Source organism: Pseudomonas sp. RAC1, from assembly GCF_030658255.1.
Classification (GTDB): Bacteria; Pseudomonadota; Gammaproteobacteria; order Pseudomonadales; family Pseudomonadaceae; genus Aquipseudomonas; species Aquipseudomonas boreofloridensis.
Genome location: NZ_JAUTXS020000025.1, coordinates 57672 through 100694 on the forward strand (window position 1 = coordinate 57672; position 43023 = coordinate 100694).

A 43023-nucleotide genomic window follows, 5' to 3' on the forward strand; every position below is an offset into this window, starting at 1 on the left:
TCCTCCAGATACCCGTACCCGCCATGCACCTGAATCGCCATTGAGCACACCCGTTCGGCCATTTCCGAGGCGAACAGCTTGGCTTGCGAGGCCTCCGACAGGCAGGGTTTGCCCGCACTGCGCAGGCGCGCTGCATGCAGGATCAGCAGCCGTGCGGCGTTGAGCTGCACCTGCATGTCGGCCAACAGGTTGGCGATGCTCTGGTGCTCGTTGATCGGCTTGCCGAACTGGATACGCTCGCGCGAATAGGTGAGCGCGGCTTCGAAGGCCGCGCGGGCGATGCCCAGGGCCTGGGCGGCGATGCCGATGCGTCCGCCTTCGAGGTTGGACAAGGCGATGGCCAGGCCCTTGCCGCGCTCGCCCAGCCGGTTGGCCTCGGGGATACGGCAGGCGTCGAGGGTCACGGCGCAGGTGTCGGAGGCGCGGATGCCCATCTTGTGTTCGCTGCGGTCGACCTTGAAGCCGGGGTTGTCGGTCTCCACCAGGAAGGCCGACAGGCCCTTCTTGCCCAACTGCGGATCGGTGACGGCGAAGACGATGGCCAGTCCCGCGCGCTTGGCGTTGCTGACGAACTGTTTGGCCCCGTCGATGACCCAATGGCCGTCGACCCACTCGGCGCGGGTGCGCAGGTTATGGGCTTCGGAGCCGGCCTGGGGCTCGGTCAGGCAGAAGCAGCCGATCACCTCGCCGCTGGCCAGGCGTGGCAGCCACTGCTGCTGTTGTTCGGGCGTGCCATAGGCCAGCAGCGGACCGCAGCCCACCGAGTTGTGGATGCTCATCAGCGCGCCGATGGCGCCGTCGCCGGCAGAGATTTCCTCGACAGCCAGGGCGTAGGCCACGTAGTCGGTGTAGCTGCCGCCGAAGGTGTCGGGCACCACCATGCCGAGCAGGCCCAGCTCGCCCATGGCGCGTACCACGGCGTCATCGATCCAGCCGGCCTTCTCCCAGGCCTGTGCATGGGGTGCGATCTCGCCGCGCGCGAAGTCGCGGGCCATGTCGCGGATCATGATCTGCTCTTCGCTCAGTTCCAGGTCTTGCATGCTACGACTCCCGGCTCACAGGCCTTCGAAGAATTGATCGACCCGCTGGCTGGACAGCGCGGCGAGGGTCGGTGGGTTCCAGCGCGGCTGCTTGTCCTTGTCGACGATCAAGGCGCGCACCCCTTCGACGATGTCGCCGTGGGCGAACCACTGGCGGTCCAGGTGCAGCTCCATGGCGAAGCAGTCTTCCAGGCTGCGGTGGCGACCACGACGCAGCATCTCCAGCGTCACCGCCATGGCCAGCGGCGAGCGGGTTTCCAGCAGGTCGGCGGTGCCGTGCGCCCACTGCTGGCTATCGCCGATGCGCACGCTGCGCAGTTGTTCGAAGATGCTGAGCAGGTCGGGCTGGCCGAAGTAGTGATCGATCACCGGGCGCAGGCGTGCCAGTGGCGCATCCTCAAGGGTTTGGGTGCCCAGTTTGGCCAGCAGACCTTGCAGGTCCTTGAGCGGATGACTGCCGAAATTCAACGCGTCCAGGCCCTGGTCCAGGGTGCTGAGCCGGTCGCTGGCCAGATACCAGTCCGCCAGCCCGCAATACAGGGCATCAGCGGCCTGAACCTGCGTGCCGCTGACCCCCAGGTAGGTACCCAGCTCACCCGGAATGCGCGACAGGAAGTAGCTGCCGCCGACATCCGGGAAGTAACCGATACCGACTTCTGGCATGCCCAGCCGGCTGCGCTCGGTGACGATGCGCAGGTCGGCGCCTTGGGCCAGACCCATGCCACCACCGAGGGTGAAACCGTCCATGATCACCAGGACCGGCTTGCGGTAGTGGTGAATGCACAGGTCGAGTGCGTACTCCTCGACGAAGAAGCGCTCGTGCAGGTCGCTGCCGGCCTTGTAGCTGTCATGCAGCGAGCGGATGTCGCCGCCGGCACAGAAGCCTTTCGGGCCTTCGCCGCGTAGCACCACCGCCTTGATCCGTGGGTCTTGCGCCCAGGTCTGGAGGTGCTGGTGGAGGCTGCGCACCATATCCAAGGTCAGGGCGTTGAGGCCGCTGGGACGGTTGAGGGTGAGGTGGCCGATATGGTTGCGGACATCGGCCAGCACATGATCGGTGGACGGAAGTGGAGCGTGGACGGTCATCGCGTTCTCCCTGCTTTGTTATTGATTTTCCATGTGAAGTCTGGAAATACGCTGGAGGATCGAGGGATCCTGCCATGCATATTTACCCGGCACAATCGACAAATGTGCAGCAGTCGGGTGCATTTTTGCGTCAGGGGCGGGTCCTGAATAGGACCGCAAGGGCAGGGCGATGGCTTGCTTGAAAGGTGCGCGCTAGTGAAGATGATGTGACGTTGCAGCGGCATTGCACCGCTGCGACGTCGCTCGCTCGAACAGGAATCAGTGACGGTCCAGCCACACGGTTTGTACGTTGCAGAACTCACGCACGCCGAAGTGCGACAGTTCACGGCCGAACCCGCTTTTCTTGACACCGCCGAACGCCACGCGGGGGTCGGAGGCGCAATAGCCGTTGATGAACACCGCGCCGGTGTCCAGCGCAGGAATCATGCGCTCGGCCAGGGCCAGATCGGCGGTGTAGATCGTCGAAGCCAGACCGAAATCGCTGTCGTTGGCCAGTTCCACCGCGTGCTGCGCATCGCGAGCACGGGTGATCGCGGCCACCGGGCCGAATAATTCCTGCCTGAAGGCCGTCATGTCCGGGGTGACGTCGCCGAGTACCGTGGGGGCGTAGAAGTTCGCCGCACCGTCGAGCTTGTGGCCGCCGAGCAGCAGTGTAGCGCCTTCGGCCAGGGTGGCCTGGACTTGCCCGTCGAGTTCGTCGCGCAGGTCGAAGCGCGCCATCGGGCCGATGTAGGTGTCGTCGTCCAGCGGATTGCCGAGCTGCAGCGCACGGGTGGCGGCGACGAACTTCTCGCTGAACGCCTCGACGATGCTGTCTTCGATGATGAAGCGCTTGGCCGCCGCGCAGACTTGCCCGGTGTTCTGGTAGCGGCCGATCACCGCAGCCTTGACCGCTTCGTCCAGGTCGGCATCGGCCAGCACGATGAAGGGGTCCGACCCACCGAGTTCCAGCACGCACTTCTTCAACGCGGCGCCGGCCTGGGCGCCGATGGCCATGCCGGCGCGCACGCTGCCGGTGAGGGTCACGGCGGCGATACGTGGGTCGTTGATCGCACGGGTCACGCCGTCGGGGGTGACGTTGATCACCTCGAACACGCCCTGCGGCAGACCCGCCAGATTGAACAGTTCAGCCAGCAGATAGGCGCTGCCCATGACGTTCGGTGCATGCTTGAGCACATAGGTGTTGCCCGCCAGCAAGGCCGGCACGGCGCCGCGCAAGACCTGCCAGATCGGGAAGTTCCAGGGCATCACCGCCAGAATCGGGCCCAACGGACGGTACTCGATGCGCGCCTTCTCCACGTGCGTGGCCTCAGGGGCGAGCATGGCCGGACCGTGCTCGGCATACCACTGGCACAGGCCGACGCACTTGCTCACTTCGCCCCGCGCCTGAGCGATCGGCTTGCCGATTTCGCGGGCAATCATCTGGGCGAAGGCTTCGTGACGGCTCTGCAAGGCCTCGGCCAGGGCACGCAGGTAAGCGCTGCGTTGCGCCAGCGATACTTGGCGCCATTGAGTGTATCCGTGCTTGGCCCGCTGCAAGGCTGCGTCCAGTGCGGGCTCGGTGTCGTACGGGTAGACGCCGATCTGCTCGCCGGTGAAGGGATCGACGGAAATGGCATGGGTCAGGCTGCTAATGGCACTCATGGCTGTTCCTCTTGTTGTCCTGGACGGTGTCGTTTCGACTGAGGCCAGACTAAAAGCGTATCGATTTGATGAAAACTGAATAATACTGAGCGAATCATTCACGAATGGAGAAAGGCCGTGGACCTGGTGCAACTGGAGATGTTCAAGGCAGTCGCCGAGCACGGCAGCATCAGCGCCGCGGCTCAACAAATTCATCGAGTACCGTCGAACCTGACCACTCGCATCAAGCAATTGGAAGAAGACTTGGGCGTGGCGTTGTTCATCCGCGAGAAAAGCCGATTGCGGCTGTCACCGGCAGGCTGGAATTTTCTCGACTACACCCGGCGGATCCTGGATTTGGTACAGGAGGCCCGCGCCACGGTCGCCGGGGAGGATCCGCAGGGCACCTTCGCCCTCGGTTCTTTGGAAAGCACGGCGGCGGTGCGCATTCCGGCACTGCTGGCGGCCTACAACCAGCGCTATCCGAAGGTCGACCTGGACCTGTCCACCGGGCCGTCGGGGACCATGCTCGAAGGGGTATTGTCCGGACGCCTGGTGGCGGCCTTCGTCGATGGCCCGGTATTGCACCCGACGTTGGAAGGCATTGCGGTCTTCGAAGAGGAAATGATGGTCATCGCGCCGTTGAACCACGCGCCGATCGGTCGTGCCCAAGATGTCAACGGCCAGAACATCTATGCCTTTCGTGCCAACTGCTCCTATCGCCATCACTTCGAAAGCTGGTTCGTCAAAGACCACGCGGTGCCAGGCAAGATCCATGAGATGGAGTCCTACCACGGCATGCTCGCCTGCGTCAGCGCCGGGGCCGGTCTGGCGTTGATGCCGCGTAGCATGCTCGACAGCATGCCAGGGGCGAGCACCATCAGCGCCTGGCCGTTGTGTGAGGATTTTCGCTACCTCAAGACCTGGCTGGTGTGGCGTCGCGGTACCGTATCGCGAAGCTTGAGCATGTTCATCCGGCTGTTGGAAGAGCAGACGAACAGGTGAGATTGGCCAAAATCGATGTCTTGCTAACATTTTTTTCACAAAATAGTGGCAAATGACTTTCATCTTGGCGTCGGCGTGCTAATAATCGCCGATGTATTACTACTTGTGTCCCAGATGGGATGTCGTGGGCACAGGCGCAGAGTAGAGGGGCACAACCCCAATTGTTGCAGGCCGCCCACCATCGACTGCCTGTCCGTGAAGTCCACCTGGAGTAGTCATTAATGAAGAACCGTCTCGTCACCTCGTTGGCCGTGGCAGTGCTGGCGCTGGCCGGTACGCAATTGGCACAGGCCGCCCAAGTGTCGGGCGCCGTGGGCGTCACCAGTCAGGGCGACATGACCTATCGCCTGGGCATGTCCTTCGATTGGGACAAGAAATGGCTGCAAAGCAGCGTCGGTCACGTCAGCGGTTACTGGGACGCCGGCTACACCTACTGGGAAGGCGGTGACTACAGCGGCGCGCACTCGCTGTCGTTCAGCCCGGTGTTCACCTATGAATTCGGCGACTCGGGCTACGTGCCGTTCATCGAAGCCGGTGTCGGTGTCGCCGTGTTCTCTAAAACCGACGTGGGCGATCAGAAGCTGGGTTCAGCGTTCAACTTCGAAGACCGTATCGGTTTCGGCGTGAAGCTGCCGGGTCAGCAGAAGGTTGGCATCCGTGCTACGCACTACTCCAACGCCGGTATCAAGCAGCCTAACGACGGTATCGAGTCGTATGCGCTGTTCTACAGCGCCGCGTTCTAAGCGCTGAGCGCTGCACCGCCGGCGTCAAGTTGGCGGTGCAGTTCGGGCAAGCGGCCCGTTTCTTCCTCACGTAGGCTCAGTGCTTGCGCCGCAACAGCAGGATGAAGAACACGCCACCGATGGCCGCTGTGGCGATGCCGATCGGCAAGTCCTGCGGGGCGATCAGCGTCCGCGCGCCCACATCCACCCAGATCATGAACAGCGCGCCGAGCAGGGCGCAGGCGGGCAGTAGCCGCCGATGTTCCGCGCCTACCAGACGCCGCGCCATGTGCGGCAGCATCAGGCCGACGAAGCCGATGGCGCCGGACAGCGACACCAGCACTCCGGTCAGCAGCGCCGTGCCGACGAACACCCGAGCCCGCACCGCGCGGGTATCGAAACCCAGGCTCACGGCGGTTTGCTCGCCGCTCATCAGCGCATTGAGCGCCCGCGCCTGGCTCATCAGCAGCGCGAACCCGGCCAGCACGCAGAGCGCCGGCAGCCACAGCAACGACCACTGCGCCAAGCCCAGCCCGCCGAGCATCCAGAACATCACCGACGCTGCGGCATGAGGATCACCGGTGTACAGCAGCAGGTTGGCCGTGGCCATCACGACGAACGACACCGCGACCCCCGCCAACAGTAGGCGATCACTTTCCAGTCGGCCGCCCCGGCTGGCTACCCCGAGCACCAGCAGCATGCTGCCCAGTGCGCCGATGAACGCCGCCAGCGGCAAGCTGAAGACCCCGGCAAAAGGGCCGAGAAACAGCACCACCAGGACTGCGCCGAACACCGCGCCGGCACTCACGCCCAGCAGGTGCGGGTCGGCCAGCGGATTGCGGGTCACCGCCTGCAGTGCGCCGCCCACCAGCGCCAGGCCTGCGCCGACCAACGCGCCCAACAGCACGCGTGGCGCGCGAATCTGCCAGACGATCTGCGCCTGGCCACGGCTCCAGTCTCCCGACTCGGCCAAGCCGACGTGGTGCAGGACGATACCCAGCACCTTGCCCAGTGCCACCTGGGCCGAGCCAAAGCCCAGCGAGAGCAGACTCGACAGCAGCAGCATGGCCAGCAGCGCCAGCATCAGCAGGCGATAGCGTGCGCTGTTGCGAATCGGCATCACCGCTGGGCCTCGGCGAACAACTCAGGATGCAGGGCCTTGGCCAAGATCTCGATCGCCTCGGCGTTTTGAACCGACGGCGTGACCTGCAGGTAGGACAGCACCACGAAGCGCTGCTTGCGGATGGCCTCGACGCTGGCCAGCGCCGGCTGGGCGAGCAGGAAGTCGCGTTTCTGCTGCCAGGTCGTCGGGCCATAGTCGACGATGACGATCACCTGAGGGTCGCGCTCTACCACACTCTCCCAATTCACATGGGTCCAACTGGCGGCCAGATCGTCCATGACGTTGTCCCCTCCCGCGGCATCGATCAGCGCCTGCGGCATTCCCAGGCGACCGGACGTCATCGGCCGGTCCTCGCCGCTGTCATAGAGGAACACCCGCGCACGCTGAGGTGCGTGGGCGGTACGTTGCGCCACCTGCTCAATGCGCTGGCGCATGTGCTGCACCAGGGCAGCGGCGCGCTCGCGGACATCGAAAATCCGTCCCAGGTTGTCCAGGTCACGGTAAAGGTCATCGAGACTGGCGTGACGCTGAGGCATGATCCAGGAGCAGGACTCGCTCAGCTCGTACACCGGTATATCGAAAGGCGCCAGGGTCTGTGGCGTGACCGGACCGCCGATGCGCATGCCGTAGGCCCAGCCGGCGAAGAAGAAGTCGGTATCGGCATCGAGCAGGTTTTCGACCGAGACATAGCGCGGGGCAAGTTCCGGCAAGCCGTCGAGCGCCTGGCGCAGGCTCGGATCCAGCGTCTTCCAGCCGCTGATGCCGCTGTAGCCGGCCATGTGATCGCGCAGTCCCAGTGCCAGCAGCATGCCGGTGAGGTTGATGTCATGGCTGACCGCGCGTTGCGGTGCGTGATCGAAGGTCACGTCGCGGTCGCAACTGCGAACGGTCACCGGGTAAGGCGCCGCCTGAGCGGCGAGGGGCAGGGCGGCCAGCAGGGCCAGGCAGGCGAACAACGCTTTCATGCGGGACTGATCCAAGTGATGCGTGGATGGGGCGCCAAGGGGTGGCAGTCGACCAACGCGCGCACACCGAAGACCTCGGCCAGGCATTGCTCGGTGAGCACCTGCTGCGGTGTGCCGTGGGCCACTACGCGGCCGGCGTCGAGCACGTACAACCGATCGCAGAAGGCGGCAGCCAGGTTGAGGTCGTGGAAACTGGCCAGCAGGCTCAGGCCGGTGCCGCGCAGTTGTTGCAGCAGGGCCAGTTGGAAGCGGGGATCCAGGTGATTGGTGGGCTCGTCGAGGATCAGCAGCCTCGGCTGCTGCACCAGTGCGCGGGCCAGCAATACCCGTTGTTTTTCACCACCGGACAGGCACGTGAAGGCGTCCAATGCGCGGGGCAGCAGGCCCAGGCGGTCCAGCGTGATGTCGATCAGCGCGGTATCGGCGTCGCCATCGAACCAGCCCTGGTGCGGTGTTCGGCCCATGGCCACCACGTCGCGCACGCTAAGCCCGAAGTCTTCGGGAAATTCCTGCAGCATCACGGCGATGCGCTGGGCAGCCCAGCGCGGCGTGCGCTGCCAGATGTCTTCACCTTCGAGTCGTACCTGGCCGGCATCGGGCCGGCTGAAGCGGTAGGCACACCGCAGCAGGCTGGTCTTGCCGCTGCCGTTGGGGCCGATCAGGCCGACGAACTCGCCAGGACCAACGTGCAGATCGATGTTGTCCAGCAATGGCCGTGGCGCGCCGTGAGGCGACCAGTGCAGCGCGTGGAGATGCAGGGTAGGGCAGGACATGCACGAGCCGACCATCGCGGAATTGAAGATTCCCCTACGGCGCAGGTGCACGCGGGTGACGCGCGCAGACGCTCGCGAAAACCGGCCAGTGCCCGCCCGCCGCGGGAGTTGCCAATAGCTGCAGCAGGCCGGTCTCCGGGCTTGCGAGGAACCTGAGACATTCACCTTCCCATGCCCTGGGCACAGTGGTGTATCGAATGCCTCGCTCGCCTACCGTTGCGGGGGCAGCGCCGGACTGCTCGCCAAGGGCGAGGCACCGGCTTCCCGTTTAATCCCCGACGCGGCGGCCGGGGACACCTGAAACAAGGGGCGCATCTGAGCATTTATGTCGGCCATGCGTCAACCGATCCGGCGCGCCTGGATCTTAAGGCCATGTGCCCGGCATTGGACGTGCTCGAGGGCGTGCGCTGGGTCGACCAAGGCGCCTTGGTCACCTCGGCCGGCATCAGCGCCGGTATCGACATGAGCCTGCACTTGGTCGAGCGTCTTCACAGCCGAGCCTTGGCCGAGCGCACGGCCCGGCAGATGGCGTTCGACTGGACCGAGAACCCCTGAACAGCGCCAGGGCTGGCATGAACAGATTTCATTAATCGTTTCAGGATGTGTCCGGCATACTCCAGACGGTGAAGTGCACAACACCAAGAAGATTTACGCTGGAGAACCGTCTATGCCTGCGTCACCTCACGCCGCTCGGTCCAAAGCCGCTGCGGTGTTTCGCGTCACCTCGGGTAACTTCCTCGAACAATTCGACTTTTTCCTGTTCGGCTTCTATGCCACCCAGATCGCGGGGGCCTTCTTCCCGGCCTCCAGCGAGTTCGCGTCCTTGATGATGACCTTCGCCGTCTTCGGTGCAGGCTTTCTCATGCGCCCGCTGGGCGCCATCGTCCTGGGGGCCTACATCGACGACGTCGGTCGGCGCAAAGGCCTGATCGTGACGCTGTCGATCATGGCCAGTGGCACGCTGCTGATCGTGCTGGTGCCCGGCTTTGCCACCATTGGCTACTGGGCGCCGCTGCTGGTGCTGATCGGGCGGTTGCTGCAAGGCTTCTCCGCCGGGGCTGAGCTGGGCGGTGTCTCGGTCTATCTCGCCGAAATGGCCACACCCGGCAAAAAGGGCTTCTACACCAGTTGGCAGTCTGGCAGTCAGCAGGTGGCAATCATCGTTGCCGCCGCCTTGGGTTATGCCTTGAACCAGTCGCTGCAGCCCTTGCAGATCAGCGAGTGGGGCTGGCGCATACCGTTCGCCGTGGCGTGCCTGATCATTCCCTTCATCTTTTTCCTGCGCCGCAACCTGCAAGAAACGCAAGCCTTCGAAAACCGCAGCCATCGCCCGACCATGAAGCAGGTGATCGCCACACTCGGCCAGAACTGGGGCGTGGTGGTGGGCGGCATGCTGATGGTGGCGATGACCACCAGCGCGTTCTACCTCATCACGGTGTATGCGCCGACCTTCGGCAAGACCGTTCTCAACCTGAGCACCACCGATGCCTTGTTGGCGACGCTGCTGGTCGGGGTGTCGAACTTCTTCTGGCTGCCGATTGGCGGCACGCTCAGCGACCGCTTCGGACGCAAGCCGATGCTCATCGCCATGACCGTACTGACCGTGTTCACGGCTTATCCGGCGCTTTCCTACCTGGCGCAAGCGGCGAGCTTCGCGCACATGCTCGAAGTGCTGCTGTGGTTCTCGTTCCTGTACGCGATGTACAACGGCGCGATGATCCCCGCGCTGACCGAAATCATGCCCGAAGATGTGAAGGTGGCGGGGTTCTCGCTGGCCTATAGCCTGGCGACGGCGCTGTTCGGCGGCTTCACCCCAGCGATGTCGACCTGGCTGATTCATGAGACTGGCGACAAGGCCGCGCCCGCGTACTGGGTGACCTTCGCCGCGCTGTGCGCGTTGAGCGCAACGCTGGTGCTGTACCGCAAGATGGCGGTGCGCGGCCGGTTCGCCGCGCCGTAAGTGCCGATGCTGGCTGAGCCGGTCACTCAGTCAGCAAAGGGGCGGCCACGGCCCTGAGCCGTGTCTTCTCCTCATCCAAGACCAGCGCTGTCTCGGCGCGTTTGACCAGCAGTGCCGCGTGCAACCGGCACTGCGTGCCGAAGCGGGCGGAGTCGATTTCGGTCAAGCTGATCAAGGCCTTGATCATGCGAATGTCGATTTCCAGCAGGCCCGCGCCGTCACGAGCGATCAAGGTGAAGAAGTCGTCGAACAGGTCGTGTACCTCAACGCAGCGCACATGCACGCGCCGGCAGTGTTCGTCGATATCATCGGTGTCGGCGGGCTGAAGTGCCCATTTAGAGAAACAGCGCACCCCGCGCCCCATCACATCGATGACCGTACCGGAGTCATTGGTGGCCGGGGACAGGGCGCGCGAGGCGATCTCTGCCAGCACCGACAGGCCGAAACGCGGGTCTTGATCGAAGGTGCGGCGCAGCCCCACGGTGATCGCGTGGCGCAGTTCGGTTTCCAGGTCGCTGCTGGCTGAGGACGTGTTGAGCAGGCGTGCCAGGGGCGCACCCAGGTGGACAAAGCTGCCAGGCAGTACCTCGAGGTAGATCTCGACGTCATGCCGCTTGGCAACCACCGCGAGCGCGCTCACATCGATGTGCTGGACATAGCCGGTGTCCACGCTGACGATCGTCATTGCCTGCGCGGGCAGGTCGAAGTCGACGGGGTAGGGGGCGGCCCCCATGAACGGCCAGCGGGCGCGCTGCTCAAGGGCTGCGAGGGTCGCGCGCTCGACCCGGTCGATGGTTTCACCGACTCTGCCGAGCGTGGACAAGTGGTCGATCCAGCGCAGCAGGGTGTAGATGATCAACACGATCATGACCAGGGTCACGGCGAACAACACGACCCGGCCTTGCGCGCCGTAAGCACCGGTACTCAGCGCGATGATGCCGACCAGACTGAACAGGAACGATCCAATGAACGTCGCAAGGGCGTTCTGGGTGGTGGAGTCCTCCATCACCAGGGTGGTCGCCCGGGGTGTGACGCCATTGCTGGCGGCGCTGTAGGCGGAGACCACGGTGCTCAGTGAAAAGGTGGTGACCGCCAGCATGCTCGAAGCGATGATGCCCAGGATCTTGTCGACCGAATCGGCGCCGATTTTCGCCGGTAGCGTGGGGGGTACGAAATCGCGCAAGGTGATGGCGAGCAGCGCGGTGATCACGCCTGTCAACGAGAACAACGTGGCACGGAACCACAGTCGCTTGGTCATTTGACCCAAGGCCCAGCGCCATCGAGCGATCATCGTTTTTACCTGCGCAGTTGAAGAACGGCGCGCCCTGTACAGAGATTGGCGCAGTGCCTGGTTGAGTGGTGCGGGGCGCTGAAAGTTTTATTGGGGATGGGCTGTTCTTCATGCTGAAACGATGGGGTCAATCGGCACAGGCACCCAAGTGCTCCAGCAAGCTTTGCATGGCTGGCGACAATGTCAGCCACTCTCGGTAGACCACACACAATTGGCGGCGTGCCCACTCATCCTCGATAGCCAAGGTCGAGTATGAGTGGCGTCGTCGATGTCGAGCAGCGATGCACTGAGGCAAGATTGCCACTCCGATCCCCCGGTTGACCATCGTGCACAGTCCATCGAAGGTCTTCATCTGGATGCGCAGCGTCAATCGACGGCCAAGGGCCTTGGCTTGATCCTCAAGGTGATCCTGCAGGGCATTACCCGAAGCCAGGCCGACAAATATCTCATTGACCACTTCAAAAAAATGCACTGCTTTGCGCGTGGCGAGCGGGTGAGTGGCGGGCACGATGAGTACGAGGTGGTCCCGTGCAATTGGGCGAACACACAGGTCCGCAGCGTTGGATGAATCTGACACGATGCCCGCTTCGATCAACCCAGCGGTGACCCCTTGCACGATCTCTGCGCTGGTTCGCTCGCGCAAGTCCATATGCAGGTGTGGCCGGGCAGCCAGCCAATCGGCAAGTCTCGGGGGAAGGAAATGGGTCAGTGCTGCCGTGTTCGCGTACAAGGCCAGTGTGCCGTGAGCACCCGATGCAAATCCCCTGAGCTCACCTTTCAGAACGGCTTGTTGTTGCAGTATGAGCCGAGCATGGTGGGCAACCGCTTCGCCCGCCTGGGTTGCAGTGACGCCGCGTGCATGGCGCTCCAGGAGAGCAACCCCTGCATCGGCCTCCATGCTACGCAGTCGCTCACTGGCCGATGCCAAGGCCAGGTTGGCCGACAGCGCGCCTTGCGTGATGCTGCCGGCGTCGAGCACACAGAGAAAAAGACGAAGGTCGGCTAGATCGAATCGCATCAACGTCTCCTCAACCCTTCGGACTGCCCGAAGGGTAGCGGAAAAAGTCCTGATTGTGCGCACCGGGTGCGATGGCCTTCAATCGAGGGATGAACGAGACCTATTTTTTAGTGGTGATGCTGACGCTGACTTTCATCGCCGCAGGGGCAGTGAAAGGCGTCACAGGTATGGGGTTGCCCACTGTCGCGATGGGATTGCTCGGCACCGCGATGCCACCGTCCGCCGCTGCCGCACTGTTGATCATTCCGTCATTGGCGACCAATGTCTGGCAGTGCGTATCCGGGCCAGGGACCTACCACTTGATACGTCGCTTATGGCCCATGCAGGCTGCCATTGCCGTGGGAACGCTGCCGGCAGCGGCATTGCTTGTCTCCGTCAATCCGGCATGGTCTGGGTTTGCCTTGGGTATTGCGCTGCTCATCTACGCGCTTTATGCCCTGTTCGCCACACCCTTCGTTGTTTCCCAGCGTGCCGAACGCTATCTCTCGCCGGTCATAGGTCTAGTAACGGGCGCCATCACCGGCGCTACGGGTGTGTTCGTAATGCCGGCGGTTCCGTATTTACAGTCGTTGCGGTTGGAAAGAGACGAATTGGTGCAGGCGCTTGGGTTGTCCTTTACCACCTCGACGGTGGCGTTGGCTGCGGGGTTGCTGCTGCATGGCGGTCTGAAATTCGAGCAGGTGGGTCTTTCGACGCTGGCTGTCATTCCTGCGTTGATGGGCCTGTTCGTTGGGCAGTCCATTCGGACGCGGATCAGTCCGAAGCGTTTCAAGCAGTGCTTTTTGATCTTTCTGGCAGTGCTGGGTCTGGAGTTGGCCTCGCGGCCTTTTTTGTGATGCCAACGAGGCCGGTCCCGATCACGGCTGCACGGCGGTCTCCCACAGCACCGGCCAATCGGCATCGTTCAAGCCCATGCAGGCACTCATCTGCGCGGCATGACTGAGCACGAAACGTTCACCGTCATAGCGCCAGCGTGTCGTTACGCCGCAGCCACCCATGCCGTTGGCCAACTGCAGACTGGTCAACTCGCCCGTTGCCCTATCGAATTGGACGCTGCCGTCGGGAGCCAGGTCAGGCAACTGGGCGATCGTCTGGAAGGGGGCTGGACGAACCTGTTCCGGGTGCGCCAGGGGCATCAGGTACAGCCGATAATCGCAGTTGTAGGCGCTGCAGCCGGTCTGCACGATCAATAGCGCTTGTTCGTCCGTCAGCGCATAAACCTTCCCGGTGGGCTCGTCGCCTTCGATGACATCTTGCTGCCAGTCGGCGCGGCTCGCAGCCATGGCAGTGTCCAGTAGCTGCTGCGTGTGCGTGGCACTCAGGGAGGACGGAGCGGTCCAGGCCGGCAACGTGGGCGTGGGCGGGGCCGGCGGTACGTCGCTGGCCGGCGCGTCTCCCGGCCGCGCGAGCGCGGTGACGGTACCGATCCGGCCCTGCACCTCATCCATCAACAACAGCGCAGCGGTCATGCCGATCAGTGAGGCGCTCGAGGGGCCATCCGAGGTGCTGAAGGCCAACTGCCTGGCGTTGCGCAGTGCGTGGATGAAGGTCAGGGCATCCGCACCGCTCGCACTGCGCAGTTCAGGTACCTCGGTCACGTCGAAGTCTGCGCGCTTGCGCTCGACCAGCGGCATGCGCAGCGATTCGTAGTCGATCAGCGGATCGCCATGTAGGTCGTTGTAGCTGAAGACGCTGATGTGCAACGCGTCATCAGGCCCGGCCTTGCGCACGATGCGCAGTGGAAAATACAACTCACCGAGCTCGGCGCTGGCAGGCCGGGTGGAGACGGCGGTGCAGGTGCGCACGTTGTCGCAGGTGACGTTCCAGTCCTTGATGTCTCGGGACAGCGGCGGCGAGTCGGCAGCATGGCCGGTAGAGGCGATCAGGCAGGTCAGCAGGGCGAGAAGACGGCGCATGGTCGGGGCGTGCGAATGGAGTGGGGAGCAGGGATTAACGCATGAACCGGTGTGGCAAGCAGCCTGGGTGAGCGATTGGCACAAGAATGAGGGGAGGGGTCACAGTCAAAATAGTCGCAGCCCGTCGACCGGATGGGTCTCGGTGTTTTCACGCCCTCGGCTCTCCAGGCTATGGGCCAGCCCCGGAGGCTGTGATAATGGTGGCAATCACGAGGACTCTGCGATGCTGACCATTTCGAATACCGTGCATCTGCCCGATGCCGAGATCGAACTCACTTATATTCGTGCACAAGGCGCCGGTGGGCAGAACGTCAACAAGGTGTCCAGTGCCGTACACCTGCGTTTCGACATCCGCGCCTCGTCCTTGCCCGAATTCTACAAGGAGCGCCTGCTGGCACTGCGTGACAGTCGCATCACCGGCGAGGGCGTGTTGATCATCAAGGCCCAGCAGTACCGAACCCAAGAGCAGAACCGTGCCGATGCATTGACGCGTCTTGCCGAGCTGATCGTGTCTGCGGGCAAGACCGAGAAGAAACGCCGCCCCACCAAGCCGACGCTGGGTTCCAAGACCCGTCGCCTGGATGGCAAGGCCAGGCGCAGTACGGTCAAGGCGGGTCGGGGCAAAGTGGATTTCTAATCCTGCGCACGGCAGATCGGGTTTCAGTGCGCGCTCGGGATCGCTCGGGACGCGATACAGGCAACGCCCGAGCAAGCCCTGCTTTTTACCGCCACACGGATGCCCGCCTCATCAAGCGATGGCATCCAGCATCCGATACCAGGTTATCCCCGCGCCCAGGTACAAACGCTGGAGGCTGTGGAAGGGGATCGGATCCACGCGTGTAACGGGAAACGGTAAAGCCTGGGTCGTGCCGAGAATGCGTTGCGACAGGTGCTTGGCCAGCGTGGTGGACATGGCGATCCCCCAGCCGTTGTAACCCAGCAGAATGCTCAAACCTGGCTCATGTTCCTGCACGTGCGGGAGGAGGTCCCGGGTCAGACGCTGGAAGTGGAACCGCGGTGCCTGGGGATCGACGAGATTCTTGATTTGGTGCCGGGGACGCGTTAGGCCGTGTGGGCGTAGTGATGTTGCAGGAAGTGAGGAAGGGCGACGCCCCCTATACCGGAGGCGTCGCAGCCTGCACTGACGCCCGTTACTCGCGGAACAGCCGCTCGTGAATCCAGCCATTGTTCGTCAATACGAAGGCGCGCTTTTCGCGAATGGGTTTTTCCTGGCTGGCAACCATGCGTTTGACGTCGCTATTGACGTTCATCAACGCCGGAGTGGAGGCCCACTTGGGCAGATCGTCGACCTTGTAGGTGTAGGTCACCTCAGAAATCCGGTGGCCCATCATGTCCCCAGGCTCGCTGAACTGCTCAATCTTGTCGACCTTTGCGCGGCCGATGCACAGGCCTGGAATGACGGTGCCATCAGGCTTCGTACGCGCGTCATCTTTGAGGTACTTGCGGCCTTCGTCAGTGAGTTCGTACCGATATTTGATTTCGGTATGGGCTTTCTGAAAGATGTTTTCGGGATAGTCTTTGCGAGACGTCTCCACGGCTGTCAGCACGCCGACCTCGGCCAAGGCATTCAAGGTCTTGTTAGTGCCGTAGACGTCGAACTCCTGGGTGTTCATCGGGAACGTCGATGTGACCAGGCACTCTGGATAGGCCTTGTCGAGCCAGGCCTGCGCGGCTTTTTCGAAGTTTTCCTCGGAGGCTTTCTTGGGGTCCGAGCAGCCGACGAGTGCGGTGGTGAGGATGGCTAAAGGGAATAGCATGGTGCGCATTGCGGAGCGTCCTTGTCAGTTGGGGTGGACCGGCATCCTGCCAGTGACTGGAATACCGGATGCGGGGTTGGAGAGATTTGGGCGGTGATGGTTCCGTGGGGACGGGAAAGATCTGGTTCTAGGCACAGTTGAGCGCGAACTTGTTTACTTCGTGCCGCCGCGTTTGGTTGACGCTGGTAGATAACTAAACTAAATGAATATTTAGTGTAGTTATTAAGTTTTTCTCATTTTATAGGGGTAGGGTAGCTCAGGACTTACGGAGAGTTTTGATGCAGCAGCCCCTTACGCCTTGGATGATCGAAAGCACTTACTGCTATTTATCGGGAGGCCGCCGAATATTCACTAATCGGGCACGACATGAGGGCTGTCGCCTAGGAAAATGCCGCAATCGGCATGGATATTTTGCTGAACGCTTTCTGGCTCGGCCCAATGGCAACCATGACCAAGTCAATAAAACCTATGACCTTGACGCCACATTGATAAATCACGCGCATCGTAAAGCAGTAGCGCACCGGCAAGATTGCTGCTGATCGGACATGAGCCGACAAACTCGATCTGCTCACGCTTTTTCATGCAGTACCTGCAGAAAACCGTATACGCCTTCGGAGAGCGTTACCGTAACGTCTTCGCCAACGCTCGGTATCCATACAAGGCCAACTCGTTGAAAGGCTACAGCGATATGTTGGTTTACCTCCTGGGCTAGATGATTGAGATCGTTGTAAGGTGGTATCGCGAGCAAGGCTGCCGTGATCCATTGATTGTTTACTACGGCATGGCGCCTGCGGATCTTCAAGCCATGGCAGCCAGGCAAGCCGATCCGTCCTGAGCCTGGCGCCCAATCTGGTCAACCCGAGGCCTGGTAGCCCCACACGAATATACGCATAATGTATATTATGTTAAATTACATAATGACCGCCTAGTAAAGACGACTTCTCTGATGGGTTCGCCTCAAGGCATGCGTTAACGTGCCCGTCCAATTTCGGCCCAATCAAAGGACAGTCCGTGCCCAATACCACTCCAGTTACCACCTATGCCCCTGACCAGCCAGACCAGAGCATCCCCCCGCAGACAACCGAAGACCGCCCGTTCTATGTCGTTTCCAGAGGTAAATTCCTTACGCTCTGGATTCTTTCATTTGGCATGTACCAGCTCTACTGGGCTTTCGCGAACTGGAAGCAACTCGAGCGCAGTACCGGCGAAAAGCTGTGGCCGATAGCTCGCGCACTGTTCTCGGTGTTTTTCACTCATTCCCTTTACCGTGAGGCCGATACTCACCTCAAGCGTAATGGCAGTGATTTTCGGTGGAATCCCATGAAACTAGCGACCCTCTTCGTGATCGTCATGCTAATCGCTACGTTAGCCGAAGTTTTGTCGAGCCATAACATTGGTCTCCCCATTGTTGAACTACTGAACCTAGGGCTGCTGCCGGTCACTGGCTGGGTCACTTGGCTAGGCCAGCGTGGACTGAACGCTGCTGCTGGCGACCTCGAAGGTCGCAGCAATGCGCAGTTCACGCCTCTAAACTATGGGTTCATGATGCTTGGTACGCTGTTGCTGGCGCTGGCGTGCTTAGGGCTAATCCTGCCTGCGGAGTGATCACTTAAGTTAGTCAATTGACGGGGGCTGAACTCTTCACCCCCCGTTCCCGCCAGACGCGTCCCCAGACGATCGAACGTGTTTCTCACTGGCCCACAGGCGAGCATAGTTCGATCAGCACCGCTCGGACAGCGCACGTACGACACCATCTGTCCCCAGCTCTCGTCACTCGGTCTCACCGCCTCATGAGCTTTAGCGCTGTTTGCAAAGGGCAAATCCTGCGCTGGCTCCGTGAGGTAACGGCTGTTCGCCTTTCCCCATTCAGTGCGTGCGTCAGAAATACCTCTGTCAAGAACCCGACGGAAGGCACCTCCAAAGCCTCAAGTCCAGGGGCACAGGGCAGATAACCCCTCTATCGTTAAATCCGAAACATCTTCCAAGGACGGAACCATGACCCAGCGTCACTCCCCCCTCCTCCCCGCTCCCGCCCAGCCGCGTTTTCTCTGGTTCGCCCTGATCCCTGTACTGCCCGCAGTGGTGTGGCTGCTCACGCAATCCACCTCCACGGCCAACCTGCTGGCCTGTGCGGTGCTCGTGCTGACCGGCCTGGGCGTCGGCGTCTTGAGCGCGAAATCCCAGGCCGAGGCGATTCGCCGCGCGCAGGCATTCGCGCTGGATCAAGCCACGGCGCAGGCAACGCAGGCCAACACGGCTTCGCGTGCCCAGCTCGACGAGGTGCTGCTCGGCGCAATGCCGATCTGGGCCAAGCAGGTGGAAAGCTCGCGTCAGCAGACCGAAGAAGCGATCGTCTCCCTGGCCAACCGCTTTACCGGCATCGCCCAGCGCCTGCAAGACACCGTGCAGGCCTCGCAGCACGCCGCCGGCGAACTGGATGGGCAAAGCGCCGAAGGCGCGCTCAAGGTGCTAGCGCGTAGCGACAGCGAACTGAGCCAGGTCATCGACTCGCTCAAGGCCACGCAGACCAGCCGCGACCAGACCCTGTCCCAGGTCCGCAGCCTGACCGCCTACACGGGTGAGCTGCGCACCATGGCCGCCGATGTCGCCGCGATCGCGGCGCAAACCAACCTGCTAGCCCTTAATGCAGCCATCGAAGCCGCGCGTGCCGGTGAGGCCGGGCGCGGCTTCGCGGTGGTGGCCGACGCCGTGCGCAGTCTATCGAGCAAGTCCAGCGAAACCGGTCAGCAGATGTCGGCCAAGGTCGACATTATCAACAACGCCATCACCCAGCTCGTTCAGGCCGCGTCCAACAGCGCCGAGCAGGACGGTCTCTCGGTGAGCGAATCCGAGCACAGCATCCAGCAGGTGCTCGAACGCTTTCAGAGCATCACCGGGCGCCTGGCCGAATCGGCCGACCTGCTCAAGCAGGAAAGCTACGGCATCCGCGACGAGATGACCGAGGTGCTGGTCAACCTGCAGTTCCAGGACCGTGTCAGCCAGATCCTCAGTCATGTGCGCGACAACATGCACGATTTGCACGAACACCTGCAGCAAGCCAGCCAGGCGCCGGACCAGGCCGTGGCGGTCGATGCCCGCCAGTGGTTGGCGCGCATGGAGGCCACCTACGCCACCGACGAACAACGCCGCAACCACCATGGCAACGCGGCCGAACAGCAGCATTCCCAAGACATCACCTTCTTTTAGGAAGTACACCATGGCGAAGAACGTATTAGTGGTCGACGACTCCAGCAGCGTACGGCAGGTGGTGGGCATTGCCCTGAAGAGCGCCGGTTACGAGGTGATCGAAGCCCGAGATGGCCAGGATGCCTTGAGCAAGCTCACCGGACAGAAAGTGCACTTGATCATCAGCGACGTGAACATGCCGAACATGGATGGCATCACCTTCGTCAAGGAGGTGAAGAAGCTGGCCAGCTACAAGTTCACGCCCATCATCATGCTGACCACCGAGTCCCAGGAATCGAAAAAGGCCGAGGGCCAGGCCGCCGGGGCCAAGGCCTGGGTGGTCAAGCCGTTCCAGCCGGCGCAGATGCTGGCGGCGGTGTCCAAGCTGATCCTGCCCTGAGCGTCGTGGACCAGGAGTTCTGCATGCCTATCACTCGCAAAACGCTCGACGGCACCGCCCACCTGGTCATCGACGGTGAACTGACGATCTACACCGTGGCCGAGCTGGCCGCTGCGCTGCTGCCCGAGATGGGCGCAACACCGCGTGTGCAGCTCGATCTGTCCCAGGTCACGGAAATGGACGGCGCCGGCGTGCAACTGCTGGCGGTCGTCCAGCGCGAAGCCAGCGCTGCCGGTACGGCCTTGACGCTGACCGACCAGAGCCAGGCGGTCAAACAGGCGTTGCAACTGTGTCGTTGCCTCGTCTAGCCCTCGCCATACGCTGTTCAATCATCGACAAGGACCGTTCAGGTGAGCATCAATCTCGATCAGGCACTGCAAACCTTCATCGTCGAGGCGCGCGAACTGTTGCAGGCCATGGAGCAATCCTTGCTGCAACTGGAAAGCGAACCGGGCGACGAGGATGCGATCGGCGCGGTGTTTCGTGCCGCCCACACCATCAAGGGCTCTGCCGGGCTGTTCGGGCTGACGCCGATCGTCACGTTCACGCACATCGTCGAAGATGTACTCGACCGGCTGCGTGACGGACTGATAGCGGTCGATGCCGCACTGATCGCCGTACTGCTCAAATCCGGCGACCACATGCTGGAGCTGATCAAGGTGGTTGCCAGCCGGGGTGAAGCGCTCTCGCCCGCCGCCGTTGAGCGCGAAGACGCGTTACGCCAAGCGTTGAATGCCTATCGGCACGTGGATGCCCCGGTGACTGGACTCGAAACCGAGCCCCCCGCCGCAAGTGAAGAAGGCCAGGTGCTCTGGCATATCTCGCTGCGTTTCGGCGAGGACGTGTTTCGCAACGGCATGGATCCGCTGTCCTTCCTGCGCTATCTCGAAACCCTGGGGCAGATCGTGCAGTTGCGCACCCTTACCGAGCGCATTCCAGACCTGAGCCGTTGGGATCCTGAAAGCTGCTACCTGGGCTTCGAGCTCGACCTGAATTCCAGCGCCGGCTACGCCAGCCTCAACGAAGTCTTCGATTTCGTGCGTGAAGACTGTGACGTACACATCAGCCGCGTCGATGAGGCGAGCGAAAGCGCTTCAGTGTCCGGCACCGAGCTGGTCGTCCAGGCCGAGGTCGCGCCTCTGGCGGGCACGCCCCAGCGCGTGACGGCGCCTGCCGAAGGCAAACCCCGCGACGGTAACTATGTGCGGGTCAACGCCGACAAGCTCGACGAACTGATCAACCTGGTGGGCGAGTTGGTCATCGCCAGCGCCGGCGCGAGCCTGCTGGCCCGTTCGTGCGACAACGACCCGTTGCAGGAAGCCACCTCCAGCGTGTCGGGCCTGGTCGAGGAAATCCTCGACAGCGCCCTGCACCTGCGCATGATCCCCATCGGCGACACCTTCAATCGCTTCCGTCGGGTGGTGCGCGATGTCAGTCAGGAACTGGGCAAGGACATCGAATTGATCATCAGCGGCGCTGAAACCGAGCTGGACAAAACGGTGGTCGAGAAGATCGGCGATCCGTTGATGCACCTGCTGCGCAACGCCATGGACCATGGCATCGAGAATGCCCAGGCGCGGCAGGCGGCGGGCAAACCGAGCAAGGGCCACCTGAGGCTCAATGCCTATCACGACTCCGGCAGCATCGTCATCGAAATCGCCGACGACGGCGCTGGCCTCAACCGTGAGCGCATTCTGCACAAGGCGCAGGAGCGCGGCCTGGTCGCCAGCGGCGCGACACTGACCGACCAGGAGATCTACAACCTGATCTTCGAGCCGGGCTTCTCCACTGCCGAAGCGGTGACCGACCTCTCCGGACGCGGCGTGGGCATGGATGTGGTCAAGCGCAACATCACCCTGTTGCGCGGCACCGTCGATCTGGACAGCCGTCACGGCCAGGGCACGCTGGTGCGCATTCGCCTGCCGCTGACCCTGGCCATCATCAATGGCTTCCTGGTCGGGATCGATCAGTCCACCTATGTGATCCCGCTGGACATGGTCCAGGAATGCATCGAACTCGACGAACACCAGCCGGTGTCGACACGCGACCAGGGCTACCTGGATTTGCGGGGCGAGGTACTGCCGCTGGTGGACCTGCGCGAGCACTTCAACCACGAGGGTGCGCCTGCGCGGCGCCAGAACGTCGTGGTGGTGCGCTATGCCGAGCACAAGGCCGGACTGGTGGTGGACGAACTGCTCGGTGAGTTCCAGACCGTCATCAAACCCCTGGGCAAGCTGTTCGGGGCACTGCGCGGCATCAGTGGCTCGACCATCCTGGGCAGCGGTGCGGTCGCGCTGATCCTGGACGTCCCTGCCCTGCTCAATCAAATCGTACAACTGGAAGCCCGCCCGGCTCCGGCGTCCCAGGCCCTGTCGGGCACCACGCGTTGACGTTCTTGCACTTCCATGGAGGTTTCCCCGATGAAATGGTTCTACGACCTGAAAATATCCACCAAGTTGATCAGCGCGTTCTTGCTGGTCCTGGCGCTCACCGCGGTGATGGGGGGCTTCGCCATCATCCAGTTGGGCGCCGTCAACCAGGCGGCGCAGGACATCAAGAGCAACTGGATGCCGTCGATGCGCGCGGCGGCAGGCATGCGCTTTTTTGCCGCCAACTATCGCCTGAAGGAAAACCGCAGTCTCGGCACTGACATCGCCGAACAGAAAGCCCAGGCCGAGCTGGAAGCGGCCGATGCACGCAAGGAATTCGAGACTCGGCTGGAAACCTACGAAGGCCTGATCGTCAGTGATGAGGATCGGCAACTGCTATCGAACGTGAAAAGCGCGTGGGCCGCGTACCTCAAGGCCAGTGCCCGACTGTTCGAGCTGTCCCGCCAGAACCAGGAAGCCGAGGCCCGCAGCCTGATCAGGGGCGAGTCCAAGACCCATTTCGACGAGGTCACCGGCCACTTGCAGAAGATGGTCGAACTCAACGACGCCGGTGCCACCGCCGCTGGTGACACGGGCACCGCCCTGTATGAAAGCTCGCGCTGGTCGATCATCGCCGTATTGATCGCGGCGCTGCTGATCGGCCTGGGCCTGGCCTTGTTCATCGCCCGGGTCATCGCCCGCCCGTTGCGCCAGGCTGCCACGGCAGCCGAGCAACTGGCCGAAGGCAACCTCAGTGCGCATATCGAGCCCGGCGCGAAGGACGAAACCGGCATGGTGCTCAATGCCATGCGCAATATGGTCGGCAAGCTGGCGCATATCATCGGCGAAGTGCGCAACGCCGCCGACAACCTGGCCAGCGCCTCGGAGCAGGTCAGCGCCACTGCGCAGTCGATGAGCCAGGCCACCAGCGAACAGGCGGCCAGCGTCGAGGAAACCAGTGCATCGGTGGAGCAGATGAGCGCCAGCATCAACCAGAACACCGAGAACGCCAAGGTCACCGATGGCATGGCCAGCAAGGCGGCCAGGGAAGCCACCGACGGCGGCGACTCGGTACAGCAGACGGTAGTGGCGATGAAGAAGATCGCCCAGCGCATCAGCATCATCGACGACATCGCCTACCAGACCAACCTGCTTGCCCTCAACGCCGCGATCGAGGCCGCGCGGGCCGGCGAGCACGGCAAGGGCTTCGCGGTGGTGGCCGCCGAGGTGCGCAAGCTCGCCGAGCGCAGCCAAGTGGCCGCCCAGGAAATCGGCGAGCTGTCTTCGAGCAGCGTCGAGATGGCCGAGAAAGCCGGCAAGCTGCTGGACGAGATGGTGCCGTCGATCAACAAGACCTCCGACCTGGTGCAGGAAATCAGCGCAGCGTCCGAGGAACAGGCCGCAGGCGTCGCGCAGATCAACACCGCGATGACCCAGCTCAACCAAGTCACCCAGCAGAACGCGTCGAGCAGCGAAGAGCTGGCCGCCACCGCCGAGGAAATGAGCAGCCAGGCCGAGCAGTTGCAACAGGCCATGAGTTTCTTCGTGCTGGATTCGACCACCAAGGCCGTGGCGCAGGGCAACAATGTCGACAGCAGCGGCAATCTCGCCCGCCCCTCGCCCCGCCCGGTCCAGCAGGCACCGCGCAAGGCCTTCGCCTACAGCATGGCCGGTGTGCCGGACGAGTCGGAGTTCACCCGTTTCTGATCAGGGAATTGGCACGGGCCAACCAGGAGAATCATATGGGCGCAGTCATCGCCACCCGTCAGACCGCCAGTGCGGCGGACGAGGATGGGCAGTACCTGACCTTCATGCTCGGGGGCGAGATGTTCGCCATCGGCATTCTGGGCATCAAGGAGATCATCGAATACGGCAGCCTGACCGTGGTGCCGATGATGCCCGCCTTCGTGCGCGGCGTGATCAACCTGCGCGGCGCGGTGGTGCCGGTGGTGGACCTGTCGGCGCGTTTTGGCCGGCCCAACTCCACCATCACCCGGCGCTCCTGCGTGATCATCATCGAGGCCAGCACCCAGGAGGGGCAGCCCCAGGACCTCGGGCTGCTGGTCGATACCGTCTCGGCCGTGCAGGAAGTATCGGCCGCGCAGATCGAACCGCCGCCCAGCTTCGGCGCGCGGATTCGCGCCGACTTCATCAGCGGCATGGCCAAGGTCGATGGCAAGTTCGTCATCGTCCTGGCCGTCGACAAGGTGCTGTCCATCGATGAGATGTCCAGCCTGGCCGAGGCCGGCCAGTTGCCGGCGCTTGAAGCCGAAGGCCGGTGAGGCGCGACCATGACCGACACTTCATCACTCGACGACCGAGAGTTCGGTCAATTCCAGGCCTGGCTGCACCGCGCAGCCGGCATCAACCTGTCGCCGGCAAAAAAGGCACTGGTGGCCGGGCGCCTGTTCAAGCGCCTCAAGCACTATGAGCTGGACAGCTATGGGGATTATTTCAAGCTGATCATGGGCGACCAGCGCAAGGGCGAGCTGCAGGTGGCCCTGGATTTGCTGACCACCAACGAAACCTATTTTTTCCGCGAGCCCAAGCACTTCGACTTTCTGCGCCAGCAGGTGCTGCCCAAGGCAGCGCCAGGCAAGGTGTTTCGGGTGTGGAGCGCGGCGAGCTCCTCCGGCGAAGAGCCCTACAGCCTGGCGATGACCCTGGCCGAAGGCTTGAACACCACGCCTTGGGAGGTGATCGGTTCGGACATCAGCACCCAGGTGCTGGCCAAGGCGCGCAGCGGGCACTACGCCATGGAGCGTGCCAGTACCCTGCCCCAGCCGCTGCTGAGCAAGTACTGTCTGAAAGGCGTTGGCCGCCAGGAAGGTACATTCCTGATCGACAAGTCGCTGCGCAACCGGGTCAATTTCATCCAGGTCAACCTCAACGAGCCGCTGCCTGGCCTGGGCGAGTTCGATGTGATCTTCCTGCGCAACGTGATGATCTATTTCGATCAACCCACCAAGCGCCAGGTGGTCGCGCGTTTGCTGCCCCAGCTCAAGCCTGGCGGCTACTTCATCATCAGCCACTCGGAAAGCCTGCACGGCGTGAACGACACGTTGAAGCTGGTGGCGCCGTCGATCTATCGCAAACCATGAAAACAGCCACGAAAACCACCGAACTGATCCTGGCGCCCGGTCAAGTCAGCTTCGCCACGCGCCCCCTGCGGTTGCGGACCCTGCTCGGCTCCTGCGTGGCATTCACCTTGTGGCACCCGCAACGCCTGATCGGCGGGATGTGTCATTTCATGCTGCCGGCCCGTACCCGCCGCGACCAGCCGCTGGACGGCAAGTACGCCGACGAGGCCCTCGAGCTGCTGCTGCGCCACGCCAGGGCCCACGGCACGCGGGCGCGTGACTATCAGGTGAAAGTGTTCGGCGGTGGCGAGATGTTCCCTGAGCAGCATCGCCACCTGCCCGATCAGGACGTGGCCAGCCTTAACATCCGTGCGGCCTTGGCCTTGGCCGAACGTCATCACCTGCACCTGGCCGCCCAGGACATGGGCAGCACCGGCTACCGCACCATCCTCTTCGACCTGTGGACCGGCAATGTCTGGGTCCGGCACCAACCAATGGGAACCCTGCGTAAAGATGCCTACCAAAAAAATCAGCGTCCTGCTGGTCGATGATTCGGCTGTAGTGCGCCAGGTGCTGCTGGCGATTCTCAACGAGACGCCGGACATCCGCGTGATGGGCGCCGCTTCCGATCCGATCTTCGCCATGGACAAACTGGCGCGCGAATGGCCGGACGTGATCGTGCTGGATGTGGAAATGCCGCGCATGGACGGCATCACCTTTCTCAGGAAAATCATGGGCGAGCGGCCCACGCCGGTGGTGATCTGCTCGTCACTGACGCAGAAAGGCGCGGAAACCTCCTTGCAGGCGCTCTCGGCCGGGGCGGTGGAGATCATCACCAAACCCACCACGGGGCTGAAGAGCTTTCTGATGGAGTCCGCCGCTGAGTTGGTTGGGGCGATACGTGCAGCGGCGAACTCCAATGTCAAGAACCTGGGCAAGCGTGTGGTGCGCCCTGCGCCGATGGCTGCGCCCGCGAGCAAGCTCAGCGCGGACGCTATCCTGCCCGCCGCGGGCGGCCAGGCCATGGCACAGACCACCGAACGCATCGTCGCCATCGGCACGTCCACCGGTGGCACTCAGGCACTGGAAACGGTGCTCACCGCGCTACCGAGGGTGTGCCCGGGCCTGGTGATCGTGCAGCACATGCCGGAGAAATTCACCGCGTCCTTTGCCGAAAGGCTCAACAGCATCTGTCAGATCGAAGTGCGTGAAGCGCGCAACAATGACCGGGTGTTGCCCGGCCTGGCGCTGATCGCGCCGGGGGGCAAGCACCTGATGGTGACCCGCAGCGGCGCCTACTATCACGCCCAGGTGGTCGAAGGCCCACTGGTGAACCGCCATCGGCCGTCGGTCGACGTGTTGTTTCGCTCCGTGGCCCGCTTCGCCGGCAAGAACGCGACCGGCATCATCATGACCGGCATGGGCGACGACGGTGCACGCGGCCTGAAAGAGATGCTCGACGCCGGCGCCGCCACCGTCGCCCAGGACGAAGCCAGCTGCGTGGTATTCGGCATGCCCAAGGAAGCCATCAAGCTCAACGCCGCCCAACGCATCATGGCGCTGGGCGATATTCATCAGGCGATTGTGCACAAGTGAGCGGCAGCAGCCTCACGCGGCGAGGCTTGACACCGATGCCCAACTTGGCTGCACTACCGGCCGTTTCAAGGACGATGCAAGGATCGCCGTCATGGCCAAGACGCCCCTCGCCTCCCGAGGCAATTTTCTCCGGGCCCTGCTTTTTCTCCCGCTGGGCCTGTGTCTGCTGTACCTCACCTTCTGGCTGGTCGAAGAACGACTGGACTTCATCGCCCACGCGCAACGTGCCGAAGGCCACGTCAGTGCGTTGAACGCCGGCGGCAGCCACCCCCAGATCGACTTCGCCACTGCCTCGGGCGACACCTTCAGCTACCCCGAAAGCGGGCTGATCTTCGGCTACTCGGTGGACAATCCAGTGGCAGTGCTGTACCGCGCAGAATCGCCCGCCGCCACCGCGATCATCGATGATCGTGGTGCACTGTGGGGCGCCAGTCTGCTGAGCGCACTCTTCGCGCTGGTTTCGCTATCAGGGGGCGTCTATCACGCGGTCGCCTGGATTCGGGAACGTCGTCGCGCTCAATCTGCATAAGGACATTCAGATGCACATCCCCTTGCCTGTCACCGTCAATGAATGGCGTTACAAGACCGCCAGAGGATGACCAGCGCATCTCGACTGAGACGATTGCGCTCGCAGTTCCAACCGCCAGCGTCCCAGCCAATCAACACGGTCTGCTGTTCCAAGCCACTACCCTCGGCTGTGCGAGTCAATGCTCCAACGCGTACCGCCTGCAATGCGCCAGATACCCTTGCTCGTGACTGCCCACCAACTGAATCACGTTGCTCCACAACCACGACGGCGCATCCAGCGTCTCGGAACGGTGCAGTTGCAACTCCTCGATCCAGGCGGCGCGCGTGCTCAGGTCCATTTGCCGGGCATGGGCATGACCTACCACACGGGCCAGATACCCTGCGGCCCGGCGTGCTTCCTGCTCGCTGAGCTCATCGAGTTCCAGCTTCATGTCCTGGGGCAGCAACTCACGGACGAAGAAGCCATGATCGAGCATGCGCACCGCCACCATGCGGTTGCCCAGGCCCGGCGAAAGATGCCGAGCACCTTCGACCACGCGCCGGGCATTGTCGCGCGGCATCGAGGCGCGGGCGGTGCGGGGGGCGGCGGCGGCGATGGCTTCCTTGACGTCCAACAGGCAGAACTCCTGGTCGTCGCCCTCCCCAACCGCCATCAGCACGGCGTAGCGCAGCAGGCCCAGTGAGCTGCAGCCCTTGACCCAGTAGGCCGAGTCCAGCAGTTCCACGCGGTCCTCCGGGCTACGGCCCTTGAGCGAGGTCACCAGGGTGTGGATGTCGTCCGAGGCGCAGAGCTTGCGCACCGCCGTCTTTTCCTCGCGCGACAGCGGCCAGAAATGCTTGCCCAGCGGAATGCTCGGACGCACCCGCTCGATGCGCTCGCGGGCCAGGTGTTTCCAGGTGCGGCGCACGGCGGTGCGCATGCCAGCCTTGACCTGCGCCGGCCGCTCGGGCTCTTCGTCATCGCTCTGTTCGAAGGCCTGGGCGTAGCCCTGCATCATCTCCTCGAGCATGCGCGCAGTGACCACGCCCGGCAGGTCCGAGCTGCGTGCGGCGGTGGCCAGCGACAGGCCCAGTCGCACCAGGTCATGGGCTGGATTGCCGATCACGGTCTGGTCGAGATCGCGGATGTGGATGTCGATACGGCCCTTCAGATCCCCGGTCGGACCCAGGTTGCCGGCGTGACAGTCACCGCAGATCCACACCGCCGGCCCGCTGGGCAGGCGGCGCCCGGATTGACTGTGCAGCCAGTCGTAGAACTGCACCGTGCTGCCACGCACATAGGCATGCGCCGACCGGGCCATCTTGAGGTTGCGCAATTGCGTGAGGGTGTCGATACGGTCTGAGGGGCGCGGTAGTTTCATGGACATCTCGGATCCAGGCGATATCAAATTGACTTCAATCTGACACAGTTGTTCCAAAATGTTTCAAGAGGTCTTCAGGCGTGCCCATCGCGTCAGCACTTCGTCCCAGCATCGCGAGATTTCGGCACCGATCCATCCTCTGGCTGGCATACCCGGCGAATAAGGGCGCACCACCAGGTGGGCTTGGAGAAACGCGTCCGTCCATCCGGCCCACTCGCCCGCCATGGACTGCAGATTGCTGTGCAGGACCGGATAAACCTCGTTCCACAAGATGCACTGCACCTGGTCAGGCGTGTAGCCAGTCTGAGCCAGACGCTGCACGAGCCCGTCGGAACTGAGGTCGACATCGGTGTCCAGAAAGAACTCCGACAACGCTTGCCACACCCGCAGTCGATCCGCGTCAACGGTGCTCATGAGGCGCCCCCTGCGCTCGCCAGCGGAATCGACAGGATGGCGGCCAGCCCGCCCTCGGCTCGGTTTTCCAGGCGTACCTGACCGCCCAGGCGCTCGACGATGGCCGCGACGATGGACAGTCCCAGCCCTGCCCCGTTCGGGCTGTTGCGGCTGTAGAAACGTTCGAACACGCGCGTCAGGCTGGCCTCTTCGATACCGGGGCCTTCATCTTCCACACTGAGTTCGAGCTGCCCACCGCGTTGCTGCAGCGAAACGCAGATACGGCCACCCGGTGGCGAGTGCTCCACGGCATTGGCCACCAGATTCTGCAAGGCGATGCCCAGCACGCCGGCATCGACCGTGGCCAGGTGATCGCCCTCATCGAGTTGCAACGACGGTTCCTGGCCACGCTCCAGAATCCAGGGCGTCAATTCGGCCAAGGTCTCGGTGACCACCTCGCCCAGGTCGATCGGCGTGTCCACGCGCTGGCCCAGGCGCGGTTCCAGGCGCGCCAGGGTCAACAGCTGGTTGACCACCCGCGTGAGGCGATCCACGGCACCGATCAGGAAGCCCAGGGCTTTTTGCCGTTCGGCCTCGCTGGTGGCGGCTTCGGCGTTCTGCGCGTGAAGACGCAGAATGGCCAGCGGCGTGCGCATTTCATGGGCCGCATCGGCGATGAAGCGGTGTTCGCGGCGCAGCAAATCGTCGATCTGCGCCAGCAAGCGGTTGATCGCCGCCTGCATCGGCTCCAGCTCCGAGGGCAGCGGCACCAGTTGCAGCGGCTCCAGCGATTGCGCATGCCGTGCGCGAATCACATTGGCCATGTTCTGCAGCGGTTGCAGACCCCAGCCGATGGCGGCCCAGACCAACAGCGCCAGGGCCAGGCTGCCGATGAGGAACGGGAACACGGTATGGCGCACGATGCGGTCGATCAGGTCGAAGCGCACATCCTCGCGCTCGCCGACCCAGATCACCCAGTGACGCGCCGGCACCGGTAGCACAAAGCCGCGCCAGCACTGGCCATCGACCACGATCTCGGAGAAGCCTGGGGTCACCGGCAACGGTGTCAGCACCGGTGCACTTGGGGTATTGACCAGGCGCGTGCCGGCGTCATCCCAGACCTGGAACGCCAGCTTGCTTTCATAGGGATGGCCGACCCGGTGCCGGCCGGCCTGGCTCAGGGCGTCGTTGAAGGCCTGGTACAGCGAGGCCCGGCTGCCCTCCTCCACCGGCAGGCTCATCACGCCCTGCAGAAGCCGCGCGTTCTGCGCCAGGTGGGCGTCGTAGATCTCGGTGATCTCATGGCGGCTGTCATGGTAGTTGTACAACGCCAACAGGCTGGTACCGACCACCAGCAGTAGCATCACCCGCCACAGCGTGCGCTGGCGCAGCGAACTCATGCCTTGCCCTCGACCAGGTAGCCGATGCCGCGCACGGTGCGGATCAAGCCGTTGAACAGCTTCTTGCGTAGCTGGTAGACGTTGACTTCCAGGGTGTTGCTCTCCGGTTCCTCGTCCCAGCCGTAGAGCAACTGGGTGAGCCGCTCGCGGGTGAAGACCTTGCCCGGCTGCGCCAGCAACTCGTGCAGCAGGCGGTACTCCTTGGGCGTGAGCACCACCGGCCGGCCCTCGTAGTGCACCTGCTGGGTGGCCGGGTCGAGGCTCACCCCGGCGTGCTCGATCAGCACCCGTGCTCGTCCGGCACTGCGGCGCAGCAATGCGCGCAGGCGGGCCTTGAGCTCGTTGAGGTCGAAGGGTTTGACCAGATAGTCGTCGGCACCGGCATCCAGCCCAGTGATACGGTCGTCGGTGGCGTCACGGGCAGTGAGCACCAGCACCGGCAGGTTGTCACCGCCCGCCCTCACCCGCCGCAGCACCTCGATGCCATCCAGGCGCGGCAGCCCCAGGTCGAGAATGGCCAGGTCGAAGGTCTCGTGCTGCAAGGCGTGCAGGCCGCTGGCGCCATCGCGCAGCCAGTCGAGGGTATAGCCCTCCTGACGCAAGCCATCGCAGATGCCTTCGCCCAGCGCCGTATCGTCCTCCACCAGCAGCAGCCGCATAGATCAGTCCTGTTTGTCCTTGAGGGTCTTGAGTAACGCGGCGATATCGCTGCGCCGGCCCTGATCGGCCAGCTCGCGCCCCGGACGTGGCGGCGCCTGCAGCGCTTTGTTCAGCGCCGCGCGGGCCTCGTCGTAGCGTTTGCGCCGAACCAGATGATCGGCCCAGAAGTAGTTGCTGTCGATACCGTTGGGGTTGATTTGCAGTGCCTGGCGCAACAAGGTTTCGGCCTTGTCGCTGTCGCCGAAGCCGATCGGCCAGCCCGGCACCTGGTCGTAGAGCGTGCCCAGGCTGGTATAGGCCGAGCCCTGCAAGGCCCCGGCGTCCAGGGCGATGGCCTGCTCCAGGCTGGCCCGCGCCGCCTTCACTTTGCTCAGCGCGCCCAGCCCGCCGGTCGCGCCGGCCCAACTGCTGTTGACGATGCCGTTCCAGATCAGCGGTTCGGCCGCGCCCGGATACTGCCGGACGAAGGTTGCGGCGTCGCCGGCCAGCTTCTCGAAGGCCTCGCTGCGCTGCTCCTTGGGGGTCTGGTACTGGATCTGCGCCCAGCGCTGCTGCAAGTCGGCCAGCCGCTGCGCGCCGCCTGGGTCCAGCGCCCAGGTAGAGGATGAGAACGCCAGCAGCGTGGCGAGTAACAGACGCTTCATTTCAACGACTCCTTCGCGTGTCCGTCGACGTGGCGACGGATCATGGGTAATTGCTTGCGCAGCGCACGGTCGACCACCCCTGGCAGTAGGCTGTTGAGGCGCACGAAGAGCTTCTCCGGCCAGCCCAGGTACAGCTCGCTGCGTTCGCTCTGCACGGCGTCGAGCACGGCCCGTGCGACATCGACGGGGTCGTCCATGCCGACCTTGAGCGCATGATTGAGCGCCATGGCGGCGCTGCTGTTCATCGGTGTGCGGGTGGCCCTGGGCGCGGCGTACAGCACGTTCACCGAGGTGTCGGCCAGCTCCCGGCGCAGCGCCTCGGAGAAGCCGCGCAGGGCGAATTTGCTGGCACAGTAGGTGGCATAGCCCGGATAGCCGATCGAGCCGTAGGTCGAGCCGACATTCACCACCAGCGCCCTGGGCTGGGCGCGCAACAGCGGCAGGCAAGCACGGGTGAGGTGTAGCGGCGCCTTGAGGTTGATGTCCAGCAACTCGTCCAGGGCTTGTTCGTCGAGTTGGTCGAGCAAGGCGAAGCGATTGACCCCGGCGGCATTGATCAGCACGTTGACACCGCCCAGCGCTCGCGCCTGTTGCACCACCTGGTCGCGACCGCTGGGGTTGCGCAGGTCGGCGCTGTGCCAGGTGAGGTGCTGCGGGTAGCGCTTGAGCACCCCGGCCAAATCGCCCAATTGTCGACTGACCGCCAGGACCCGAGCCCCCGCCGCGCATAACTGCTCGGCCAGGGCCAGGCCGATCCCGCCACTGGCACCGGTCAGGATCACCACACAGTCAGGCAGGCGCATGCTGTACGCCCTGCGATTCGCTGAGTGGCAGGCCGCGGAACATTTCGCTGTAGAGGTGGTACACGACCTTGGCCGCATCGAGCACGGCCTGCTGGTCCTCGGGCTGCTCCAGACGGTTCATCAGCGTGCGGTAGGTGACCATGTGCTCCTGATCCAGGGCACCGTGCGAGCTCAGGTAGCTGAATGCCCTGTCAGGCAGTTCCAGGCTGCGCTGCAAGGTACCGGCCGCTTGGGTCGCCAAGGCGATGCTGGTGCCCTCGAGCACGTTGACCATGCCGAACAACCCCACCGGATTGCCGCGTGCGATGAGGTCGTAGAGATAGGCGACCATCAGCTCGATGGGCAATGCCGGTCGGCCGTCTCGCACAGCATCCCAGTCGCCGCCACAGGCCTTGATGTCATCGAGAATCCACTGTTCGTGGCCGTATTCTTCCTCGATGTACTCGCACACCGCGCCGCGCAACCATTCCAGGCGCCGTGGCAGCCGGGCACCGCACGCCATCATCAGCGGTACGGTATGGCGCACGTGATAGTACGCCTGGGTCAGGAAGGCGATGTAGCTGTGGCGGCTGGCCTGCCCAGCCAGTGCCTGGCGGATGACCGGAACGGCGAACAGCGCCTCGCGTTGCGGGGCGGTCTGTAACTGCAGGGTGTCGAAAAAAGCCATGGCGAACCTCACAACGCAATGTCGGATAGCAAACGGTGGTAGCGCGCCAGAATCGCCTCGCGACGCGGGCGACCGTTGGCGGTCAGGGTGTGCTGGTGGCTGTCGAGCGGCTCGGGCAGACGGCGCCAGTGATGAACACGGGCATAGTCCGGCAGGCGCGCATTGCCCTGCCGCACGGCCTGCTCGATATCGGCATCGCTGCTGCCAGGGTCTCGCGGCCAGAGCAAGGCGACGTTGCGCGGCAAACCCTCGCCGTGCACGAACACCTGTGCAAGGGCGCCGCACTGGGTCAGTTCGGCCTCGACCCACTCGGGGCTGACGTTGCGTCCGAAGCTGGTGATGAACTGGTGCTTCTTGCGCCCGTTCACGTACAGGTAGCCCTGCGCGTCCAGGTAGCCGAGGTCGCCGGTGGCCCACCATGACGCGTGCAGCGGTGGCTCGCCCAGATAACCCAGCAGCGTGGAACCTGCGACCAGCACTTCACCGTCCTCGGCGATGCGCACCTGCACGTGCGGCAAGGGCTTGCCGACGCTGCCCAAGCGGTACGCGCCGGGCCTGTTCAGGGCCACCACCGACGCGCACTCGGACAGGCCATAGCCTTCATACACCGGCAGGCCAATCGCCTCGGCGCGCTCCAGTAACGCCTGGGACACCCGCGCGCCGCCCACCGCCACGAACCGCAGCGCGCCCACTGGCATCAACCCGCGCTCGATGGCGGTGACCAGGCCCAACAACAACTGCGGCACCAGGATCAGGCTGTGTGCACCGCTCAGGGCTATCGCGCCGAGCAGTCGCTTGAAGTCGACCTGGGTGGCGCCGCTGATGCCCAATTGCGCCTGCGGGTACAACTGCACGCACGCACCGGCCATGAGCGCGGCATACACGCCCAAATTCTCCAGCAACACCCCCAGCGGCAGCACCGCCAGGTAACGCTGGGCCGAGGCGCTGCGGCTGGCCTCTTCCAGGGTCCGGGCGACGCACAGCATCGCCTCGGCACTCAAGCACACGCCCTTGGGTTGGCCGGTGCTGCCGGAGGTGTAGGTGATCTTTGCCGTGCCTTCGGGCAAGGTCACCGGCCTGGGTTCTGAGCGATGCCAGAACGCAGCGGTACGGCTGAAACCGGCGCCGAGTAGCTGAGCGGTCCACACCTCATCGACCAACGCCAATGTCGCGCCGCTCTGCTGCACGCAATGCGCGAACTGCTGGGGGCTGAAGAACGCTGGAATGACCACGCACGGGCAGCCGGCAAACAGCGCTGCCAAGTCCCAGAGCAACGCCTGCGGGCCGTTGTCCAAGGCCAGGATCAGTGCGGCTGGTGACTGACGCTCCAGCTCGCCTGCACGGCGCTCCACTTCATCGCGCAACTGCGCCCAGGTGACCCGCTCGTTGGCCCCCTGCACAGCCACCTCGTGCGGGCAGTCACGGGCTTGCACGCTCAACCTGTGCCAGAAACGCTCGAGTTCATGCGGCATGCCCGGATTCCTCGACCACCTGCGGCAGTCCCAGGCGTTGGAACAGCCCGATGCGCGCCAGCGCGGCGAAACCTTGGCCAATGTTGCCCACCATCACCTGGGGCCGCTGGTTGTAGTAGCGGCCCCACTGGACGTGTTCCTCACCCAGGCGTCGCGGATCGGCCACGCCGAGCACGCTGGGTTGCAGCCCCAGGCGGCGGAAGCTGTTGACCAGTGACGCCGCCCCGGTGAACGTCACCCACTGCAGCCCGCGCACGGCCAGCAGCCAGGTGATGAGGATGATCATCAGCCGGGCGCTGCCGGCGTCGACCGAGGCCAGGTTGCCCACCTCGACCCATTGCCCGCGCTCCACCACGGCGCCCTGCACATCCGCCAGCGCCAGGTGGACAGGCATGTCCAGGTAGCGCTCGACAAACAGTGCACCGCTGCTGGCTGGACGCACCCCGGCAGCGGCGACCAGGCGCCCGGACGCATCGCGCAGGGCCAGCAACTCGGGCAGGTAGTGCTGCACATCGGCCTGATGGCGGTCGGCGAAGCACTGATGGATGAACTGCTCCAGCTCACTGCGCCCGGCGTCGGCGGCCAGGTGCAGGGTCAGCTGAGCAGAGGCGGCGGCGGGGCCGCCTACAGACAACGGGAGCAAGGTGCTCCATGGCAGATGTGACATGCGACTCCCCCTGGGATCGGCGTGTGGGGGAAGTATCGGCAGCGAATCTGAAAGGAGTCTGAAGTGCCGGCTGACTTTACAAGCCATGGGCAAGCGGCATCATGGCGCCCGCTCGTGCTGTCTTGCATGGATACCCGCCAAGGATTGGAGATGTGAGGAAACCCCGCGTTTACTGCCGATGATTTCGCTGGATTTACTGGGCGCGGCGCATGCTATTGCAGCGGCGCGAAGTGTCGGACTACTGGCTCAGCTCAAGTAGCCGCTCAAGCATGGAGCACTTCATTCCGGTGATTGCCCGTCGTACCAGGCGGCATACGGGGTGTTGCCGACCTTGCGGCGGTTGTAGTCCGGACTGCCATCTGTCCACCACACCGGCCCTCGCTCGCCCAGCGCCACCTTGGCGGCGTCGACCTCGGCGCGGGCGCTGCGCAGCGCAGCAGGGTCATCGGCCAGGCGGGCTTGCCTGACCGCACGCCGCGCGGCCATCAACTGGCTGACCAAGGCCGTACGGCGTGGTTCAGGCAACGCCGGGTCGCTGCAGCGCCATAGACGCCCCTTGACCACGAAATAGCGGCCATCCGGCGTGGTGGGATACTTCACCGATACTGATCGTCTTCGCTGTCGTCTTCGACAAGGTCCGCGTCGTCGGCCTCGTCAGCGTCATTCAATGCCGGCGAGGCTGGCTTGCGTGGGTCGTTGATGAAAGGCACACGGCTCGGGCCTTGTTCTTCGAGACCTTCGGTTTCTGGCTGCATGGTGATTCCTCCGTTGCTGCGAGTTTGGAGTCGCCGCCGGGCCCGTCGTTCAGTCGCGCGCGCGCACCACGGCGAGCAGCGTCTGCGCGTCGCTGACCTCGAACTTGCCCGGCGCCTCGACCGCCAAGTGCCGGACCACACCGTTGTCCACCAGCAGCGCGTAGCGTTGCGAGCGATAGCCCATGCCCCGTGCGGACAGGTCCTGGCCGAGGCCCAGGGCCTCGGTGAATTGGCCATTGCCGTCGGCGATCATCTGCACGGCAGTGCCCACCTGCAGGCTCTTGCCCCAGGCCTGCATGACGAAGGCATCGTTGACCGAGACGCAAAGGATCTCGTCGATACCGGCGGCGAACAGTTCCGGCGCGGCCGCGACATACCCCGGCACATGACGCTCCGAACAGGTCGGGGTGAACGCGCCCGGCAGCGCGAAGATCAGCAACTTGCGCTGGTCGCAGCGCTCGCGCAGCGAAAAGGCGTTCGGGCCGATGGCACAGGCGCCCTCGCCTTCGCTGTATTGATAAAGGGTGACATCAGGGAGCATGGCGCCACGTTCGATCATCGCTGAGATTCCTGGGAAGAGAATTGAGGCAGGTGCGTTTGTATCAGGTTTGACGCACCTGGGCTTTGTAAAAAATCTTTCATGCACCGGACCCGCAAATAGCCCACCGCGCTAGTCATCTATATGAATGGCTGCGTTATAGTTTTCGGAGCTCGTAACAAGACATTACAAGAAGAGGTTTGCCTTGGATCTTTCACACGCCGCGTGGCTCGCCCACGACACCCGCCTGCTGATCTGCTGCGGGGCTGCCATCGCCTGCATCGTGGTACTGATCAGTCTCACCAAGCTGCCGCCGTTTCTCTCCATCCTCATCGGCACCTTCGTCGCCGGCCTGGGCGCTGCCCTGCCGCCGGAAGCCGTGGCCAAGGCGTTCGCCAAGGGTGCAGGCAGCCTGCTGGGCGAGGCCGGCATGATCATCGCCCTGGGCGCCATGCTCGGCGCGCTGATGGCCGAGTCCGGTGCCGCCGACCGCATCGCCTCGACGCTGTTGCGCCATGCCCGTGGTAAAGCGCTGCCCTGGGTCATGGCCGTGGTGGCCATGGTGATCGGCCTGCCGCTGTTCTTCGAAGTGGGCCTGGTGCTGATGGTGCCCGTGATCTTCGTCATCGCCCGGCAGTCCGGGCAACCGCTGCTGAAGGTGGCGATCCCGGCATTGGCCGGCATGACCACGCTGCACGCCCTCATGCCGCCTCACCCCGGCCCGCTGATCGCGGTCAGCGCGCTGCACGCCGACCTGGGCACGACCATGCTGCTGGGCCTGTGCATCGCGGTACCGGCGGTGATCCTCGCCGGTCCCCTGTACGGCATCTGGCTGTCACGGCGTATGCAGGTCGAGGAGCCTGCGGAACTGGGCGAGTTGTTCACCGCCAAGGTGCAGACTCGGCGCAAGCCAAGCTTTGCCATGTCGCTGCTGATCATCCTGCTGCCGGTGCTGCTGATGCTGGGCAGCACCTTGGCCAAAGTCGCCATGGCGCCCGAGAGCAGCCTGGCACTGACCTTGAAGTTCCTCGGCGAGCCGCTGATCGCACTGGGGTTGGCGGTGATCGCGGCGGTGATCTGCCTGGGCTGGTCGATCGGCATGGCGCGCGATCAGGTCGGTGGCGTGCTGCGCAAGAGCCTGGCACCGATCGCCGTGTTGCTGCTGACCATCGGGGCCGGTGGTGGACTCAAACAGACGCTGCTCGAAGCGGGCGTGAGCGACACCATCAGCAAGGTCGCCAGTGGCGCCCACCTGTCGTACGTGCTGTTGGCGTGGCTGATCGCTGTGGCCCTGCGTCAGGCCACGGGCTCGGCCACCGTCGCCACGACCACCACGGCGGGTATTCTGGCGCCGCTGATGACGGGGCTGGCGAGCACCCAGAGTTCGCTGGTGGCGTTGGCCATCGGCGCAGGCTCGGTGTTCTTCTGCCACGTCAATGACGCCGGGTTCTGGATGGTGCGCGAGTACTTCGGCTTGCAGCTCAAGCAGACGCTATGGGTGTGGTCGGTGTTGCAGACCATCGTTTCGGTGGTGGGGCTGGTCGGCACGCTGCTGTTGTGGCAATGGCTGCAGTAAGATCGATCGGCGAGGAGTACATCCGTACTCCACTCCCTTCGCCTGCTAAGTTAAATATTCTTCACATGCGCTAATGATTCTCATTGAGGTAGATTCGCCGGCGACCTATTCATTCGCGCCAGCGGTCATCCCGGGAGAATCATGCTCGTTCCTTTCCTCATCATGCTCCGCGAGGGCATCGAAGCGGCGCTGATCGTCGGCATCATCGCTAGCTACTTGCGCCAGACAAGTCGCGGCCAGTGGATGCCGGCTGTGTGGATCGGCGTATTCCTGGCCATCGCGCTTTCGCTGCTGGTCGGTGCCGGCCTGGAGCTGATGAGCAGCGAATTTCCGCAGAAGCAGCAGGAGCTGTTCGAGGCCGTGGTCGGTCTGGCGGCGGTGGTGATGCTCAGTGCCATGGTGCTGTGGATGCGTAAGGTGGCGCGGTCGATCAAGCAGGCCCTGCACGTCTCGCTCGACGCCGCGCTGGCCGGCTCCCGGCACCAGGCCTGGGCGCTGATCGGCATGGTCTTCTTCGCCGTGGCCCGCGAAGGCCTGGAAACGGTGTTCTTCCTGCTGGCCGTGTTCCAGCAGAGCAGCGGCCCTGCGGCGCCCCTGGGCGCCTTGCTGGGTCTGTTGGTTGCGGTTCTGATAGGCGTGGCGCTGTATTCGGGCAGCCTGCGCCTGAACCTGTCGCAGTTCTTCCGCTGGACCGGCCTGTTCATCCTGGTGGTCGCCGCCGGCATCCTGGCCAATGCCGTGCAAGCGCTGCACGAGGCCGGTGTGTGGAACGGGCTGCAAGCGGTGGTCTTCGACAGCAGCGCTGTGCTGCCGCAGGACGGGCCGACCGGCTCGGTGCTGGCCGGCATGTTTGGCTACCAGGACACCCCGACCATCAGCACGCTGGGCGCCTATCTGCTCTACCTGATCGGTGCGCTGCTGCTGTTCTTCTGGCCGGTCAAGGCCGCGCCGTCCTCCTCCTCGAACGCACAAGGCCCCGCATGAGCCGTGATCAAGGCGGCACGCCCGCCACGCCCCCCTCCCCGCGCCTGCTGCGCCTGGCCCTGCTCGGCAGCGTGCTGCTGATGGCCGGCGCTGGCGTGGTGTTCTACTACGCCGCCCAGCAAGCCCAAGCCAAGCGTTCGACTGGCGCCGGGCTGGAAACCCTGGTCACGCTGCGTGACCACGCCTGCGAGCCGAACGACCTGAGCGTTGCAGCCGGAGTCAACCGTTTTCGCATCGTCAACCAGTCCCAGCGTGCCGTGGAGTGGGAGATCCTCGACGGCGTGCTGGTGATCGAGGAGCGCGAGAACATCGCGCCGGGCTTGTCGCAAGTGATCACCGCCAACCTGCAGCCGGGCCGCTACGCGATCACCTGCGGCCTGCTGAGCAACCCGCGCGGCAGCTTGACCGTCACCCCGACCGCCGCGTCCGAGGCCGCTGCCCAGGCGCGCCCGACCCTGACCGCCTTCATCGGGCCGCTGTCGGAATACCGCGTCTACCTGAGCAGCCAGGGCTCGGCGCTAGTACGCGCGGGGGCGGCGCTGCAGCAGGCGATCGAAGCGGGTGACCTGCAACAGGCGCAGACCGCCTATGCGCAGGCGCGACTGATCTATCAGCGCATCGCAGGGGCCAGCCAGCGCCTGGGCGAGCTGGACAACCGTATCAACGCGCGCGCCGACTACTTCGAGCAGCGCGAGCAGGACCCGGCGTTCGGCGGCTTTCACCGCCTCGAATACGGCCTGTTCCAGCAGCGCAGCAGCGCCGGCCTGGAGCCGGTCGCACAAGCCCTGACCCACGACCTGAGCGAACTCAAGACGCAACTGCTGGCCCAGTCCATCGCGCCAGCGCAATTCACCGGCGCGGTGGTGCGCAACCTGCAGAGCCTGGCGCAGAGCCGCAGCAGCGGTGAAGAAGAACGCTACAGCCACCTCGATCTGCCCGGCTTCGCGGCCAACCTAGAAGGCGCGCGCAAGGTGATCGACCTGCTGCGTCCGTTGCTGGCCCGAAACGCCTCCGCCCCCCTGGCAGCCGTCGACGCCGCCATGGCCCAGTTCGACCAGCAACTGAAGGCGCTGCGCAGCGACGACCAGTTCTTGCCTTACGACCAGGTAACGCCCACGCAAAGGCAGCAGATTGCCGAAGGCGCCCAGCACCTGGCCAATGCCATCACGGCCCTGAATCCCGCACTGGGACTGGACGATTTGCCGACACAAGCGAGCCCCCGATGACCGACCGCGACACCGCCAACGCCCCGCTCTGCCCACAACGTCGACGCCTCCTGGCAGGCCTGGGTGCCGCCGGGGTGGCCATCGCCGGCGCCGGGCTGAGCGGCACTGCCCTGGCCGCGCCCTCCCCGGCCAAGGTCACCGAGGCCCCGCACAGCGACCGCACCCAGGAACGCAAGACCTGGCTCGGTGCCCACCAGCCGGGCATCGTCACGCCGCGCCCGACGGCGGGCATGTTCGTTGCCTTCGATGTGCTGGCGCAGAACGCCGAGGACCTCGAACGGCTGTTCCGCACGCTGGAGCAGCGCATCCGTTTCCTGATGGCCGGAGGCCCGGTGCCGCAGGTGGACCCCAAGCTGCCACCGGTCGACTCCGGCATCCTGGGTCCAGTGGTCACGCCCGACAACTTGACCATCACCGTGTCGGTCGGCGAATCGCTGTTCGACGACCGCTATGGCCTGACCGCTGCCAAACCGGTGCGTTTGAGCCGTATGAGCGGCTTTCCCAACGACGCCCTGGAGGCCGAGCGCTGCCACGGCGACCTGGGCCTGCAGTTCTGCTCCAACTCGCCGGACACCAACATCCACGCCTTGCGCGACATCATCAAGACCTTGCCGGACCTGCTCTACGTGCGCTGGAAGCAGGAAGGCTCGGTGCCGCCCCAGGCACCGCACAAGGCCGGCGACCCCGAACAGAGTGCACGCAACTTCCTGGGCTTTCGTGACGGCTCGGCCAACCCGGACTCCAGCGACGCGGGCCTGATGGATCGTGTGGTCTGGGTCGGCGTGGGTCAGGAGCCGGCCTGGGCCGCGCATGGCAGCTATCAAGTGGTGCGCATCATCCGCAACCTGGTCGAGCGCTGGGACCGTACGCCGCTGCAAGAGCAGGAATCGATCTTCGGCCGCAAGAAGACCAGTGGTGCACCCATGGACGGTCAGCGCGAAACCGACGTACCGAACTACCCGAAAGATCCGCACGGCAAGCTGACGCGACTCGACTCCCACATTCGCTTGGCCAACCCACGCGATGCCGGCAGCCAGGCCAACCTGATCCTGCGCCGCCCGTTCAACTATTCCTCAGGCGTCGGCAAGAACGGTCAGTTGGACATGGGCTTGCTGTTCATCTGCTACCAGGCCGACCTGGAGAAAGGCTTCATCACGGTGCAGAACCGCCTCAACGGCGAGCCGCTGGAGGAGTACATCAAGCCGGTGGGCGGTGGCTATTTCTTCGTCCTGCCGGGCGTGACGCACGCGCAGGACTTCATCGGCCGTTCGCTGCTCGGCGCGGCCGCCTCTTCCAAACCCGTATGACCTGGACCAGGACGCACACCATGAACAACACCCGTCTCGCCCTGCTGCTTGCTGTTGCCCCGCTGCTGGCCAATGCCGCCACGGTGGATCCGCTGACCCTGGTCCAGCCAGTGTCGGACTACAAGATCTACGTCACCGAGAAAGTCGATCAACTGGTCAGCGACACCCAGCTGTTCACCCAGGCGGTGAAGCAGGGAGATCTGGCCAAGGCCCAGGCGTTGTATGCCACCACCCGCGTCAACTACGAAACGATCGAACCGATCGCCGAGTTGTTCAGCGACCTCGACGCGGCCATCGACTCACGGGTGGATGATCACGAAAAAGGCGTGGCTGCCGAGGATTTCACCGGGTTTCATCGCCTGGAATATGCGTTGTTCGACCAGCATACGACCCAGGGCCAGGGGCCAATTGCCGATAAACTCATCGCCGATGTCAAAGACCTGCAGAACCGCATCGCCACCTTGACCTTCCCGCCGGAGAAAGTGGTGGGTGGCGCGGCGGCGCTGCTCGAGGAAGTGGCGGCGACCAAGGTTTCGGGGGAGGAAGATCGCTACAGCCATACCGATCTTTACGACTTCCAGGGCAATATCGACGGCGCGCAGAAGATTTTCGAGCTGTTCCGGACGCATTTGGCGGCGCAAGATCAGGGGTTTGTCGCCAAAGTTGACAAGAACTTTGCGACGGTCAATGGATTGCTGGCCAAGTACAAGACGGCTGACGGCGGGTTCCAGGCTTATGACAAAGTTGCTGAGCGGGATCGCAAGGCCATGATTGGGCCGGTCAATACCTTGGCTGAGGATCTTTCGACGTTGCGGGGGAAGTTGGGGTTGAACTGAGCTCGGTGGTTCAGGTTGGCTTGGGTGGCGTGATTATCCATTGGCTTTGGTGAGGCTGGGTCACCTTTTCGCCTTTACGGCGACCCCCTTTTTTTCTTGGAAAAAAGGGGGCAAAAACCGCTTGCTCCTGCATACGGCCCCTTCGCTGCGCTGCGGGGTTCCCTCGCGCCGGTGGCACTCCGGGGGTACCGCGCTTAGGGGCCATCCATGGCCCCAAGCGCTTGACGGGCATCCCTGCCCGTCAACCCCCTCCGTGCCACCTCTGCTCGGCCTCC

The 43023-nt window shown here is 63.8% G+C and carries 44 protein-coding genes, 2 pseudogenes and 1 riboswitch (1 of these 47 cut by a window edge); of the genes and pseudogenes, 22 read left to right on the forward strand and 24 right to left on the reverse strand.

The window, feature by feature from the left end; genetic code table 11:
• The 3 genes from Q7C30_RS07320 to Q7C30_RS07330 form a co-directional block, all read right to left on the reverse strand.
• On the reverse strand, window positions 1-1040 hold the 5' portion of the coding sequence (locus Q7C30_RS07320; protein ID WP_317871128.1) for an acyl-CoA dehydrogenase family protein. 112 nt of this gene lie to the left of the window's left edge; the window shows 1040 of its 1152 coding nt (coding positions 1-1040); it begins with the start codon at window positions 1038-1040; its stop codon lies off the left edge, out of view.
• Window positions 1041-1055: 15 nt separating this feature from the next.
• Window positions 1056-2126 carry an enoyl-CoA hydratase/isomerase family protein gene (locus Q7C30_RS07325; RefSeq protein WP_317871129.1) on the reverse strand — a complete coding sequence of 357 codons (1071 nt, stop codon included), beginning with the start codon at window positions 2124-2126 and terminating at the stop codon, window positions 1056-1058.
• Between the two features lie 258 nt (window positions 2127-2384).
• On the reverse strand, window positions 2385-3770 hold the full coding sequence (locus tag Q7C30_RS07330; protein WP_317871130.1) for an aldehyde dehydrogenase family protein: 1386 nt from the start codon (window positions 3768-3770) through the stop codon (window positions 2385-2387).
• 117 nt (window positions 3771-3887) lie between these two features.
• Between Q7C30_RS07330 and Q7C30_RS07335 the strand changes: the two genes are divergently transcribed.
• Window positions 3888-4754, forward strand: a complete 867-nt coding sequence (locus Q7C30_RS07335; protein WP_317871131.1) for a LysR family transcriptional regulator — start codon at window positions 3888-3890, stop codon at window positions 4752-4754.
• Window positions 4755-4975: 221 nt separating this feature from the next.
• A complete protein-coding gene (locus tag Q7C30_RS07340; protein ID WP_317871132.1) occupies window positions 4976-5497 on the forward strand; it encodes an acyloxyacyl hydrolase in 522 nt (173 codons plus the stop codon).
• A gap of 76 nt (window positions 5498-5573) precedes the next feature.
• On the opposite strand, the gene Q7C30_RS07345 is transcribed toward Q7C30_RS07340, so the two are convergent.
• From Q7C30_RS07345 to Q7C30_RS07355, 3 genes are read right to left on the reverse strand one after another with little or no spacing between them, the layout of a single operon-like run.
• The gene (locus tag Q7C30_RS07345; protein ID WP_317871133.1) at window positions 5574-6596 is read right to left on the reverse strand and encodes an iron ABC transporter permease; all 1023 of its coding nucleotides are present in this window, start codon (window positions 6594-6596) and stop codon (window positions 5574-5576) included.
• A complete protein-coding gene (locus tag Q7C30_RS07350; protein ID WP_317871134.1) occupies window positions 6596-7564 on the reverse strand; it encodes an ABC transporter substrate-binding protein in 969 nt (322 codons plus the stop codon). Before Q7C30_RS07350 ends, Q7C30_RS07345 begins: the two co-directional genes overlap by 1 nt.
• A complete protein-coding gene (locus Q7C30_RS07355; protein ID WP_317871135.1) occupies window positions 7561-8337 on the reverse strand; it encodes an ABC transporter ATP-binding protein in 777 nt (258 codons plus the stop codon). Before Q7C30_RS07355 ends, Q7C30_RS07350 begins: the two co-directional genes overlap by 4 nt.
• Window positions 8338-8445: 108 nt before the next feature.
• A riboswitch (cobalamin riboswitch) is annotated at window positions 8446-8653 on the reverse strand.
• 44 nt (window positions 8654-8697) lie between these two features.
• Here Q7C30_RS07355 and Q7C30_RS07360 point away from each other — a divergent pair.
• Together Q7C30_RS07360 and Q7C30_RS07365 are read left to right on the forward strand one after the other, a co-directional pair.
• Window positions 8698-8892: pseudogene (locus Q7C30_RS07360) on the forward strand (DJ-1/PfpI family protein); the annotation flags it as partial.
• 112 nt (window positions 8893-9004) lie between these two features.
• The gene (locus Q7C30_RS07365; protein WP_317871136.1) at window positions 9005-10297 is read left to right on the forward strand and encodes an MFS transporter; all 1293 of its coding nucleotides are present in this window, start codon (window positions 9005-9007) and stop codon (window positions 10295-10297) included.
• A 22-nt stretch (window positions 10298-10319) separates the two neighbouring features.
• Here the strand turns inward: Q7C30_RS07365 and Q7C30_RS07370 are convergent, their stop codons facing one another.
• Both Q7C30_RS07370 and Q7C30_RS07375 read right to left on the reverse strand, forming a co-directional pair.
• Window positions 10320-11588, reverse strand: coding sequence for a DUF2254 domain-containing protein (locus tag Q7C30_RS07370; RefSeq protein ID WP_317871137.1), 1269 nt, complete (start codon window positions 11586-11588; stop codon window positions 10320-10322).
• Between the two features lie 127 nt (window positions 11589-11715).
• A complete protein-coding gene (locus Q7C30_RS07375; RefSeq protein ID WP_317871138.1) occupies window positions 11716-12606 on the reverse strand; it encodes a LysR family transcriptional regulator in 891 nt (296 codons plus the stop codon).
• An 89-nt stretch (window positions 12607-12695) separates the two neighbouring features.
• Here Q7C30_RS07375 and Q7C30_RS07380 point away from each other — a divergent pair, with 89 nt between their 5' ends.
• Window positions 12696-13442, forward strand: a complete 747-nt coding sequence (locus Q7C30_RS07380) for a sulfite exporter TauE/SafE family protein (RefSeq protein WP_317871139.1) — start codon at window positions 12696-12698, stop codon at window positions 13440-13442.
• 21 nt (window positions 13443-13463) lie between these two features.
• Here Q7C30_RS07380 and Q7C30_RS07385 read toward each other — a convergent pair whose 3' ends face one another.
• Entirely contained in the window at window positions 13464-14522 is a 1059-nt protein-coding gene (locus Q7C30_RS07385; protein ID WP_317871140.1) for a DUF1176 domain-containing protein, read from the reverse strand.
• A 223-nt stretch (window positions 14523-14745) separates the two neighbouring features.
• Here Q7C30_RS07385 and arfB point away from each other — a divergent pair, with 223 nt between their 5' ends.
• Entirely contained in the window at window positions 14746-15159 is a 414-nt protein-coding gene (arfB, locus tag Q7C30_RS07390; protein WP_317871141.1) for an alternative ribosome rescue aminoacyl-tRNA hydrolase ArfB, read from the forward strand.
• Between the two features lie 111 nt (window positions 15160-15270).
• Here the strand turns inward: arfB and Q7C30_RS07395 are convergent.
• From Q7C30_RS07395 to Q7C30_RS07405, 3 genes and pseudogenes are all read right to left on the reverse strand, one after another.
• A pseudogene (locus Q7C30_RS07395) lies at window positions 15271-15504 on the reverse strand (FAD-dependent oxidoreductase); the annotation flags it as partial.
• Between the two features lie 169 nt (window positions 15505-15673).
• Window positions 15674-16309: a hypothetical protein gene (locus Q7C30_RS07400; protein ID WP_317871142.1), complete on the reverse strand. Its 636-nt coding sequence runs from the start codon at window positions 16307-16309 to the stop codon at window positions 15674-15676.
• A 447-nt stretch (window positions 16310-16756) separates the two neighbouring features.
• On the reverse strand, window positions 16757-16882 hold the full coding sequence (locus tag Q7C30_RS07405; protein WP_317871143.1) for a hypothetical protein: 126 nt from the start codon (window positions 16880-16882) through the stop codon (window positions 16757-16759).
• 429 nt (window positions 16883-17311) lie between these two features.
• Here Q7C30_RS07405 and Q7C30_RS07410 point away from each other — a divergent pair, with 429 nt between their 5' ends.
• The 11 genes from Q7C30_RS07410 to Q7C30_RS07460 all read left to right on the forward strand — a co-directional run bounded on the left by Q7C30_RS07410 (window position 17312) and on the right by Q7C30_RS07460 (window position 27460).
• Window positions 17312-17905, forward strand: a complete 594-nt coding sequence (locus tag Q7C30_RS07410) for a hypothetical protein (RefSeq protein WP_317871144.1) — start codon at window positions 17312-17314, stop codon at window positions 17903-17905.
• Between the two features lie 390 nt (window positions 17906-18295).
• Window positions 18296-19507 carry a methyl-accepting chemotaxis protein gene (locus Q7C30_RS07415; protein WP_317871145.1) on the forward strand — a complete coding sequence of 404 codons (1212 nt, stop codon included), beginning with the start codon at window positions 18296-18298 and terminating at the stop codon, window positions 19505-19507.
• A gap of 10 nt (window positions 19508-19517) precedes the next feature.
• Entirely contained in the window at window positions 19518-19886 is a 369-nt protein-coding gene (locus Q7C30_RS07420) for a response regulator (protein WP_029612024.1), read from the forward strand.
• Window positions 19887-19909: 23 nt separating this feature from the next.
• Window positions 19910-20194 (forward strand): STAS domain-containing protein, encoded by a 285-nt coding sequence (locus Q7C30_RS07425; RefSeq protein WP_317871146.1) that lies wholly within the window; start codon window positions 19910-19912, stop codon window positions 20192-20194.
• A 42-nt stretch (window positions 20195-20236) separates the two neighbouring features.
• Window positions 20237-22276, forward strand: a complete 2040-nt coding sequence (locus tag Q7C30_RS07430; RefSeq protein WP_317871147.1) for a chemotaxis protein CheA — start codon at window positions 20237-20239, stop codon at window positions 22274-22276.
• Between the two features lie 30 nt (window positions 22277-22306).
• Complete coding sequence (locus Q7C30_RS07435; RefSeq protein ID WP_317871148.1) at window positions 22307-23962, forward strand: methyl-accepting chemotaxis protein; 1656 nt, start codon at window positions 22307-22309, stop codon at window positions 23960-23962.
• Between the two features lie 35 nt (window positions 23963-23997).
• Window positions 23998-24537: a chemotaxis protein CheW gene (locus Q7C30_RS07440; RefSeq protein WP_317871149.1), complete on the forward strand. Its 540-nt coding sequence runs from the start codon at window positions 23998-24000 to the stop codon at window positions 24535-24537.
• 9 nt (window positions 24538-24546) lie between these two features.
• Window positions 24547-25356 (forward strand): protein-glutamate O-methyltransferase CheR, encoded by an 810-nt coding sequence (locus tag Q7C30_RS07445; protein ID WP_029612028.1) that lies wholly within the window; start codon window positions 24547-24549, stop codon window positions 25354-25356.
• On the forward strand, window positions 25353-25886 hold the full coding sequence (gene cheD / locus Q7C30_RS07450) for a chemoreceptor glutamine deamidase CheD (protein WP_317871150.1): 534 nt from the start codon (window positions 25353-25355) through the stop codon (window positions 25884-25886). Before Q7C30_RS07445 ends, cheD begins: the two co-directional genes overlap by 4 nt.
• Window positions 25849-26931 (forward strand): chemotaxis response regulator protein-glutamate methylesterase, encoded by a 1083-nt coding sequence (locus tag Q7C30_RS07455; protein ID WP_317871151.1) that lies wholly within the window; start codon window positions 25849-25851, stop codon window positions 26929-26931. Before cheD ends, Q7C30_RS07455 begins: the two co-directional genes overlap by 38 nt.
• A gap of 91 nt (window positions 26932-27022) precedes the next feature.
• Complete coding sequence (locus Q7C30_RS07460) at window positions 27023-27460, forward strand: DUF3592 domain-containing protein (RefSeq protein WP_317871152.1); 438 nt, start codon at window positions 27023-27025, stop codon at window positions 27458-27460.
• Between the two features lie 175 nt (window positions 27461-27635).
• Here the strand turns inward: Q7C30_RS07460 and Q7C30_RS07465 are convergent, their stop codons facing one another.
• From Q7C30_RS07465 to Q7C30_RS07520, 12 genes are all read right to left on the reverse strand, one after another.
• Window positions 27636-28820, reverse strand: coding sequence for a DUF2252 family protein (locus tag Q7C30_RS07465; protein WP_039583171.1), 1185 nt, complete (start codon window positions 28818-28820; stop codon window positions 27636-27638).
• A 63-nt stretch (window positions 28821-28883) separates the two neighbouring features.
• Window positions 28884-29234: a hypothetical protein gene (locus Q7C30_RS07470; RefSeq protein WP_317871153.1), complete on the reverse strand. Its 351-nt coding sequence runs from the start codon at window positions 29232-29234 to the stop codon at window positions 28884-28886.
• Window positions 29231-30613, reverse strand: coding sequence for an ATP-binding protein (locus Q7C30_RS07475; protein ID WP_317871154.1), 1383 nt, complete (start codon window positions 30611-30613; stop codon window positions 29231-29233). Before Q7C30_RS07475 ends, Q7C30_RS07470 begins: the two co-directional genes overlap by 4 nt.
• On the reverse strand, window positions 30610-31272 hold the full coding sequence (locus tag Q7C30_RS07480; RefSeq protein WP_039577803.1) for a response regulator: 663 nt from the start codon (window positions 31270-31272) through the stop codon (window positions 30610-30612). Before Q7C30_RS07480 ends, Q7C30_RS07475 begins: the two co-directional genes overlap by 4 nt.
• A 3-nt stretch (window positions 31273-31275) precedes the next feature.
• On the reverse strand, window positions 31276-31917 hold the full coding sequence (locus Q7C30_RS07485; RefSeq protein WP_295482057.1) for a tetratricopeptide repeat protein: 642 nt from the start codon (window positions 31915-31917) through the stop codon (window positions 31276-31278).
• Window positions 31914-32720 (reverse strand): SDR family oxidoreductase, encoded by an 807-nt coding sequence (locus Q7C30_RS07490; RefSeq protein ID WP_317871155.1) that lies wholly within the window; start codon window positions 32718-32720, stop codon window positions 31914-31916. Before Q7C30_RS07490 ends, Q7C30_RS07485 begins: the two co-directional genes overlap by 4 nt.
• Window positions 32707-33387, reverse strand: coding sequence for an iron-containing redox enzyme family protein (locus tag Q7C30_RS07495; RefSeq protein WP_317871156.1), 681 nt, complete (start codon window positions 33385-33387; stop codon window positions 32707-32709). The genes Q7C30_RS07490 and Q7C30_RS07495 overlap by 14 nt, the downstream gene beginning before the upstream one ends.
• A gap of 8 nt (window positions 33388-33395) precedes the next feature.
• Window positions 33396-34859, reverse strand: a complete 1464-nt coding sequence (locus Q7C30_RS07500) for an AMP-binding protein (RefSeq protein WP_317871157.1) — start codon at window positions 34857-34859, stop codon at window positions 33396-33398.
• Window positions 34849-35526, reverse strand: a complete 678-nt coding sequence (locus Q7C30_RS07505; protein ID WP_317871158.1) for a thermostable hemolysin — start codon at window positions 35524-35526, stop codon at window positions 34849-34851. Before Q7C30_RS07505 ends, Q7C30_RS07500 begins: the two co-directional genes overlap by 11 nt.
• A 279-nt stretch (window positions 35527-35805) precedes the next feature.
• Window positions 35806-36126 carry a hypothetical protein gene (locus Q7C30_RS07510; protein ID WP_317871159.1) on the reverse strand — a complete coding sequence of 107 codons (321 nt, stop codon included), beginning with the start codon at window positions 36124-36126 and terminating at the stop codon, window positions 35806-35808.
• Window positions 36123-36281, reverse strand: coding sequence for a hypothetical protein (locus Q7C30_RS07515; RefSeq protein WP_162889530.1), 159 nt, complete (start codon window positions 36279-36281; stop codon window positions 36123-36125). The genes Q7C30_RS07510 and Q7C30_RS07515 overlap by 4 nt, the downstream gene beginning before the upstream one ends.
• Window positions 36282-36330: 49 nt before the next feature.
• Window positions 36331-36840, reverse strand: a complete 510-nt coding sequence (locus Q7C30_RS07520; RefSeq protein WP_317871160.1) for a peroxiredoxin — start codon at window positions 36838-36840, stop codon at window positions 36331-36333.
• Window positions 36841-37024: 184 nt separating this feature from the next.
• On the opposite strand from Q7C30_RS07520, the gene Q7C30_RS07525 reads away from it, so the two are divergent.
• From Q7C30_RS07525 to efeO (Q7C30_RS07545), 5 genes are all read left to right on the forward strand, one after another.
• Window positions 37025-38395: a gluconate:H+ symporter gene (locus tag Q7C30_RS07525; RefSeq protein WP_039577781.1), complete on the forward strand. Its 1371-nt coding sequence runs from the start codon at window positions 37025-37027 to the stop codon at window positions 38393-38395.
• A 141-nt stretch (window positions 38396-38536) separates the two neighbouring features.
• Complete coding sequence (efeU, locus tag Q7C30_RS07530) at window positions 38537-39379, forward strand: iron uptake transporter permease EfeU (RefSeq protein WP_317871161.1); 843 nt, start codon at window positions 38537-38539, stop codon at window positions 39377-39379.
• Window positions 39376-40605 (forward strand): iron uptake system protein EfeO, encoded by a 1230-nt coding sequence (gene efeO, locus Q7C30_RS07535; RefSeq protein WP_317871162.1) that lies wholly within the window; start codon window positions 39376-39378, stop codon window positions 40603-40605. Before efeU ends, efeO (Q7C30_RS07535) begins: the two co-directional genes overlap by 4 nt.
• Window positions 40602-41912, forward strand: a complete 1311-nt coding sequence (gene efeB / locus Q7C30_RS07540; RefSeq protein WP_317871163.1) for an iron uptake transporter deferrochelatase/peroxidase subunit — start codon at window positions 40602-40604, stop codon at window positions 41910-41912. Before efeO (Q7C30_RS07535) ends, efeB begins: the two co-directional genes overlap by 4 nt.
• Window positions 41913-41932: 20 nt before the next feature.
• The gene (gene efeO / locus Q7C30_RS07545) at window positions 41933-42748 is read left to right on the forward strand and encodes an iron uptake system protein EfeO (RefSeq protein WP_317871164.1); all 816 of its coding nucleotides are present in this window, start codon (window positions 41933-41935) and stop codon (window positions 42746-42748) included.
• The last annotated feature ends 275 nt before the right edge of the window (window positions 42749-43023 follow it).

Excerpts from the sequence above, each read along its gene's own strand:
- cheD (WP_317871150.1), top strand. The coding sequence starts at position 25,353 with ATGAAAACAGCCACGAAAACCACCGAACTGATCCTGGCGCCCGGTCAA.
- Q7C30_RS07345 (WP_317871133.1), bottom strand. The coding sequence starts at position 6,596 with ATGCCGATTCGCAACAGCGCACGCTATCGCCTGCTGATGCTGGCGCTG.
- Q7C30_RS07495 (WP_317871156.1), bottom strand. The coding sequence starts at position 33,387 with ATGGCTTTTTTCGACACCCTGCAGTTACAGACCGCCCCGCAACGCGAG.
- Q7C30_RS07405 (WP_317871143.1), bottom strand. The coding sequence starts at position 16,882 with ATGAAAAAGCGTGAGCAGATCGAGTTTGTCGGCTCATGTCCGATCAGC.
- Q7C30_RS07375 (WP_317871138.1), bottom strand. The coding sequence starts at position 12,606 with ATGCGATTCGATCTAGCCGACCTTCGTCTTTTTCTCTGTGTGCTCGAC.
- Q7C30_RS07505 (WP_317871158.1), bottom strand. The coding sequence starts at position 35,526 with ATGTCACATCTGCCATGGAGCACCTTGCTCCCGTTGTCTGTAGGCGGC.
- Q7C30_RS07520 (WP_317871160.1), bottom strand. The coding sequence starts at position 36,840 with ATGATCGAACGTGGCGCCATGCTCCCTGATGTCACCCTTTATCAATAC.
- efeU (WP_317871161.1), top strand. The coding sequence starts at position 38,537 with ATGCTCGTTCCTTTCCTCATCATGCTCCGCGAGGGCATCGAAGCGGCG.
- Q7C30_RS07365 (WP_317871136.1), top strand. The coding sequence starts at position 9,005 with ATGCCTGCGTCACCTCACGCCGCTCGGTCCAAAGCCGCTGCGGTGTTT.
- Q7C30_RS07325 (WP_317871129.1), bottom strand. The coding sequence starts at position 2,126 with ATGACCGTCCACGCTCCACTTCCGTCCACCGATCATGTGCTGGCCGAT.
- Q7C30_RS07400 (WP_317871142.1), bottom strand. The coding sequence starts at position 16,309 with ATGCGCACCATGCTATTCCCTTTAGCCATCCTCACCACCGCACTCGTC.
- Q7C30_RS07515 (WP_162889530.1), bottom strand. The coding sequence starts at position 36,281 with ATGCAGCCAGAAACCGAAGGTCTCGAAGAACAAGGCCCGAGCCGTGTG.
- Q7C30_RS07480 (WP_039577803.1), bottom strand. The coding sequence starts at position 31,272 with ATGCGGCTGCTGCTGGTGGAGGACGATACGGCGCTGGGCGAAGGCATC.
- Q7C30_RS07415 (WP_317871145.1), top strand. The coding sequence starts at position 18,296 with ATGACCCAGCGTCACTCCCCCCTCCTCCCCGCTCCCGCCCAGCCGCGT.
- Q7C30_RS07435 (WP_317871148.1), top strand. The coding sequence starts at position 22,307 with ATGAAATGGTTCTACGACCTGAAAATATCCACCAAGTTGATCAGCGCG.
- Q7C30_RS07385 (WP_317871140.1), bottom strand. The coding sequence starts at position 14,522 with ATGCGCCGTCTTCTCGCCCTGCTGACCTGCCTGATCGCCTCTACCGGC.
- Q7C30_RS07445 (WP_029612028.1), top strand. The coding sequence starts at position 24,547 with ATGACCGACACTTCATCACTCGACGACCGAGAGTTCGGTCAATTCCAG.
- efeO (WP_317871162.1), top strand. The coding sequence starts at position 39,376 with ATGAGCCGTGATCAAGGCGGCACGCCCGCCACGCCCCCCTCCCCGCGC.
- Q7C30_RS07490 (WP_317871155.1), bottom strand. The coding sequence starts at position 32,720 with ATGCGCCTGCCTGACTGTGTGGTGATCCTGACCGGTGCCAGTGGCGGG.
- Q7C30_RS07420 (WP_029612024.1), top strand. The coding sequence starts at position 19,518 with ATGGCGAAGAACGTATTAGTGGTCGACGACTCCAGCAGCGTACGGCAG.
- arfB (WP_317871141.1), top strand. The coding sequence starts at position 14,746 with ATGCTGACCATTTCGAATACCGTGCATCTGCCCGATGCCGAGATCGAA.
- Q7C30_RS07465 (WP_039583171.1), bottom strand. The coding sequence starts at position 28,820 with ATGAAACTACCGCGCCCCTCAGACCGTATCGACACCCTCACGCAATTG.
- Q7C30_RS07500 (WP_317871157.1), bottom strand. The coding sequence starts at position 34,859 with ATGCCGCATGAACTCGAGCGTTTCTGGCACAGGTTGAGCGTGCAAGCC.
- efeB (WP_317871163.1), top strand. The coding sequence starts at position 40,602 with ATGACCGACCGCGACACCGCCAACGCCCCGCTCTGCCCACAACGTCGA.
- efeO (WP_317871164.1), top strand. The coding sequence starts at position 41,933 with ATGAACAACACCCGTCTCGCCCTGCTGCTTGCTGTTGCCCCGCTGCTG.
- Q7C30_RS07340 (WP_317871132.1), top strand. The coding sequence starts at position 4,976 with ATGAAGAACCGTCTCGTCACCTCGTTGGCCGTGGCAGTGCTGGCGCTG.
- Q7C30_RS07350 (WP_317871134.1), bottom strand. The coding sequence starts at position 7,564 with ATGAAAGCGTTGTTCGCCTGCCTGGCCCTGCTGGCCGCCCTGCCCCTC.
- Q7C30_RS07425 (WP_317871146.1), top strand. The coding sequence starts at position 19,910 with ATGCCTATCACTCGCAAAACGCTCGACGGCACCGCCCACCTGGTCATC.
- Q7C30_RS07330 (WP_317871130.1), bottom strand. The coding sequence starts at position 3,770 with ATGAGTGCCATTAGCAGCCTGACCCATGCCATTTCCGTCGATCCCTTC.
- Q7C30_RS07455 (WP_317871151.1), top strand. The coding sequence starts at position 25,849 with ATGCCTACCAAAAAAATCAGCGTCCTGCTGGTCGATGATTCGGCTGTA.
- Q7C30_RS07440 (WP_317871149.1), top strand. The coding sequence starts at position 23,998 with ATGGGCGCAGTCATCGCCACCCGTCAGACCGCCAGTGCGGCGGACGAG.
- Q7C30_RS07380 (WP_317871139.1), top strand. The coding sequence starts at position 12,696 with ATGAACGAGACCTATTTTTTAGTGGTGATGCTGACGCTGACTTTCATC.
- Q7C30_RS07485 (WP_295482057.1), bottom strand. The coding sequence starts at position 31,917 with ATGAAGCGTCTGTTACTCGCCACGCTGCTGGCGTTCTCATCCTCTACC.
- Q7C30_RS07370 (WP_317871137.1), bottom strand. The coding sequence starts at position 11,588 with ATGATCGCTCGATGGCGCTGGGCCTTGGGTCAAATGACCAAGCGACTG.
- Q7C30_RS07355 (WP_317871135.1), bottom strand. The coding sequence starts at position 8,337 with ATGTCCTGCCCTACCCTGCATCTCCACGCGCTGCACTGGTCGCCTCAC.
- Q7C30_RS07470 (WP_317871153.1), bottom strand. The coding sequence starts at position 29,234 with ATGAGCACCGTTGACGCGGATCGACTGCGGGTGTGGCAAGCGTTGTCG.
- Q7C30_RS07475 (WP_317871154.1), bottom strand. The coding sequence starts at position 30,613 with ATGAGTTCGCTGCGCCAGCGCACGCTGTGGCGGGTGATGCTACTGCTG.
- Q7C30_RS07460 (WP_317871152.1), top strand. The coding sequence starts at position 27,023 with ATGGCCAAGACGCCCCTCGCCTCCCGAGGCAATTTTCTCCGGGCCCTG.